This window comes from Nonomuraea sp. NPDC003727 (assembly GCF_053586935.1).
The window spans coordinates 1-57,230 of the sequence record NZ_JBSFNE010000023.1 but is presented as its reverse complement, the minus strand read 5'-3'; the positions used below and the strand labels follow the sequence as shown (position 1 = coordinate 57,230).

The window sequence follows — 57,230 nt, the reverse complement described above, 5'->3', positions numbered from 1 at the left end:
GGTCGAGGGCCTGGTCATCCTCGCCTGGATCCTGCCGGGCGCGGTCGTGTCGTTCCTGTGGATCGCGCTGCTCGACCGCGACAGCGGCTCCCTCAACGCGCTGCTCGGCATCCCAGGCTTCGCCTGGCTGCTCGACCACCCGATGCTGTCCATCGTCGTCTTCAACACCTGGCGCGGCACCGCCTTCTCGATGATGCTGTACGGCGCGGCGCTCGGCAACGTGCCGCCCTCGCACCTGGAGAGCGCCAGGCTGGCCGGCGCCTCTGGCTGGCAGCAGCTGTGCGACGTGGTCTTCCCGCACATCAGGGGCCACATCCTGACCAACCTGCTGCTCATCAGCCTCTGGACGTTCAACGACTTCACCCCCTTCCTGCTGACCGCCGGAGGGCCCGACCACAGGTCGGAGGTGCTGGCCGTCCACGTCTACAACGTGGCGCTGAAGGGCGGCGAGCTCGGGTTCGGCGCCGCCGTCTCCACGATCATCCTGCTGATCAACCTGGTCGTGGCGGTGTTCTACCTGCGGCTGCTCAGGAGGAGGTCATGACCCGCTTCGTCCTCGGCCGGATCGGCTTCTACACGCTGATCGCCGTGCTCCTGGCCTTCTTCACCGTGCCGCTGCTGTGGCTGGCCGCCGCGCCGTTCACCTCGAACCCGACCTACGAGGTCTCGCTGCCCGACTTCACGGTGGCCAACTTCGCGGCGATCCTGGAGCACCCGTACGCGCTCGGCTCCCTCTACAACTCGCTGCTGCTGGCGGTGGGCACCGCCGTCCTGGTCGTGCTGCTGGCCGCGCTGGCGGCCTACGCGCTCAGCCGCGTGCGCCTGCCGGGACGCGACGCGCTGCTCTACGCGCTGTTGCTGCTGTCCTCGATCATCACGGGGACGGCCGCGATGGTGCCGCTGTTCCAGCTGGCCGTCGAGCTCGACCTCATCGACTCGCAGCTCGGCCTCATCCTCATCCTCACCGGCGGCCTGCTGCCGGCGGCCGTCTTCATGCTCAAGGACTTCATGGACTCCACCCCGAAGTCCTACGAGGAGTCGGCGCGGGTCTTCGGCGCCTCGCCGCTGCAGATCGTCGGCCATGTGGTCGTCCCCCTGGTACGGCCGGGCCTGGCCACGATCGCCGTCTGGTCCATCGCCAACGTGTGGGGCAACTTCCTGATGCCCTACCTGCTGCTCAGCGACATCGAGAAGCAGCCGGGCGCGGTGATCATGTTCACCCTCTACACCGAGGGCGGTCAGGCCAACCTGCCGCTGCTGTCCACCTTCGGCCTGCTCTACTCGGTGCCGGTGGTGCTCATGTACCTGTTCGTCAGCAAGAAGTACGGCTTCCGCTTCCACGGAGGGATCAAGCGCTGATGGCCGCGATCGAACTCAGAGGCCTGACCAAGGTCTACCCAGGCGGCGTGAAGGCGCTCGACTCGCTCGACCTGGTGATTCCCGACGGCGAGTTCTTCGCCCTGCTCGGCCCGTCGGGCTGCGGCAAGACGACGCTCCTGCGGACGATCGCGGGCCTGGAGACCGCCACGGACGGCTCGGTCGTCATCGGCGAGCGCGACGTCACCGGGGTCCAGCCGGGCGGGCGCGACGTGGCGATGGTCTTCCAGGACTACGCGCTCTTCCCCCACATGGACGTCACCGACAACATCGCCTACCCGCTGCGCATCAAGAAGGTCGCCAAGGCGACCCGGGCCGGCCGGGCCCGCGAGGTCGGCGAGCGGCTCGGCCTGGCCCACCTCATGGACCGCCGCCCCGGGCAGCTGTCCGGCGGCCAGCAGCAGCGCGTCGCCCTCGCCCGCGTCATGGCCACCCAGGCGCAGGCGTTCCTGTTCGACGAGCCGCTGTCCAACCTGGACGCCAGGCTCCGCCTCGAGGCCCGCACGTTCCTGAAGAAGCTGCAGCGCGAGCTCGGCGTCACCACCGTCTTCGTCACCCACGACCAGGCGGAGGCGCTGGCCATGGCCGACCGGATGGCGGTCATGGAGAACGGGCACATCAGGCAGATCGGCACCCCGGCCGAGGTGTTCCAGCGTCCGGCCAACACCTTCGTCGCCGCTTTCATCGGCTCGACCCCGATGAACCTGCTGGAGGGCGTCGTCAGGGGAGAGCGGCTGGAGGTCGCGGGGTGCAAGCTGCCGGTGCCCGCCTCGGCGGAGGGCCGGCTGTCCGACGGCGAGCAGATCGTCTACGGCGTGCGGCCGGAGTACATGACCTACGCGGCCGAGCCCGTCGAGGGCGCCTTCGGGGGAAAGGTGGCGATCGTGGAGAACCTGGGCGCCGTCCACCTGGTGACGCTCGAGGTCGGCGGCGTGCTCGTGCAGGTCGTCGTGCCGGAAGGCAGCGAGCCGGCGCCCGGTGCGGAAGGATTCGCGGTGCCCAGGGGCGACCGGGCGCTGATCTATCGCGATGGGAACGTGGTATGACGCTGATCCACGGCCGCTGGAGCCTGGACGACCGGCTGGAGCGGATGCTGAGGGAGGTGCCCTTCGAGCTGCCCGCGGGGGCCGAGGGGGTGACCGTCGGGTTGCGCTACGACCGGTCCAAGGGGGTGCTCGATCTGGGCGCCGCCGGGCCGTACGGCTTCCGCGGCTGGTCGGGCGGCGCGCGCGACGAGTACACGATCACCCGTGACTGGGCCACGCCCGGCTACCTGCCGGGCGAGCTCGAGCCCGGCGCGTGGCAGGTGTGGCTGCGGCTGCACCGGGTGCCGCCGGAGGGGCTGGAGTACACGCTGGAGGTGACGGTCCACCGGCGGGCGCCCCAGCGGCCGGTGGAGGAGGAGCCGCCGCCCGCGGTCCGGCCGCCGCGCCGCGACATCCCCGACGTGGATGGCCTGCGGTGGTACGCCGGCGACTTCCACGCCCACACCGTGCACAGCGACGGCGCGCTGACGGTCGCGGAGCTGGCCGCGCTGGCCACCGGCAGAGGGCTCGACTTCCTGGCGGTCACCGACCACAACACCGTCAGCCATCACCCTCACCTGGCCAAGGTCCGGGAGATCACGCTGATTCCCGGGCAGGAGGTGACCACCGACCGGGGCCACGCCAACGTGTTCGGCGACGTGGGCTGGGTCGACTTCCGCCGGCCGCCCGGCACCTGGGGCGAGCGCGGGCTGCTGTCGATCAACCATCCGCTCGGCGGCGACTGCGCGTGGCTGCACCCGCTGCCGCGGCGGCCGCGCGTGGTCGAGGTCTGGCACTCCGGCTGGTGGGACCGGCGCTGGGGCGCGCCGCTGGCGTGGGCGCAGGCCTGGCGCGACGACGTCATCGTCATCGGCGGCAGCGACTTCCACCGCCACGGCGCCGACGGGCTGCCCGGCGCGCCCACCACGTGGGTGCTGGCCGAGGAGCCCGGCGCGGTCCTCGACGGCGTGCGGGCGGGCCGTACCGCGGTCTCGGCGGGGCCCGACGGGCCGCTGCTGCTCAGGCTCGGCGACGAGCTGCTGGCCCTCGACGCCGACGGGCTGGTCCTGGTGCGCCGTTCGGGGGAGCGGCAGGTCATCCGCGGTGACCGCGTCGTGCTGCCCGCGGGCGACGGACCGTTCAGGTTGGAAACCCACGAGAACGAGGTGATGGCGCTGTGCGCGTGACCCAAGAGATCGTCGTCGTCCCGCACACGCACTGGGACAGGGAGTGGTACGAGCCGTTCCAGCGCTTCAGGTTGCGCCTGGTCGCGCTCATGGACGAGGTGCTCGACACCATGGAACGCGAGCCCGACTACCACTTCACCCTCGACGGGCAGCTGGCCTGCGTGGACGACTACCTCGAGGTGCGCCCGGAGAACCGCGACCGGATCGCCGCGCTGGTCGAGGCGGGACGGCTGGCGATCGGGCCGTGGCAGATCCTGCTGGACGAGTTCCTGTGCTCGGGCGAGACCATCGTCCGCAACCTCGAACTGGGCATGGACCGGGCCGACAAGCTCGGCGGCGCCATGCCGGTCGGCTACCTGCCCGACATGTTCGGCCACACCGCCCAGATGCCGCAGATCCTCGCCCTCGCCGGGCTGGCGCAGGCGTGCGTCTACCGGGGGGTGCCCGCCTCGGTGGTCACCGACGCCTTCGCGTGGGTCGCGCCCGACGGCACCGCGGTCCGCGCCCAGTACCTGCCCGCCGGAGGCTACGGCAACGGGGCCCACCTGTTCGAGGCGCCGGGACAGGTGCTCGCGCGGGCCGAGACGTTCGTCACCACCATGCGGCGATGGCAGGGCGAGGACAAGCCGTTGCTGGCGATGTACGGCACCGACCACTCGGCCCCCGTGCGCGGGCTGCCGGAGATGGTGGCCTCGCTCGGCGCCCGCATGGACACGCTGTCGGGCTACATCGGCGCGCAGGGGACCGAGGGGCTGCCCCGCGTCCACGGCGAGCTGCGCTCGCACGCCCGCGCCAACATCCTGCCCGGCGTCATCTCGGTGCGCGCCCACGTCAAGCAGGCGATGGGCAGGGCCGAGCGGATGGTCGAGCGCTACGCCGAGCCGCTGGCCGCGCTCTGGGGCGAGTCGTGGCCCGAGCGCTTCCTCGACATGGCGTGGTGGCGGCTGATCGACGCCAGCGGCCACGACTCGGTCACCGGGTGCGGCGTCGACGAGACCGCCCAGCAGGTCGCGGCCCGCATCGCCGAGGCCGAGCACCTCGGCCAGGCCGTCCGCGACATGGTGACCTCCCGCCTGGCCGCCGCCGTGCCCTCGGGCGCGGTCCTGGTGGTCAACCCCTCGCCGTTCCCGCGCACCGGGGTGGTGCTGATGGACGTGGCGGGCCTCGACCCGCTGGTGGACGCCGCGGGCAGGGCGGTGCCCGCCCAGACCCTGGAGTACGCCCCGACGCTGCTGCTCGACGAGGAGATGGACCCGCGCCTGGCGTTCACCTTCATCCACGGCACCGAGCTGTACGGCCAGCACATCACCGGCTGGTCGATCGCCGACGGGGTGCTGGTCTTCAGGGTCGCGCGCGAGCCGGCGGCGGCCTTCGACGTGGCGGAGGTGGCCGCGGCGCTGGCGGAGGCGGAGGGCGCCGTCACCCGCGTCCGCATCGTCGCCGAGGCCCGCAGGACCGTCGCCGCGCTGGTGGACACGCCCGCCCTCGGCCACACGAGCGTCCGCCCCGGCCGCCCGTCCGGGTCGCGGAGCCCCGCCCCCGGCGCCGGACCGCGCGGGGTGCGGGCCGAGGGTCAGGTGCTGGACAACGGCCTGCTGCGCGTGGAGGTCGCCGCCGACGGCACGCTCACCCTCACCGGCCGCGACGGCGTGACGATCGCCGGCGCCGCGCGGATCGTCGAAGGCGGGGACGTGGGCGACACCTACAACCACGCCCCGCCAGCCGCCGACCTGCTGGTCCTGGCGCCGGAGTCGGTGGAGGTGAGCCTGGTCTGCTCGGGCCCGCTGGTCGCCGCCCTCGACGTCCACCGCGGCTACGCCTGGCCGAGAGGCACCGACGTCACCGAGGCCGACGGGCCCGCCGACCCGCTCCCCGCCGCCGCCCGCACGGCGGCCGTCGAGCACGTCACCGTCGCCACCCGGGTCGAGCTGCGGGCGGGCGAGCCGTTCGTCCGGCTGCACGTGGAGTTCGACAACCGCTGCGCCGACCACCGGGTCCGCCTGCATGTGCCGCTGGCCGAGCCGGCCGCCGCCTCCTTCGCCGAGGGGCAGTTCGCCGTCGTCGAACGCGCTCCGACGGCCGAGGGAGGCTGCGGCGAGACCCCGCTGCCGACCTTCCCCGCCTCCTCGTGGGTGGCCGCCGGCGGGGTGGCCGCCCTCCTCGAGCACGTCACCGAGTACGAGCTGGTGGACGACGAGCTGGCTCTGACGCTGCTGCGCTCGGTCGGGTACCTGTCCCGCAACCGCAACGCCCTGCGGCCGGAGCCCGCCGGTCCGCAGCTGCCGACCCCGGCCGCCCAGTCGAGGGGGCCGCGCTCGGTCAGGCTGGCGCTCATGCCGTACACGGGGACGTGGGCGGCGGTGCCGGGGGCGGCGGAGGTGTTCCGGCACGACGTGCTGGCCGTGCCCGGCACCGGTGCCGCGGACCTGTCCCTGCCCGCCCCGGGCACGGGCCTCACCGTGAAGGGCGAGGGCGTCGTCATGACCTCGCTGCGCCGCCGCGACGAGTGGAAGGAACTGCGGCTGGTCGCCCTGTCGGGCGCGGACACGGTGGCGACGATCGAGGGCGACTTCACCGAGGCCCGCCGCGCCGACCTGCGCGGCCGGCCGGGCGAGCCGGTCGACGCCGCCCGCCTGCCGCTGCGCGCCTGGGAGATCGCCACCATCCAGGTGCGGTGAGCCCGGCGGTCGCCCGGCCGACCCGTCACTCCGGACGGACCGGCCGGGCGGCCGTGGTCCGGGCGCTGGAGGCTCTTCTCGTCCGGCTCGATCCCGAGCGGGTCTGGGGCGGCCTGTCCCGCATGACCACGCCCGAAGGGCTCACGCTGTACCTGTGCGCGGACCACAGCCGGGCCTACCGGCGTCCTTCGCGGTCGGCCCTGGAGGGGTCGGCACCGTCGTGATCGTGCGGAAACCGACACGGCGCGTTGACGCTGCTTGCCGGAAAAAGGGGAAAAGATTTACCGAGTGCCCCACGAGTAGGTCTGCTTGCGCAGTTTGAGGTACACGAACGACTCCGTGGCGCGGACTGCCGGGATCGCGCGGATTTTGCCGAGAATCTCCAACAGGTGACGGTCGCCCTCGCACACCACCTCGACGATCACGTCGAAGGAGCCCGCGGTCAGCACCACGTAGTCGATCTCCTCGATCGAGGCGAGCTCGTCGGCGACGCTGTCGAGGTCGCCCTCGCAGTTGATGCCGATCATCGCCTGGCGGGGGAAGCCGAGCGTCAGCGGGTCGGTGACGGCGACGATCTGCATGACCCCGTCGGTCTGCAGGCGCTGCACCCGCTGGCGTACCGCGGCTTCCGACAGCCCGACCGCCTTGCCGATCGCCGCGTACGGCTTGCGCCCGTCCTCCTGCAACTCTTCGATGATGCGCTTGGACAGGTCGTCGAGCACGACCTGGGCGGGCCTGCCGTCGCCGTCTCTGCGCGCCTTGGGCGGGGTCGTCATGTGGCAATCCCTCCTGTGCCGCACAGCCCTCGTGGGGTCCTGGTGCGACATGTTGTCAGTTCTGGGCGCACTGTCAAGCGAATTCGTAGCAATTTGATATCTTCGCGACGAAATCCCTTGTCCTGATGCTGACGCTCTGTCAGAGTCGCGACAACTCAGCCACCTCACCAGGAGGTCAACGTTGACCACCCGTCTGCAGAACTTCATCAACGGTGAGTTCGTGGATGCCAAGAGCGGCCGATTCTCGGACGTCATCGACCCGTGCACCGGAGAAACCTACGCACAGGCGCCCGTCTCCGGGCAGGAGGACGTCGACGCTGCCTACGCCGCCGCGGCCGCCGCGTTCGAATCGTGGGGGCGGACGACGCCGGGCGAGCGCGCCGGGCTGCTGCTGAAGGTCGCCGACGCGATCGAGGCGCGGGCCGACGAGATCAACGAGGCCGAGTGCCTCAACACCGGCAAGCCCCGAGCTCGCATGGCCGAGGACGAGACTCCGGTCGCCGCCGACCACTTCCGCTTCTTCGCGGGAGCGGCGCGCACGCTGGAGGGCCCCACGGCCGGTGAGTTCCTCGCCGACCACACCAGTGTCATCCGGCACGAGCCGATCGGTGTCGTCGGCCAGGTCACGCCCTGGAACTACCCGATGATGATGGCGGTCTGGAAGATCGCCCCCGCGCTCGCCGCGGGCAACACGATCGTGCTCAAGCCGTCGGACACCACGCCCGCCTCGACGCTCAAGCTCGCCGAGATCATCGGCAGCGTGCTGCCTCCCGGCGTCTTCAACGTCGTCACCGGCGACCGCGAGACCGGCGCCCTGGTCGTCGGCCACCCGACGGCCGCGATGGTCGCCATCACCGGCTCGGTCGGCGCGGGCATGGCCGTCGCCAAGAGCGCGGCCGAGGACCTCAAGCGCGTGCACCTCGAGCTGGGCGGCAAGGCGCCCGTCGTGGTGTTCGAGGACGTCAAGGACCTCAAGGCGGCCGCCGAGTCGATCGCCACCGCCGGTTTCTACAACGCGGGCCAGGACTGCACCGCGGCCTGCCGCGTGCTGGTCCACGAGAGCGTGCACGACGAGTTCGTCGCCGCCCTCACCGAGGCCGCGGCCGGGACCGTCACCGGCGACCTGTCCGACGAGGAGGCGCTGTACGGCCCGCTCAACAACGAGAACCAGCTGACCAAGGTCTCCGGGTTCTTCGAGCGGCTGCCCGCGCACGCCAAGGTCCTGACCGGCGGCCACCGGGTCGGCGACAAGGGCTACTTCTTCGCGCCGACCGTCGTCGACGGCCTCCAGCAGGACGACGAGATGGTCCAGAACGAGGTCTTCGGACCCGTGATCACCGTCCAGACCTTCACCGACGAGGCCGACGCCCTGGCCAAGGCCAACGGCGTGCAGTACGGCCTGTCGGGCTCGGTGTGGACGTCCGACCACGGCCGCGCCATGCGGATGTCCAACAGGCTCGACTTCGGCGTGGTGTGGGTCAACACCCACATCCCGTTCGTCTCCGAAATGCCGCACGGCGGCTTCAAGCACTCGGGTTACGGCAAGGACCTGTCGGTCTTCGGCCTCCACGACTACACCCGGGTCAAGCACGTCATGCACTACATCGGCGAATAGCTCCGACACAGAGTGGGATAAATCCTGGTATGACCAGCGCTATCGACCTTGAGGACGTGATCAAGGAGTACCTCTCGCATGGCGAGGTCGTCCAGGCGGTGAAGGGCGTCTCGCTCTCCATCGCCGAGGGGGAGTTCTTCTCCCTCCTCGGCCCCTCCGGGTGCGGCAAGACGACCACCATGCGGATGATCGCCGGCTTCGAGGAGCCTACGCGCGGCACGGTCAAGCTCCACGGCCAGAACGTCACCGACGTTCCGCCCAACAAGCGCGACGTCAACATGGTGTTCCAGTCCTACGCCCTGTTCCCGCACATGAACGTGTGGGACAACGTGGCCTTCGGACTCAAGCAGAAGAAGACCCCCGACGCGGAGATCAAGCGCCGCGTCGGGGAGATCCTGGACATCGTCGACCTGACCGGTCGCGAGAAGCGCAGGCCACGCGAGATGTCCGGCGGCCAGCAGCAGCGCGTCGCGCTGGCCAGGGCTCTGGTGAACAACCCCAGGGCCCTGCTGCTGGACGAGCCGCTGGGCGCGCTCGACCTGAAGCTGCGCCAGGCCATGCAGATCGAGCTGAAGCGCATCCAGCGTGAGGTCGGCATCACGTTCGTCTACGTGACGCACGACCAGAGCGAGGCCCTCACGATGAGCGACCGCATCGCCGTCATGAACGACGGTCTGGTCGAGCAGCTCGCCGGGCCCCGCGAGATCTACGAGCAGCCCGCCACCGCATTCGTCGCGGGCTTCATCGGCACATCCAACCTGCTGACCGGCGCCCTCACGGGGGGCGTGCTGAAGGTCGCGGGAGGGCGCGTGCTGGTCCCAGGGGGGCAGGACGGGGAGGTCACGGTGACCGTCCGCCCTGAGAAGATCACGATCGACGTCGACGAGCCCAACGGCGGCCTCAGCGCCGTCCCCGGCACCGTCTCCGAGGTCGTCTACCTGGGCACCTACAACAGCTATGCGGTACGGCTGGCCGACGGCGCCGAGGTGACCGTCTTCCAGCAGAACGCGCACGACGCCTCGACCACGGCCGAACGTGGCGATGCCGTCTGGCTCTCATGGCAGCCGCAGCACTCATACGCGATTGGAAGTTGATATCCGTCTCATGGACGTCCGCACGAACCCCGCCTTCCTACGCGGCATGACCACGAGTCGCCGCGACGCACTCAAGCTCGCCGGGATGACGGCCGCCGCCATGGCCCTCGCCGCCTGTGGCGTCGAGGGCAAGAAGTCAGCCGCCGCACCGACGCAGAACGCCGCCGCCGACTTCTGGGCCGGCAAGAAGCAGAACGGCGTGCTCCGCTTCGCCAACTGGCCGCTCTACATCGACAAGGACGGCAAGAACTACCCGTCCCTGCAGATGTTCGAGAAGGACAAGGGCATCAAGGTCACCTACACCGAGGCCATCCAGGACAACGGCACGTGGTTCGGCAAGATCCAGCCGCAGCTCGCCGCCAACACCGACATCGGTTTCGACCTGATGGTCATGACCAACGGCAACCAGCTCGCCAAGGCGATGAACCTCGGCTACCTGGCTCCGCTGGACCACTCCAAGCTTCCCAACTTCGCCGCCAACGCGGCGCAGAAGGTGAAGAACCCGCTCTGGGACCCGAACAACACCTACACGATCCCGTGGACGGTCGGCGTCACGGGCATCGCCTACAACCCCGAGTACGTCGACGAGGTCACCAGCATGAACGACCTCTGGAACCCGAAGTACAAGGGCAAGGTCGGCATGATGCTCGACTCGCAGGAGATCGCCAACTTCGGGATGTTCGCGCTCGGCATCGACCCTGACAAGTCGAAGGAGGCCGACTGGCGCAAGGCCGCGGCCAAGCTCCAGGAGCAGCGCGACCAGGGCCTGGTGCGCAAGTACTACGAGAACGACTACATCGAGGCGCTCGTCCGCGGTGACATCTGGATCACGATGGCCTGGTCGGGCGACATCTTCCAGCAGGTCGCCGAGGGCAAGAACCTCAAGTTCGTGGTGCCGCAGGAGGGCGCCACGATCTGGACCGACAACATGTGCATCCCGAAGACCGCCCAGAACCCGGTCGACGCGCTCACGCTGATGGACTACGTCTACCAGCCCAAGATCGCCGCGATGCTCGTGGAATACATCAACTACATCACGCCGGTGCCCGCGACCAAGGACATCGTGCTCGCCGACGCCGCCAAGGCCACGGGCGAGGACAAGCAGGCGCTCCAGCAGGTCGCGGAGAGCCCGCTGATCTACCCGTCGGAGGCGGATCTGGCCAAGATGCGCTCCTACCTGCTGCTGGACAGCAAGACCGAGCAGCTCTTCGAGAGCATCTTCCAGCCCATCACCCAGGGCTAGCACGATGAGGCGGCTCACCCCCTACCTGCTGATCCTGCCGGGCGGGCTGTGGCTGGCGATCTTCCTGGTGGTGCCGATGGTCTTCATGGCCTCGGTGTCCACCCAGGAGGGCAACGTGGTCGACGGGTTCGCCCAGACCTTCCACTTCGCCACCTACGTCGACAGCCTGGTGCAGTTCAAGACGCAGTTCCTGCGCTCGGTCGGCTACGGCCTGGCCGGGACGGCGATCGCCATCGCCATGGCCTATCCCGTCGCCTACTGGATCGCCTTCAAGGGCGGGTCCAGGAAGTCGACGTACCTGCTGCTGGTGCTGCTGCCGTTCTTCGTCTCGTTCGTACTGCGGACGGTGTCGTGGAAGTTCCTGCTGGCCGACGAGGGCATCGTGCTGCAGCCGCTGAAGGCCCTGGGCTGGTTGCCCCAGGACTTCCACGTGCTGCAGACGTCGGCCGCGGTGATCGGCGGACTGGTCTACAACTACCTGCCCTTCATGATCCTGCCGATCTACGTGGCGCTGGAGCGGGTGGACCCCCGGGTCGTGGAGGCGGCCCAGGACCTCTACGCGACCAGGACCGCCGCGTTCCGCAAGATCGTGCTGCCGCTGTCGCTGCCAGGGGTGTTCGCGGGCGTGCTGATGACCTTCGTCCCGATGACGGCCGACTACGTGAACGCGGGCATCCTGGGCGGCCCGGCCAACACGATGATCGGCAACATCATCCAGACCCAGTACCTGGTCAACAACAACTACCCGACCGCCTCGGCGCTGTCGTTCACGCTGATGGCGGCCATGCTCGTGGGCATCTTCGCCTACGCCAAGGCGCTGGGCACCGAGAACGTGCTGGAGGCGGCGGCACGATGAGAACGCGCAAACTCGCCGACCGGCTGCTGTTCGGCTACGTGTGGGTCATCATCGCGTGGCTGTTCCTGCCGATCGCCGTCATGATCGCCTTCGGCTTCAACGACACGCAGAGCAAGTCGAACGTCTCCTGGCAGGGCTTCACGCTCAAATGGTGGGGACGGCTCGACGAGTATCCCGACCTGACCGACGCGGTGTTCAACTCGCTCCAGCTCGCGGTGCTCTCGGTGCTGATCACCACGGTGCTCGGCACGATGATCGGGCTCGCGCTGGGCCGCTACCGGTTCAAGGGGCAGGGCCCGATGAACCTGGTGATGTTCGCCGCGATCTCCTCGCCCGAGCTGGTCATGGGCGCCGCGCTGCTGTCGCTGTTCGTCAGCACCGGCGTGGACATGGGCTTCACCACCGCGCTCATCGCCCACGTGCTGTTCTCGGTGTCGTTCGTGGCCATCACCGTGCGCGCCCGCGTGGTCGGGCTCGACCCGTCCATCGAGGAGGCCGCCAGGGACCTGGGCGCCTCGTCGTGGACCACGTTCTGGCGGATCACCTTCCCGATGATCCTGCCCGGTGTGGTCGCCGGCGCGCTGCTGGCCTTCGCGCTGTCCATCGACGACTTCGTCATCACCCAGTTCACCAGCGGCGCCATGCAGACCTTCCCGCTGTGGATCTGGGGGGCCACCCGCATCGGTGTCCCGCCCCAGGTGAATATCCTGGGTACGCTCATCTTCGCGGTGGGCGTCGTGATCGCCGTCGTCAACTCGGTGACCGCGCGCCGCCGCGTCTAGGAAGTCCGTGAACCCCCGCTGTGGCGGGGGCTTCGGCATAATGCGCCTCAGGCGGTGGGGGATCGGCCCCCGCCGTCCTGCGGGACCGCGCCCGCTTTCGCGGGTCGCGGGCGGACCTGCCCGTGCGCGCCGTACGGTGGCACGCGGGCGAGACCTTGGCAAGGAACAGGGAGGCGAGATCGGATTCAGGCGGGGGGAACCCGCGCGCGATCAACTGACTGATCGGGCAATCAATTCATGTGCTGTAGTAACACTCACGTAGGGATGTGAGATTTGTGGATCCGCTGAAGGCTCTTGCTGACGCGGAGCGCAAGCCGTACTGGCTGGACACCCCGGCCAGACCCGAGCCGCTGAAACGGCTCATCGGCACCACCAAGGCCGACCTCGTCGTGGTCGGCGGCGGCTTCTCGGGGCTGTGGACCGCCCTGATGGCCAAGGAGAGGGACCCGGGCCAGGACGTGGTCCTGCTGGAGGGCCGCAGGATCGGCTGGGCGGCCAGCGGCCGCAACGGTGGGTTCTGCATGGCGACGCTGACGCACGGACTGCCCAACGGCCTCGACCGGTGGCCGCAGGACATCGACCGCCTCGAGCGCATGGGCGTCGAGAACCTCGACGAGATCGAGCGCACGCTCGAGCGCTACGACATCGACTGCTCCTTCGAGCGCACCGGCGAGCTGCACGTCGCCACCGAACCGTGGCAGCTCGACGACCTGGCAGGACACCTCGACCTCATCGAGGAGCTCGGGCTCGACTACGTCCTGATGGACCAGCAGCAGATCAGGGCGGAGGTGAACTCCCCCACCTACCTGGGAGGGCTGTGGGAGCGCCAGGGCTGCGCCATGGTCGACCCCGCCCGGCTGGCCTGGGGCCTGCGCAAGGCCTGCCTGGAGGCGGGCGTGCGCATCTACGAGCGCACCCCCGTCAGGTCGCTCGCCGACGACGGCGTCACGATGGAGCTGCGCACGCCGTACGGCACCGCGAAGGCCGGCAGGGTCGCGCTCGGCACGGGCGTCTTCCCGCCCCTGCTGAAGCGGCTCAAGCACTTCCTCGTACCGGTCTACGACTACGCCCTCATGACCGAGCCCATGTCGGAGGCCCAGCTCGCCTCCGTCGGATGGCACAACCGGCAGGGCGTCGGCGACTCGGCCAACCAGTTCCACTACTACCGGCTCACCGACGACAACCGGATCCTGTGGGGCGGCTACGACGCCGTCTACTACAACGGCGGCCAGATCAAGCCCGAGTACGAGCAGCGCGACGAGACCTTCGTCAAGCTGGCAGGGCACTTCTACGCGACCTTCCCGCAGCTGTCGGAGCTCCGCTTCACCCACCGGTGGGGCGGCGTGATCGACACCTGCAGCCGCTTCAGCGCCTTCTACGGCCAGGCGCACGGCGGCCGTCTCGCCTACGCGGTCGGCTACACCGGCATGGGCGTGGGCGCGACCAGGTTCGGCGCCAACGTGATGCTCGACCTGCTGTCAGGCGAGCGCACCGAGCGGACCGAGCTGGCGATGGTGCGGGAGAAGCCGGTCCCGTTCCCTCCCGAGCCCGTGCGGTCGGGGGTGATCCAGTTCACCCGGTGGTCGATCGCCCAGGCGGACCTGCACCAGGGGCGGCGCAACCTGTGGCTGCGGACGCTCGACAGGATGGGCCTCGGCTTCGACTCCTGACCCCGGACGCCCCTCTCTCGGCGATCGTGTGGACCCCGGCCGGCGCCCCGTGACGGCGCGCCGGTCCCGGGCTTCGGCGGGGCCTGTCCGGAAGGCCCCGGCCGAGTCCGGCGGTGCGGCCCGCGAGGTCGCCCCGGCGGGCCAGACTGAACGCATGAGAGTCGAGTTCGAGGTCGACGGCATCACGCTCGTCGGCGACATGCGCATCCCGGAGGGCGAGGGGCCGCACCCCGCCCTCGTCCTCACCGGCCCCTTCACCGGGGTGCGCGACCAGGTCACCGGCCGGTACGCGGAGCGGCTGGCCGCCCACGGCCACGTCACGCTGGCCTTCGACCACCGCAACTGGGGCGAGTCGGGCGGCCTGCCACGGCAGCACGAGGACTGGCAGGGCAAGCTGGCCGACCTCAGGGCCGCCGTGTCGCTGCTGCGGAGCAGGCCCGAGGTCGACCCCGAGCGGATCGGGGCGGTCGGGATCTGCCTCGGCGGCGGCTACGCCCTCAGGTTCGCCGCCTTCGACCCGAGGGTGAAGGCGTTCGCCGGCATCGCGGGCGCCTACAACAACCCCTACGGCAGGCACTTCGAATCGGTCCTTCCCGGCCTCACCCAGGTGCTCGAACGGCAGGACCGGGGCGGCGAGACCGAGTACCTGCCCGCCGTGGCCGAGGAGGGGGAGGCGGCCATGCCGGGCGACGAGCCGTACGCCTACTACGGCGCCACCGCCTCACCGACCTGGCGCAACCGGGTGACCGCGGCCAGCATCCGCGAGCTGGTCACCATGGACAACATGATGGGCGCCGACTTCCTGTCGCCCCGGCCCGGCCTGATCGTGCACGGTGTCATCGACAGGTTCTGCTCGCCCGAGGGCGCCGAGGAGGCCTACAAGCGGATGGGGCAGCCCAAGCGGATCGTCTGGCTGGACGCCAGGCGCCACATCGACCTCTACGACGGCGAGCCGTACGTCACCCAGGCCGTCGAGGCGACGGCGGAGTTCATGCGCGAGCACCTCTGATCCCGTGATCCGGCCCGACCGCCCGGACGAAGGCGCCCGCCTCGGCGATCGCGGCCACGCCCTCCCGCGCCAGGTCGGCGAAGACCTGGAAGGCGTGCACCTGGCCCTGCCAGATCTGCAGGCGGCACGGCACGCCCGCGCGGTCCAGGGCGGCGGCCATCAGCTCGGCGTCGGCGCGCAGCACCTCCCTCGATCCGGCCTGGATGAGGACGGGCGGCAGCACCGACAGGTCGGCGTGGGCCGGACCCCAGAGCGGGTCGGTCGGCACGATGCCCGGCCACAGCAGGTGGCTGAGCGCGGGCAGCCTGGAGACCGGCAGGTAGGGGTCCGTGCCGAGCCTGGCCGCGTGGTCGAGGTCGATGAACGGCGACAGCGCCACGATGCCGCCAGGACGGGGCAGCCCCTCGGCCACCGCGCGCAGCGGCGTGAGGAAGCTGAGGTACCCACCGGCCGAGTCGCCCGCGACCACGATGTCATCGGCGGCATAGCCCCTGGCCAGCAGCCACCGGTAGGCCGCCACGCAGTCCTCGACCGTCTCGGTGAACGGCACGCCGGGCGGCTTGCGGTAGGCGACCGACAGCACGGGTGCTCCCGCCGCCAGGGAGAGCCTGGCGACCAGCCGCCGGTGGGTGCGCAGCCCGCACAGCACGAAGCCGCCGCCGTGGAAGTAGAGGATCACGCGGCGGGAGCGGTGGTCGACGCCCTTCGCCCGCACCCACTCCGCCGCGCACCCCAGCCCGCGCACCCTCGCCGTCCTGGTGCCGCGCGGCGGCCTGAGCACCACGGCCATCAGGTCGATCACCGCGGCGAACCGCATCAGGGCGAACGGGGTCCAGGCCAGCAGCGGGTAGACGAACAGGCGTGCCAGGAAGGGCACCAGCCGTGAGCCCAGGCTGCCGCCGGGGCGCTCTTCGAGGACCATGTATCGATGATGTGACATAAAATGACGCTTTGTCGCGTTGTTCATTGGCAGACCGCACGGCGGCCGCAGCGAGCGGTATCTACCCCGGTCGAAGCCCACCACGGCGGTGTGCCTCGCAGGGGGTTCTCCGTCATGACCTGGACGGAGACCTTGTGAAGTCCTACCTGACCGTGCTCGCCACCCCGGGAGCATGGCGGTTCCTCGTGCCCGCGCTCGTGGCTCGCCTGCCGTACGCGATGCTGCAGATCGGCATCCTGCTGCTGGTGCGGTGGTCCACCGGCTCGTACGGCGCGGCGGGCGCCGCCTCGGCCGCCGCCGCGATCGCGCAGGCCCTCGCCGGACCGCAGACGGGCCGCCTCGCCGACCGGTACGGCCAGCCGCGCGTGCTGCTCCCTCAGGTGGCCGCGCACGCCCTCGCCGTCGGCGCGCTCGTCGCGCTGGCCGCCACCGGCGCGGGCGCGCCGCTCCTGGTGCTCACCGCCGCGCTCGCCGGCGCCACCGTGCCGCAGATCGGCGCCATGGTGCGGGCCCGCTGGTCGCACCTGCTCGGCGGCTCCGGCCGGCTCGGCGCCGCCTTCGCCGTCGAGTCGATCACCGACGAGCTGACCTTCACGCTCGCGCCCGTGCTCCTGGTGCTGCTGTCCACCGGCTTCACGCCCGCCGTGGCGCTGCTGGTCTCGCTCGCGCTCATCCTCGCCGGCACCGTCGTCTTCGCCGTCACCCGCGTCGGCGCCCCCGAGCCGATGCCGGTGAGGGTCCGCTCGGCCAGGGGCGTGCTGAGGCTGCGCGGCGTGGCCGTGCTCGCGCTCGGCTTCCTCGCCATGGGGTCGGTCTTCGGCAGCATGCAGGTCGGCATCACCTCCTTCACCGCCCAGCTGGGCGCGCCCGCCGTCGCCGGCCCCGTCTACGCCGCCTTCTCCGGGGCCAGCGTCGTCGGCGGCCTGCTGTACGGCGCGATCCGCTGGCGCGTCTCCGCCCCCGCCCGCCTGGTCTGGGGGCTCGGCCTGCTCGCCGTGGCGACCAGCGCCCTCCTGTTCGCCGGCACCGTGCCCCTGCTGTTCGCCGCGGCCGGCCTGGCGGGGCTGGTGATCGCGCCGGTCATCATCACCGGCTACACCATCGTCGAGCGGCTGACTCCCGCCGAGGTGCGGACGGAGGCGTTCACCTGGCTGACGGGTGCGATCGGGCTCGGCCTCGCCACCGGGGCCTCGCTCGCCGGACAGCTCGTCGACCGCTTCGGGCCGCCGGTGGCCTTCGTCGTGCCGCCCCTGATGGTGGGCGTCGTCGCCGTGCTCGTCCTGCTCCGCCTGCCCAGCCTGCGCCCCGTCCCCGGGCTCGCCACCCCGACGGCCACCACCGCCCACCCCCTGCGATAACACTCCGCACCCAAGTAGCTACGCGAATGTGTCGAACTCCTGCGGATGGGTGCGTTCTACAGTGACAATATGAGCGTGCTGACCGTTGAGATCGACTCCAAGACCGAGCGGATCCTCACACGGTTGACCTCTGGTGGGAGGTCAACGGCGGACGTGGTGAGGGAGGCGATTCGGCTGGCCGGTCACCTGCAGTGGTTGGAACAGGCCCGCGCCGACGCCGAGCGGCTGGCGGACGATCCTGAGGATCTCGCGGAGATCGAGGCCATCCGCCGCGAGTTCGGCGACGCGCATGCGTGGTGATGTCTACCGGGTGCGCGCTCCACGGGACGCCGTGGGCCACGAGCAGCGAGGTGAACGATTTGCTGTCGTCGTACAGTCCGATGCTTTTGCGCGGTTGTCCACCCTGCTCGTCGCCCCAACATCCACCAGCGCGGGCCGGGCGATCTTTCGGCCCGAGATCGACCTGAACGGCAAGAGCACGCGGGTGCTGATCGACCAGATCAGATCCGTGGACATCGCCCGTCTCGGCGATTTTGCCGGGCGGCTCGATCCAGAGGAGGTCCAGGAGGTCGACAGGGCGCTCCACGGTTTCTTGGGGTTGCTCTGCTGGTGATCACGTGTGGGACAGGACGTCGTCCGGGATGACCTTGGGGATGCCGCGGAGCGTGCGGTAGGCGGCCACGGCCAGCACGACCAGCAGGGCGCTCGTGGCGAGCGTGGTGAGCTGCAGCGCCTCCACGAAGGCGAGCTTCGCCGCCGTGATGACCGAGGGCGGCACCTGTCCCGCCACGCTCAGCGCGCCGCCGAGGCTGTCGCCGACCTGGGGCGGCAGGCCCGCGGGCACCTCCAGGTTGGCCCGGTAGGTGGCGGCCAGGATGCTGCCGAGCACGGCGATGCCGAGCGAGCCGCCCAGCTCGAAGGCCGTCTCCGAGAGCGCCGCCGCCGCGCCCGCCCGCTCCTTCGGCACCGCGGCCAGGATCGTGTCGTTGGTGACGGCGAAGGTGAACCCGACGCCCAGGCCGCCGATCACCATGCCGATCAGCAGGTAGCCGAAGGTGGTGGTGGCGTCCGCCTGGCCGTAGACGGCGAAGGAGGCGGCCGAGCACAGCAGGCCGACGGCGACGACGGTGTTGCGGCCCCACCAGGTGACCAGCCTGGCGGCCAGCGCGCCGCCGACCGCGCCGCACAGGCCGCCGGGCAGGGAGGCGAGACCGGCCTGCAGCGGCGTCCAGCCCAGCACGAGCTGCATGTACTGCGCGAAGATCAGGTTGAGCGCGATCATTCCGAAGATCGCGAACAGGTTGGCGGCCACCGCGCCGGTGAACGCCCGATGGCGGAACAGGCGCAGGTCCACCAGCGGTACGGCCAGCCGCCTCTGCCGCCGGCCGAACAGCGCGAGCCCGGCCACCGCCAGCGCGGCGGAGAGGGCGACGTTGGCCGCGAAACCGTCGATGACCCAGCTCTTGAGCGTGTACACGGCCGCCACCACGCCCACGATCGACAGCACGGCGCTGGCCGGATCGATCGCGGCGGCCCCGGGGTTGCGCGACTCGGGGAGCACCAGGAGGCCGCCGACCAGCACCAGCGCCATGACCGGCAGGTTGATCAGGAAGACCGACCCCCACCAGAACGAGGTCAGCAGCAGCCCGCCCACGATCGGGCCGAGCGCGAAGCCCGCCGCGCCCATGCCGCCCCAGATGCCCACCGCCATGGTCCGCTCGGCGGGGTCGGTGAACACGTTACGGATGATCGACAGCGTGGACGGCATGATGGTGGCCCCCGCCACGCCGAGCAGCGCCCTGGCCGCGATGAGCAGGTCGGCGTTGGGCGCGTAGGCGGTGACCGCGGAGGCGAGGCCGAAGGCGACGGAGCCGATCAGCAGCAGCTTCTTGCGGCCGATCCGGTCGCCCAGGTTGCCCATGGTGATCAGCAGGCCGGCCAGCGCGAAGCCGTACATGTCGCCGATCCACAGCTGCTGGGCGGCGGTCGGCCTCATGTCGGTGATCAGCCCCGGCAGGGCCAGGTGCAGGACGGTGAGGTCGATGGCCAGGAGCAGCTGGGCCAGGCAGACGATGGCGAGGCTTCCCCATTTGGTGTTCATGGCGGCAGCGTCGCCGCGCCCGCTGACCGCTCACGCACCGAGCGCTGACAGCGCCTCCTCGGCCATGGCGGCCAGCGGCAGGTTGGTGTCGCGGACGGTGTCGAGGACCTGGGTGTACCAGGCGCGTGCGGTGCCCGTCTCGCCCGCCGCCGCGGCCACCGCGCCCAGGCCCAGCATGATCTGCATCCTGGAGTCCGCGGCGCTGTACCAGGTGGTGGGGCACTCCTCCAGCGCCTGCTCCATCAGCGCCCTGGCCTCCCGCAGGTCGCCGCGGATCATGGCCACCCGGCCGAGGCCGAGATGCGCTCGCGCCAGCGTCTCGCGGGCGCCGGTGCGCGTGGCCAGCTCAGCCACCCGCAGGTACTGCCACTCGGCTTCCCCGAGATCCAGGTGGACGACGGCGTCGGCCCTGCGGCAGCCGTAGTCGGCCAGGTCCTCGACGGCGCCGAGCTCCTCGGCCAGCGCCTCGGCCTGCGCCGCCAGCTCGGCCGAGGCGGCGTGGTCGCCCTGCTGGAAGGCCAGGTCGGCCATGCCGGACAGCGCCAGCGTGCTGCCCCACCGCTCGCCGAGCGCGCGGAAGGCCCGCAGCGACCGCTGGAAGCAGGCCCACGCCTCGTCAGGGCGGCCGAGGTTCTGCTGCAGGTAGGCCAGCCCGGCGTGGCTCAGGCCCCGCATCCACGGAGACAGCGTCGCGACGAACTCGGCCGTCATCCTCTCGGCCATGTCGTAGTCGGCGGGCGGCCCCTGCAGCATCGGCATCATCACGTTGAGGAACTCCCGCTGGAACGGCGCAGCCCCGTCGTACCTCAGCGTTCCGATGTCCGCCTTGGTCCTGGCATCCCACGCCGCGACCAGCACGCTCATGGCGTACTCCTCGCTGGGGGAGGGGTCGACGACGGTCAGCACCTCGGCGGCCATGGCCGCGCCCTCGCTCCTCCTGCCCCTGAACCACCAGTAGCAGGCGAGGCCGCCCACCAGGCGGAGCGCGGTGCCGGTGTCGCGGACCTCGACCGACCAGCGCAGCGCGGCATGGAGGTCGTCGCGCTCCTCGTCCAGCAGGGCCAGCCACTCCAGCTGCTCGGCCCTGCGCAGGTGCGGGTCGGCAGTGACGGTCAGCTCGAGGTAGTAGGCGGCGTGCGCCCGCCTGAGCGCCTCGACCTCGCCCGCCTCGGCCAGCCGTTCGGCGCAGAACGCCCTGATCGTCTCCAGCATGCGGTAGCGGCCGTGCTCCACCTGCACCAGCGACTTCTCCACCAGGGAGGCCAGCAACTCCTCGGGCAGCCCGCACACCCGCTCGGCCGCCTCCAGCGTCGCGCCGCCGACGAACACCGTCAGCCGCCTGGCCATCGCCTGCTCGTCGGCGTCGAGGAGGTCCCAGCTCCAGGCGACCACCGCGCGCAGCGTCTGGTGCCGGGGCAGCGCCGTACGGCTGCCGCGCGCCAGCAGCCTGAACCTGTCGTCGAGCCGCGCGGCCACCTCGGCCACCGACAGCGACCGCAGCCGGGCGGCGGCCAGCTCGATCGCCAGCGGCAGCCCGTCCAGCGCCCGGCAGATGCGGACGAGCTGGTCCTCGTCCTCGACGGTGAAGCCCGGCCTGACCGCGGTGGCCCGGTCGGTGAACAGGCGGACGGCCGGGTAGTCGAGCGCCCGCGGCGCGCCCGGCGGCGGCAGGGGCAGCGGCGACACCGGGACGATCGACTCGCCGGTGATGCCGAGCGCCTCGCGGCTGGTGACCAGCAGCCGCAGGTGGGGGCAGGCGGCCAGCAGCCGGTCGGCCAGCGCGGCGGCGGCCCCGACCAGGTGCTCGCAGTTGTCGAGGACGAGCAGCAGCCTGCGCTCGGCCAGGGCGGCGACCAGCCGGGTAGCCGCGTCGGCGGGGACGCGGCCGGCGGCGTGCAGCGAGTCGCGCAGGTCGAGCGCGCTCACGACGGCCTGCGGCAGGTCGGCCGCGTCGGAGATCGGGGCCAGCTCCACGAAGCACACGTCGCGCGGGGCCGTGGCGGCCGCCTCGGTGGCCAGCCGGGTCTTGCCCGCTCCGCCCGGCCCGATCAACGTGACGAGCCTGGCCTCCTCCAGCAGCGCCTGAAGCCGCTCGAGCTCCTCGGCGCGGCCCACGAAGCTGGTCAGCTGGGCGCGCAGCCCCCGCCGCGACACGCCCGCCTCCGGCGCGCCGGGGGCCGGGCCGAGCGAGGGGTCGGCGCGCAGCACCGCGAGGTGGGCGGCGGCCAGCTCGCTGCCCGGCGCGACGCCGAGCTCGTCGTCGAGGATCCGGCGGCCCTCCTCGTAGACGGCCAGCGCCTCGGCCTGGCGGCCGCTGCCGTACAGGGCCCGCATCAGCTGGGCGCGCAGGCGTTCGCGCAGCGGGTGGGCGGCGACCAGCTCGCCCAGCTCCGCCGCGACCTCGCGATGCGATCCGAGCTCCAGCTCGGCCTGCACCCTGTCCTCGACGGCCGACAGGCGCAGCTCGGCCAGCCGCGTGGCGGTCGTCCCCGCGAACGGCGCGTCGGCCAGCGGCGCGCCCTTCCACAGATCGAGCGCCTCCCCGAGCACCCGGGCCGCTCTCGCGGGGTCGCCCTCCCGCACGGCCGCGCGCCCGTCGGCGACCAGCAGCTCGAAGCGGTGCGCGTCGACGTCGGCCGGATCGACCGCGAGCCGGTAGCCGGCGGGGTGGAACTCGATCAGGTCCTTGCCGAGCGACCTGCGCAGCCGGGAGATCTGGGACTGCAGCGCGTTGGCCGCCGTCTCCGGCGGCTCGTCGCCGTAGAGGCCGTCGATCAGCTGCTCGTGGGTGACGATGCGCCCGGCCTCCACGGCCAGCAGCACCAGCAGCGCCCTGACCCTGGGCCCGCCGAGCGCGACCGGCTGCCCGTCGCCGTCGCGCACCTTGATCGGACCGAGGATCTCGAAGCGCATGCCCCCGATTATCTCGGCTCGGGCAACAGCCGCACGATGTCCGCATATGTGGGCAGGTCCGGGTCGTCCTCCAGGACGGCCAGCGCGCCCCTGAGCGCGGCCCGGTAGAGCAGGGAGCCCGTGCTGATCCTGGCCACGCCCACGTCGGCGAGCCGCTCGACGGGCGGTCCGTGGAGCACGTTGAGCGGCAGCGGCGTGCTCTCGACGATCTCGGCGATGGTGCTCAGGTCGTTCGTGCCGGGCACGAAGATCCCGTCGGCACCCGTGTCGCCGTAGGCGCGCACCCGCTCGAGGGTGTCGTCGCCGGTGGCCAGCCACAGGGTGTCGGTGCGGGCGTTGACGAACACGCCCCGGCCGGCCACCGCCTCCAGGATGCGGGTCTGCTCGCCGATCGGGCGCAGCGTGCCGTCGGCCCTGCCGTCCTCCAGGTTGACGCCCGCCACGCCCATGCTCGCCAGGACGTCGACCAGGTCGGCGACGGCGGCGGGGTCGTCGCTGAAGCCGTTCTCGATGTCCACGGTGAGGAAGACGGGCAGGTCCTTCAGCAGGTCGACCAGGTCGAGGGTCTCCGCCTTGGTGGCGGCGGCGGCGTCTGGCCTGCCGTGGACCGCGCTGACGCCGAGGCTCGTGGTGCCGATGGCGGGAAAGCCGCGGGCGGCCATGAAGGCGGCCGAGCCGTAGTCCCAGGCGTTGGGCAGGACCAGGGGCTTGCCGGGCTGGTGCAGGTCGGCGAAGGTCATCGGAACTCCATGATCGTTTCGAGGACGCCGGTGGCGATGGCCACGGCGTGGCCGGATCCGGGGCAGCGGCGGGGGCCGTGGCCGAAGGCGAGGTCGGGGGTCAGGTCGACCTCCACGAGGGCGCCCGTGGCGTCGACGCGTTTGGTGGCCCGGACCGGAGGGTCGTGGCGGAGGGTGTCGCGCAGCAGGTCGTCGGCGGCGAGAGGCTCCGGCGGCCGGGCGAGGGCGTTGCGCAGGAGGGCGGTGGTGGCGCCGTGGGCCTGCAGCAGGATGGTGATCTCCGGGATGCCGGCGACGGCGACGAGGGCGGCCACGGCCGCGTCGATCTCGGGCGTCGTCACGCCGGACAGGTAGCCGCCGGCGACGGTGGCGACATCGGAGACGAGCGCGTCCGTGCAGGCGACGCCCAGGGCGGGGCCGAGCACCCGGGTGGGCACCCCGTGGGCGAGGACGCGATCGGCCATGTCGGTGGTCATGTCGGTGGCCTGGTACGTGGCCATGTCGGCGGCCATATCCGTGGCCTGGCCCGCGGCCGGGACGGTGAGCAGCGTCCGGGTGGTCTCGGCGGCGGCGGTGCGGAGGGTGGCGGGGTCCAGGACCGCCAGCCGGGCCTCCACCAGGGCGCGGCGCTCGGCATGTACGGGGCCCGCGGCGAAGCGGGAGACCCGCGCGCGCAGCCAGCCCAGCGTGCCCGGCTCGGCCCCCGCCGCGACCGGTGGCGGCACGTACGACGGGTCGGACAGGACGGCGCGGACTTCCGCGTGACCGGTGATGAACATGGAACCGACCGTAGACCCCGGTCAGTTCGGCGCCGGCCGAAGCGTGCCGGCGTGGATCTCCAGCAGCGCCGACAGGCTCGCCAGGCCGTCGTCAGTGATCTTGAGCGCCCGCTGGCCGCCGATCCTGGTGACCCAGCCCGCCGCGAAGGCGTGGTGGCACAGCGCCGCCCCCGCGGTGCCCGCCAGGTGCGGGCGGCGCTCGGTCCAGTCGAGGCACGGCCTGGCCATCGGCCGCGTACGGCTGGCCTCCAGCGCGATGCCGAGCCCGGCGAACCAGTCGGCCCCCGACGGGCTCAGCGAGAAACCGGGTTCCAGCAGGCCACGAGACAGGAGCGCGTCGGTGACGGCGACGCCGAGCCGTCCGGCGAGGTGGTCGTAGCAGGTGCGGGCCCTGGCCATCGCGGCCGACGCGCTGGCCGCCCTGAGCGTGGCGGGGGCGGGGCCGGAGGCCGCGGGGGAGACGCGCGCGGCGAGGTCCTCGACGAGCTGCGCGGTGGCGGCGTCGGCCAGCCGTACGTAGCGGTGCCTGCCCTGCCGTTCCTCGGCGAGCAGCCCGCCCTGCACCATCTTGCTGAGATGCTCGCTGGCGGTGGAAGGGGCGACCTTGGCCGTCCTGGCGAGCTCGCCCGCGGTCCACGCCCGCCCGTCGAGCAGCGCCAGGCAGAACGCCGCCCTGGTCGGGTCGGCGATGAGCGCCGCGAACGCGGCGAGACCCTGAGCTGACATGCCTCTACGGTAGGCCGGTGAAGGTTCGGCGGGTGCCGAACCTTCACGCGGCTCTGGCGCGGTCGACGGCGGCCGGCCCGGCCTCGGGGGCCTTCACGACGCCCGGCTTCCTGCCGGGCACGGGCACGGCGGCGGGAAGGCGGAAGTCGAGGAAGGCGGCCAGGCCCATCGCCACCACGAGGACGATCTCGGCCACGATCAGCGCGCGCTCCATGAGGCCGTAGTACGCGGCGCCGCCGATGAGCGGCGAGGTGAGCGTCGCCGGGTGCGCGGCGAGGTAGACCGCCAGCGTGATCACGGAGGTCACGGCCAGCGACCTGACCAGGTTCCACCGGGGGAGCGCGGCGCGCCCCCTGGCCAGGCTCCAGCCGGCGACCGGCAGGGAGGTGAACACCACCGCCGAGGCCCACCGGTGCAGCTCGCCCGACAGCGACTTGGCGGCGCCGGGGTCGGTCGGGAAGACCGCGCTCAGCATCAGGCCCGCCGCCGCGGCGATCAGCAGCAGCCTGGTCGCCGCCGTGCGGGCGGGGTCGTTGACGGCCAGGCCGTAGGCGAGGAACAGGCAGCCGGAGGCCAGGGCCGTCATGCCGACCACGACCAGCGGCATCCCGCCGGGAACCAGCGCGTAGTCGCTGACCAGCGGCTGCGCGGGCAGCGCCAGGTGCGCGTGGGCCAGCGCCGCCAGACACACCACCGCCGCGACCAGGGGAGCCACCAGGATCATCGGGCGACCTCGGCGTAGATCTGCTCGAAGCGGGCCAGCGACGCCTGGTGGTCGTGGGTCAGCGCCAGCTCGCGGCTGGCCCGGCCCGCCCTGGCCCGCAGGTCGGCGTCGGCCAGCAGCGCGGTCAGATGCCCTGCCAGCTCCATCACGTCGCCCGGCTCGAACAGGTACCCGTTGTCCTCGACCAGGTGCGGCAGCGCCATCGCGTTGGCGGCGACCACCGGCAGCCCGCTGGCCATGGCCTCCAGCGTGGCGATGCTCTGCAGCTCGGCCACGCCCGGCATGGCGAAGACGTCGGCGGCGGCGAACACCTGCGGCATCGTCTCGTCGGGCACGAACCCGAGGAAGAACACCCGGTCGCCGACCCCGATCCTGCCGGCCAGCCGCTCCAGCTCGGCCCGCTGGTTGCCCTTGCCCACCAGCGCCACCTGCGCGTCGGTCTCGTTCAGGACGTACGGCAGCGCCCGCACCAGCTCGTCCAGGCGCTTCTCCTCGTCGAGCCGTCCCACGAACAGCACGGTCTCGCGGTCGGGCAGGCCGAACGCCTTGCGCGCCCACGCCTTGGGCTCGGCGTGCGGGTGGAACCTGGTCAGGTCGATCCCGCAGGAGACCGCCTCCACCTCGCGCGAGAAGCCCTGGTCGGTCAGCAGCCCCGCGGCCAGCGGCGTCGGGGTGGTGATGTGGTCGGCGCGGGAGAAGATCCGGCTGAAGTCGCGCCACGCCAGCCGGCCCGCCGACTCCCGCAGCCGGGCCGGGATGTGCGCGAACTGGAAGAGGTTGTCGGGCATGAAGTGGTTGGTCGCCACGACGGGCACGCCGTTCCTGCGCGCGGCGGCCATCGCCGCCCTGCCGACCACGAAGTGCCCCTGGGCGTGCAGCACGTCGGGGTCGATGGCCCTCACCAGGCGGTCGAGCCTGGTCGGCACCGTCACCCGCATCGTCGGGTGGACCAGCAGCGGCGCCGAGCGCAGCCGGTGCACGACCACGCCGTCCTCCACCGAGGCCTTGGCGGGGCCCTCGTCCGACTGGCAGATCACGTGGACGTCGTTGCCGCGCTCGGCCAGCCCGGTGGCCAGGCGATGGGTGAAGACGGCGGCGCCGTTGACGTCGGGCGGATAGGTGTCGGTGGAGATCAGCACGCGGCGCGGCCTGGCGGGCACGGAGGCGAGCGCCGGGCGGGTGGTCTCGGTGGAGACGAGCGGCATGGCCATGGTGGGGGACTCCTGGGAGTTAGGAACGTGATTCGAGGGGGGTGGTGCGAGCGAGCGCGATCGTGCCCACCGCCGTGAGCGCGGCGGCCGCGATCGGGGCGACACCCTGGGGGAGGGGCTCGCCGAGCAGGAGGGCGCCGAAGGCGACGGCGGTCAGGGGGTCGGCGATCTGCAGCGAGGCGAAGGACACGCCGAAGTGGCCGACGGCGTAGGCCCGCTGCAGGAGCACCAGGGCGAGCAGGGCGGGAACCGGCAGCGCCAGCAGGTACCACCAGTTCCACGCCCCGTCGACCAGGACGCGCATGAGGGTCGCGGTCGCGCCGTACAGCACGCCCGCGCTGGTGGCCAGGAGCGCGGCCCGTCCCGCAGGGGAGGCGGCCCTCGCGCCCGCCCACAGCAGCACCGCCGCGACGCCCGCGACCGCGAGCAGCGTGGCGGCCCCGTGCGGGCTCAGGTACGTGGGGCCGTCGTGCGAGGGGACCAGCAGGACCAGCCCGATCAGGCCGATGGCGACCGTGGCCGCCGCGGCCAGCTCCCCCCGGGACGGCCGCCGCCCGTGCAGGGCGGCCGCGATCGGCAGGGCGAACAGGAGGCTGGCCACGCCCATCGGCTGGACGACGGTCAGCGGGCCGAGGCCGAGGGCCACGATGTGCAGCCCTCCGCCCACGAGGATCGACGCCCCGCCCGCGAGCCAGCGGGGCTTTCTGAGCAGGGCCAGCAGGCCCGGCTTGGCCGAGCCCACCGCCTCGAACTGCTGGAGAGCGGCGCCGAGTGCGAAGAACAACGAGCCGAACAGGGCCACGGCCGCGGCCAGCACAGTCATGCGCACTCCTTTCACCTGGATGAAGACATGTGGAGGTGTCCGTGAGGTCTCCGCTCAGGGACAGGGGGGCGAACAGTCAGGACTCTCCTTCGGCGCCCTGCGCGGCAGGGACGAGCGCCCGGTGAGAACCCGGTGAACGCCGCTTGCGCAGCCAGCGGACCAGCTCGACGACCATGGTGATCGTCACCGCGATGCCGAGGCCGAGCAGCAGGCCCTTGATCGGGTCGTTCTCGAAGGCCATGCCGCCGAAGAAGCCGATCAGCGTCGAGTAGACCGCCCACGACCCGGCCGCGATCGCGTCGAAGAACGCGAACGAGCCGCGCGGATAGCCGACCCCGCCCATGGTGAGCGTGGCCGCGGTCCTGCCGCCGGGGATGTAGCGGGCCACCACGAGCAGCAGGCCGCCACGCTCGGCGAGTGCCTGCTGGGCCCACGTGAAGGCCTTCTTGCCCCGCAGCCGGCGGCCCGCCTTGCTGCCGATGAAGTAGGAGATGTGGTCACCGGTGAAGGCGCCCAGCGCGGCCACGACCATCACCAGCCACAGGTTCGGGTCACCCGTGGAGGCCGCGAACACGCCCGCGGTGATGACAGCCGTCTCGGCGGGCACGACGGGGAAGAACCCGTCGAGCATCGCCAGCGCGAACAGCGCGACGTACAACCATGGCGAGGTCATCACCTGGTTGAGCAGGTCGAGAATGGCATGGGACATGTGTGCGCTCCGGTCTGTGGAGGGAGTTCTCTCAGAGTGGCGGCGGATCACCCTGGCGACATCGGGGAACGGCCCCCGGCCGGACCCCGGCCGTCCCCTGGAAATCTCAGGGATCTACCTCCTCGAACCTAGGGATCGATCAGGTCCGCCCACATCGGACGATCGGTACGCACGACCCCCTACTTTCGTCATGTCCCTCGATCCAACTCGGGAAGGAGACCTCGCACACTGGTGTGAGGGTGGAGATCGACGGTGAGGCTGGCACCACCATCTCCGGTAGGCTGGGCGATACCCCGACTTTCGGCAGAGGTGCCGCCAGGGCCCGGCCCGATAGCGTCTCCCGCATGCGCCGCACGCCCCGCCACCTGCTCCACGACGTGCTCCTGTGGCTCGTCATGTCCGTCCTGGCCGCCGCCGCGGGACCCGACCCCTTCGCCGACCCCGGCCGCTTCCTCGCGGTGACGGGCGGGCGCGTGCTGCTTCTGGCCCTGGCGATCGCGGTGGGCCGGCCGTGGCCGCTCGCCGCGGTCGTGATCCTGCTGCCGGTGGGACCCTGGCAGTTCGACGAGGGCCTGGCCACCGCCGACTGGGACTTCAGCAGGGGGCAGGCCACCGGCGACCAGCTGTGGCCGCTGTCGCTGGTCGCGGTGAAGATCTTCCCGCTCACGCCGACCACGCCGGCCGTGATCTGGTACGCCTACCTGACCGGGCGCAGGACCGCGCGCGCCTGGCCGGCCGTGGCCGTTCTCGGCGCGGCCACCGTCGTCGGCTCGGGCGTCGTGCTGGCGCAGGGCGGCCAGCCGCGGCTGTGGGTCACGATGGTGTCCGGGCTCGCCGGCTTCTACGTCCTGCCGTACCTGCTGGGGGCGCTGCGGCGGCGGCTGGTGCACCAGCGGGCGCGGGCCGGCGAGGCCGCGGCGGCGCAGGCCAGGATGCGTGAGCGAGCCCGCATCGCGCACGAGATGCACGACTCGCTCGGGCACGACCTGGCCCTCATCGCGGTGCGCGCGGCGGGCCTCGAGATCGCGCCTGGACTCGCTCCGGCGCAGGCCAAGGCCGCGGGGGAGTTGCGGGTGGCGGCGGCGGAGGCCACGGAACGGCTGAGGCAGATCGTGGGGCTGCTGCGCGAGGACATCGACCCCGCCCCGCTCGCGCCCGTCGACGAGGACGTCGCCGCCCTGGTCGAGCGGGCCAGGGGCTCGGGGATGGAGGTCATGGCGGAGATCGCGCCGGGTCCCGTGCCCGCGCTGGCGCACCGGGTGGTCCAGGAGGGCCTGACCAACGCCGCCAAGCACGCCCCCGGCGCGTGGGTGCGGGTCTCGGTCGCGCCCGGGCGGATCTCGGTGTGCAACGGCCCCTCCCGCGGCCGGCCCACCGCGGTCCCGGGCGGCATGGGCCTCACCGGACTGCGCGAGCGCGTCCGGCTGGCCGGCGGCACGATGACGGCGGGCCCGGCCGGCGAGGGCTTCGAACTGGTCGTCGTCCCTCGCGCGGGGGAGGGGGATCCCCGCGTCGCGTGAGGCCGGGGGTGCCGCCGCTGGGCAGATTGGGCGGCATGGACGTTCCCCGCGCAGGAATCGGCAGGATCACCGCCGCGATCGTCGCGATGGCCGCGACCCTGCCCTACCTCACCATCAAGATCCTCTGGCTGACGGGCCGCCCGGTCGGCGTGGTCGACCTTTCGCTGATGGACTCGGGCGCGATGACCGGGCTCAACGCCATGACCTTCGGCATGGACCTGGTCGGCCTGTGCCTCGCGCTCGCCTTCACCACGCGGTGGGGGATGCGCCTGCCGGCGTGGCTGGTGCTGCTGCCCATCTGGGTCGGCACCGCCCTGCTGTCCAAGATCGTCGTCGCGCTGCCGCTGACCCTGCTGATCGAGGGACCGGGCGCCTTCCACGGCGGCCCGATGGTGGAGGGCTGGGTCTACCTGATGGTCTACGGCGGTTTCTCGCTGCAGGGCGTGGGGCTCACCGTCGCCTTCGCCCTCTACGCCCGCGCCAGGTGGCCGTGGGCCTTCCGGTACGGCAGGGCGCGGACGGCCGTGGCGTTCCAGCACGTCGTGGGCCGCGGCGGCCTGCTGGTGGCGCTGGTCGTCGGCGCCGTGGACGTGTACTGGGCCTGCGGCGGCACCGCCGGACTCGACCCCGCTGTGACGGCCGCGCGGAACCTGCCGGGAAGCGTCGTGCAGGCTCTCGGCGGAGCGCTCGTCATCGCCGGCGCCGCCGGTTACCTGGCCCTGCTGCGCGGGCACGCGTGGTGGTCGACGGCCGTGGCGTGGCTGGGCAGCGGCTACCTGTTCGCCTGGGGCCTCTACGAGATGATCATCATGGTGACCGCGGGCCCGCTGGCCGCCGAGGTGCCGATGGTCGCGCCCCATCTGGTGACGCTGTTCGCCATGCTGACCGGCCTGACGTTGGGGCTCGGTGGCGCGTTCCTGCTGATCGAGAAGTCAGGCGGGGGCGTGGCTGAGGCGGCGCAGCACCCGCTTGAAGGTCCACAACGAGAAGGTGATCGCGAACCCGCTGATAGCGGCCACCGCTGAGGTGCGCAGCAGCATGTAGGCGCCGATGGACTCGTTGAGGAAGAGCCAGATGCTCACGGTGGAGTTGGCCATCAGCACGAACGCCCACAGCAGCGTGATCCTGGCGAAGAACCTGCGCATCCGCTCGTGCTTCAGCACCGCCTGCGGCAGGTGGATGTAGTCGAGGGTGAGCTTCTGGACCATCGGCCTGTTCAGCCTGACCGAGGCGAGGAAGATCATGCTGATGCAGATGGTTCCGAACTCGGGCGTCAGGAAGAAGACGGCGTTGTTGCCGGTCCACAGCGCGACCAGGGCCCGCGCGGTGATCGCGACCGCGGCCAGGAACATGGTCGCGGGCACCCGTACCTTCCTGACGAGCCGCCATCCCACGCCGAGGTAGACCCACGACACCGCCGCGATCAGCGCGCCATTCTCGCCCAGGATCATGAGGGCGGTGTAGAAGACGGCGAGCGGAGCGACGACTCCTTCGAGCAGGCGGGGGATCGCCTGCCTGGCCAGGGCGGTCAGACGTGGCAGCACGACAGGGGGATGGTTCAACTCTGCTCCGTAGGTCGGCCCACGAGCAGCGCCTACCCCTGGCTGGCGGGATCAGGCATCGTCGGACGCTGTCGTCGGGTTGCGGGACGGATTACCCCGGCGCGCAGGGGCGCGCCGCTGGCTTACCGTACCTGACGTCCGGGAGTGCCACTGTCAGATTGTGCACATTCGGCACTTGCTGATCTTGCCGTGGCCATATGTCGCATCTGTCATGGTTTGTGGGGAAACGATTACCCCAGGCTGGCCGTGGCGAGCTTGGCGCCGAAGCCGAGGAACAGCGCGCCGACCCCCGAGGTGAGGGTGGCCGACAGCTTCCGCCTGGCGCGGAACTGCCCGGCCAGGAAGGTCCCGCCGAAGATCAGCGCCGACAGGTAGAGCGCGCTGAACAGCTGGATGATCGCCCCCAGGATGAGGAACGGCACCGCGGGCGTGCCGTACGAGGGGTCCACGAACTGGATGAAGAAGGAGACGAAGAACAGGATCGCCTTCGGGTTCAGCAGGCTGATCGTCAGCGCCTTGCGGAAGGGGTTCGGTCCGCGCTCGTCCACCAGCACGGCGACCGGGACGTGAGCCGGGTCGGCGGAGCGCCACGCCTTCCACGCGCCCCTGATCATCTGGAGGCCGATCCACGCCAGGTAGCCCGCGCCCAGGTACTTCACGACCGTGAACAGCACCGGATTCGAGCGCAGCAGCGACGCCGCGCCCGCCGCCGCGAGCACCATGAGGACGGTGTCGCCGACGAAGACGCCCATCGCCGCCTTGTAGCCCTCACGCACGCCGCGCTGGGCGGCGAGGGCGAGCACGTAGAGCGAGTTGGGGCCGGGCAGCAGGATGATGAAGAAGGCTCCCGCCACATATGTCCAGAGATCGGTCACACCGAAGAACATGGTCGCTCCTGCTCAAATGGGTCATTTCACAGTAGCGTGTCGCGTCTCCCGGCCGGTTTCAGAGCGGCCGGTACCGCAGGCCGCCGGGCGCCTGGCGGCGTCCCGGCGCCCCGTCCAGACACCGGTACGGCAGGACCGCCGGGGCCCGGTCTCCCGCCGGGCGGACGGCGCCGCCGATGGCCATAGGGTCTGACCATGAGCAGTGAGCAGGACGCGATCGACGTCATCCTCACCCAGTGGCGGCGCGAGCGTCCGGACCTCGACCTGTCGGCGATGGGCGTCTTCGGCCGCCTCGGCCAGGCGTCGCGGCTGGTGGAGTCGGCCGTGGAGGAGGTCTTCCGGCGCCACGGCCTGCGACCGGGCGAGTTCGACGTGCTGGCGGCGCTGCGCCGGTCGGGCCCGCCGTACACGCTGATGCCGTCGGAGCTGTCGGACGTGCTGATGATGTCGCGGGCGGGCATGACCAACCGCATCGACCGGCTGGAGGCGGCGGGGCTGGTCGAGCGCAGCCTCGACCCCGCCGACCGGCGCAGCTTCCGCGTCTCGCTCACCGAGCGGGGCCGCGAGGTCATCGACGCCACCCTCACCGAGCACGCGGCCAACCTGGCGCGGCTGGCCGCCCGGCTCACCGAGCAGGAGGCCGGCACGCTCGACGCCATCCTGCGCGGCATGCTGCGCGCCTAACGCGGCCCTGCGCGTGGCGCATCGGACTTATCTCGTCAAGGCCGTCAGCGTTCCTGTCTGATGCCTGTCAATTTGGGCCTTGTGCCTGGGAGTGGTCAGACCTATTCTCCGATTGATCGTTAGTTAAGTTTCCTAATAAACCGGAGGGGCGATGCTCCGACCCGTCCGCTTCCTCGCGCTCACCGCCGTCCTCACCACCTGCCTGGCCGCGCCCGCCCTGGCCCAGGCGCCCTCCCGCCTCGAGGCGGAGAACGCGACCGTCTCCCAAGGGGCGGTCGAGTCCAACCACGCGGGCTTCAGCGGCACCGGCTTCGTCAACTACGACAACGTCCAGGGCTCCTACGTTGAGTTCACCGTGAACGCCGCCGCGGCGGGCACCGCCTCGATCGTGCTCCGCTACGCCAACGGCACCACCACCGACCGGCCGATGGCCGTCGCGGTCAACGGGACCAGCGTGACCAAGAACTTCCCCGGCACGGGAGCCTGGTCCACCTGGGCCTCGACGACCGTCACGGCGCCGGTGCACGCGGGCGCCAACACCGTCCGCGCCACCGCCACGACCGCCAACGGCGGGCCCAACCTCGACTACGCCGAGATCGACGTGGCCGCCCCGTCGAACGAGTACCAGGCGGAGAACGCGGTCATCTCGCAGGGCGTCGTGGACACCAAGCACGCCGGGTACACCGGCACCGGCTTCGTGGACTACACCAACGTCGCGGGTTCCTACGTCGAGTTCACGGTCAACGCCGCCGCGGCCGGGAACGCGGCGCTGACCTTCCGCTACGCCAACGGCACCACCACCGGCCGGCCGATGGCCATCGCGGTCAACGGGACCGGCGTGACCAAGGACTTCCCCGGCACGGGCGCGTGGAGCACATGGGCGGAGACCACCGTCACCGCGGCGCTGAACGCGGGCGCCAACACCGTCCGCGCCACCGCCACGACCGCCAACGGCGGACCGAACCTCGACAGGCTGACGGTCTCGGCCGCGGGCCCGCCCGACACCGAGAGCCCCTCCGTTCCCGGCAACCCGCGGGCGACGGCCACCACCTCCAGCTCCGTCACGCTGGCGTGGGACGCCTCGGCCGACAACAGCGGGACGATCAAGGACTACCGGGTCTACGAGGGGTCGACGCTGAAGGCGACCGTCGGCGGCACGTCGGCCACGATCACCGGCCTGGCACCGTCGTCCACCCACACCTACACCGTGACCGCCCGTGATCCGTCGGACAACGAGTCGGGCAGGAGCGCCGCGGTCACCGCCACCACGCAGCCGGGCGGCACCGGCACGCCGGTGGAGGCCAACGGCCGGCTCCAGGTGTGCGGGGTACGGCTGTGCAACGAGCGCGGCGAGCAGATCCAGCTGCGCGGCATGAGCTCGCACGGCCTGCAGTGGTACTCGCAGTGCCTCAACACCGCCTCGCTGGACGCGCTGGCCACCGACTGGAAGGCCGACGTCCTGCGGATCTCGATGTACATCCAGGAGGGCGGCTACGAGACCAATCCGCGGCTGTTCACCGACCGGGTGCACAACCTGATCGAGATGGCCACGGCGCGCGGGATGTACGCGATCGTGGACTGGCACATGCTCAGCCCCGGCGATCCGACGGTGAACCTGAGCAGGGCCAAGACCTTCTTCACCGAGATCGCGCAGCGGCACAACGGCAAGAACAACCTGCTGTACGAGATCGCCAACGAGCCGAACGGCGTGTCGTGGTCGACGATCAGGAACTACGCCCACCAGTTGATCCCGGTGATCAGGCAGCACGATCCGGAGACCCCGATCCTCGTGGGGACCCGCGCGTGGTCGTCGCTCGGCGTCTCGGACGGGGCCGACGAGAGCGAGGTCGTCAACAACCCGGTCAACGCGACCAACATCATGTACACCTTCCACTTCTACGCCGCCTCCCACGGCTCGGAGTACCTGAACGCGCTGTCGCGGGCGGCCGACCGGATCCCGATGTTCGTCACGGAGTTCGGCACGCAGACGGCCTCGGGTGACGGCTCGAACAACTTCACCCGGTCGCAGCAGTACATCGACCTGATGGCGCAGAAGAAGATCAGCTGGGTGAACTGGAACTACTCCGACGACTCGCGCTCGGGTGCCGTCTTCACCTCGGGCACCTGCCCGAACGGCCCGTTCGCGGGTACCTCCAGGCTCAAGCCGGCGGGGGTGTGGGTGCGCGAGAGGGTGCGCGCCGACTAGGGAGACGGGTATTTACCTATAAAACCCACTGAGTTACTCTGAATTAGCCGGTATCGAGGGCTCGCGCGGCTGGGGTGGCTGCGCGGGCCCTTCCGGACGGCAAGATGTGCGTATGCGTGTGGCGATTCTCGGTCCGCTGGAGGTCGAGGGACCTGAAGGGCCGATCGAGATCGGCGGTGCCAGGGTCAGGGCCCTGCTGGCGCTGCTCGCGCTGGAGGAGGGACGGCTGGTCACCGCCGACCGGCTGATCGACGCGCTGTGGCCGGGCGAACCGCCCGCCAACGCGGCCAACGCCCTCCAGACGCTGGTCAAGCGGCTGCGCGCGGCGCTCAGGCCGTACGAGGCGGTGGAGAGCAGACCGGGCGGCTACCGGCTGACCGCGCGGGTGGACGTGCGCCGCTTCCACGACCTGGTGGCCGCCGGCGAGCTGGAGGCGGCGCTGAAGTTGTGGCGCGGGCCCGCGCTGGCCGACCTGGCCACGGTGCCGCACCTGGCCAACGTGGCGGCGGCGCTGGAGGAGGACAGGCTCGCCGCGGTCGAGACCAGGTCCGAGGCGCGCCTGGCGGCGGGGCTGCCCGTGGACCTGGCGGCGGAGGTGGCCGCCCACCCGCTGCGCGAACGGCTGTGCGCGATCGCCGTGCGCGCCATGGCCGCCGCCGGGCGGCAGGCCGACGCGCTGGCGCTCTTCGAGCGCACCAGGGCGCGCCTGGCCGACGAGCTGGGCGTCGATCCCGGCCCCGAGCTGCGCGCCGCCCATCTGGCGGTGGTGTCGGGGGACCTCCCTGCGGCCCTCCCGGCCGGCCGGCCTCCTGTCCAGCCCGCCGGCCAGCCCACCGTACGGCATCGCCGCCCGGGCGTGAAACGCCCGCTGACCAGCTTCATCGGCCGCGAGGAGGAGCTGGAGGAGCTGACCGGGCTGCTGGCGACCTCGAGAATGGTCTCCATCGTCGGCCCCGGCGGCGCCGGCAAGACCAGGCTGGCGACGGAGGCGGCACTGCTGGCCGAGGAGGCGTGGCTGGTCGAGCTGGCGGCCGTCACCGACCCGGCCGACGTGCCCGGCGCCGTGCTCGACGCGCTCGACCTGCGCGGCACCGACCGGCCTGCGCTGGGCGCGGCGGAGAAGGTCAGCCCGGCCGACCGGCTGGTGGGCGCGCTCGCCGGCCGCAAGGCGCTCATCGTGCTCGACAACTGCGAGCACCTCGTGGCGGCGGCGGCCGTGCTGGCCGAACGGCTCCTGATCGAGTGTCCAGGCCTGAGGGTGCTGGCCACCAGCAGGGAGCCGCTCGGCGTGCAGGGGGAACGGCTGGCGGCCATCCCGCCGCTCGAGCTGCCGCCCGAGGGGGCGCAGCCGGGCGTGGCGGCGGCGTCTCCGGCGGTGCGGCTCCTGCTCGACCGGGCCAGCGGCGTCAGGCTCGACGAGCGGAACGTGGCCGCGATCGTGGCCATCTGCCGCAGGCTCGACGGGATGCCGCTGGCGATCGAGCTGGCCGCGGCCAGGCTGCGCACGATGACGCCCGTCCAGCTGGCCGACCGGCTCGACGACAGGTTCAGGCTGCTGACCGGCGGCAGCAGGACGGCGCTGCCCCGGCAGCAGACGTTGCGCGCGGTGGTCGAGTGGAGCTGGGACCTGCTGACCGAGGAGGAACGGGCGCTGGCCGAGAGCTTCGCGGTGTTCCCGGGCGGAGCCACGCTGGAGGCGGTCGAGGCCGTGTGCGGGGCGGGGATCGAGGTGCTCGGCGCGCTGGTGGACAAGTCGCTGGTCAGGATGGACGCCCAGGGCCGTTACACGATGCTGGAGACGATCAGGGCCTACGCCATGGACGGCGGCCGGCAGCCGCGCAGGGCGCACGCCGTCCACTTCGCGGAGCTGGCCGAGGCGGCGGTGCCGCACCTGCGCACGGCCGAGCAGCTGGTGTGGATCGAGCGGCTGGCCGCCGAACGCGACAACCACGCGGCGGCGTTGCGCTGGGCGCTCGACACCGGCGAGGTGGAGCTGGCGCTGCGCCTGTGCGGGGCGCTGACCTGGTACTGGTGGCTGTGCGGCTACCGGGCCGAGGGCGAGGCGTGGGCCACGCAGGTGATCGAGCTGGCCGAGCGGGCGGGCGACGGCCCGCCGCCGGGGCTGGCGGCCGCCTACGCCGCCTGCACCTTCGGTGTCGGCACCCGGTTCATCGGGCGGCTGCTGAACGAGCCCGACGCGCTGGGGCGGATCCTGGACGACCTGGAGCGGGTGATCGTCCTGGCTCGCGCGGAGGGCCCCGTCCATCCGATGCTGTGGCTGGGCAGGGCCGTGCTGGCCGCGATGACGCGGCAGGAGGAGCGCCTGGCCGAGCTGCTGGACGAGTACGTCGCGGCCGAGGACCCGTGGCTGTCGAGCGCCGCGCTGATGATCAGGGGCGGCTGGCGGTCGGCCCACCCGCTGGCGGAGGACGATCTGGAGCGGGCGGTCGCCGGGTTCAGGCGGGTCGGTGACCGGTGGGGCCTGAGCGAGTCGCTGCTGACGCTGGCCGGGGCGCGGGTCATTCGCGGCAAGCCGGCCGCCGAGCTGATCGCGGAGGCGGGGGCGCTCACCGTGGGATGGGTGAGCGTCGAGGACACGATCACCACGCTCACCACGGTGGCGCTGCTGCGCGCCCAGGGCGGCGACGCGGAGGGCGGCGCCGCCGACCTGGCCAGGGCCAGGGCGGTCGTCTCGGGTGAGACGTCGCAGCAGGTGCTGCTGCACCTGCGGCTCGGCGAGGCCGAGCTGGCGCGGCTGGCCGGGGACGGAGCGGCGGCGCTGGCACGCTACGAGGAACTTCTCGCCGCGCTGCCCGCGATGAGCGACGTGCTGCCGCAGCAGGTGAGCTGGGCGCGCACCTCCTACGGCAGGGCGCTGCTGGAGGCGGGCGACCCGCAGGGCGCCCGGGAGCAACTGCGGCTGGCGGTGGAGACCTTCGGGGCGGCGCCGGACCTGCCGATCCTGGCCGCCGCGCTCGCCGGTTTCGCCCAGGTGGCGCTGGCCGACGGCGACGCCGAGCGGGCCGCCGTCCTGCTCGGCGGGGCGAGCGCCGTCCACGGCGGTGTCGGCGGAGGGGGCGCCGAGATGGCCAGAACCGCCGCCGACACGCGTGCCGCGCTCGGTGACACGGCCTTCGAGGCGGCGTTCGGGCGCGGCGGGCGCATGTCCCGTGATCAGCTGACCCGCCTGGCGTAGGCGCGCAGCGCCAGCGGCACGAACACCGCGGCGATGGCGGCGGCCCAGCCGAGGGTGAACCACACGTCGGCGGCCTGCGTGCCGCCGACCATCAACCCGCGCAGCGCGGACGCCAGGTGCGAGACGGGGTTGACGTTCATCCACCACACCAGCCAGCCGGGCAGGCCGGTGGCCGGGATGAAGGCGGTGCTGCCGAAGGTGAGCGGGAGCAGGACGGCGCTGGCCATGCTCTGCATCGTGGTCACGGACTTCGTCACCAGCCCCAGGTAGGCCGACGCCCAGCTCAGCGCGAAGGCGAACAGCACCATCAGCCCGACGGCGGCCAGCGCCTCCAGCGGGCCGGTCCGGATCCTGAAGCCCACGACGTAGCCGATCAGCAGGGACATCATGATGGTGACCATGAGTGTGGCCAGGTCGGCCAGGATCCGGCCGGCGAGCGGCGCGGCCCTGGCGATCGGCATCGTCCTGAACCGGTCGAACACCCCGTTGCCGATGTCGGTGGCCAGGTTCATGCCGGTGCCGATGGTGGTGATCAGCGCCACCTGGGTGAGGACTCCGGGCAGCATGTACTGCACCGCGCCCGCCCTGTCGCCGCCCGAGCCGCCGAACAGGTAGACGAACACCACGATCATGAAGATCGGCTGCATCAGCAGGCCGGCGAGCTGGCCGGGGCTGTTCCTCAGCGGGACGAGGCTGCGCCAGGCGAGGGTGAGGCTCTGCGAGATCACTTCGATGCTCCTGTCAGGCTGAGGAAGACGTCGTCGAGGGAGGGCAGGCGCAACGCGTGCTCGGCGAGCACGATGCCCGCCTCGTCGAGCTTCCTGAGCAGCGCGGGCGCCTCGGCCAGGTCGTGGACGGGCACGCTGAGGCCGCCCATGATCGCGGTGATCCGCTCCGCGTCGGGCTCGTGCAGCGGCCTGACCTCCAGGCGGTGCCCGCCCGCCTTGGCCTTGAGCTCGCCGGGGGTGCCGGAGGCGGCCACGCGGCCACCGTCGATCAGCAGGATGTCGTCGGCGAGCTGGTCGGCCTCGTCCAGGTACTGCGTCGTCAGCAGCACGGTCACGCCGTCGGCGACCAGCTCCCTGACCACCTGCCACAGCTCGTTGCGGGCGTGGGGGTCGAGCCCGGTGGTGGGCTCGTCGAGGAAGAGCACGCGGGGGCGGCTGACCAGGCTGGCGGCCAGGTCCAGGCGGCGGCGCATGCCGCCGGAGTACCCGCCGGCCTTCCTGCCGCCGGCCTCGCTCAGCCCGAACCTGTCCAGCAGCTCGGCGGCCCTGGCCCTGGCTGCGTCGCGGGGCAGGCCGAGCAGGCGGCCCATCATCACCAGGTTCTGCGTGCCGGTCAGCTGCTCGTCGACCGAGGCGTACTGCCCGGTCAGCCCGATCAGCTCGCGCACCCGCGCGGCCTGGGCGCGCACGTCGAACCCGCCGACCGTGGCCCGGCCCGCGTCGGCGGCCTGGAGGGTGGCGAGGATGCGCACGGCCGTGGTCTTGCCCGCGCCGTTCGGGCCGAGGACGCCGAGCACCGTCCCGGTCCTGGCGCGCAGGTCGATCCCGGCCAGGGCCACCTTGTCGCCGTATCTCTTGACCAGCCCTTCGGCTTCGATCGCATACGTCATGCCCGCTACGGTGCCGCCGGCCGCTGGCAGTGCTCTGGCAGGTGCCTGGCAGGCGGCCTGTCAGGTCAGTCCGGGATGCCTGCCAGCGGGTGGACCCGGTGCGCGACGACCTCGGACAGCGTGATGACGGTCGTGCTGCGCCGTACGCCCGGGATGGTCAGCATGCCGTCGATCACCCGCTGGACGTGCTCGTTGTCGCGCCCGGCGATGCGGCACCAGACATCGCCGGGGCCGGTGACGATGTAGGCCTCCAGCAGCTCGGGGATGGCGTGCAGGGCGGAGGAGATGTGCTCGCGGGCGGCCTGCTCGACCTCCAGGGTGGTGAAGGCCTGCACCGGATAGCCGAGCGCGGTGGGGGAGAGGGCCGGGCCGAAGCCGCTGATCACGCCGTCGGCGGCCATCCGGTCGAGCCGCGCCTGCACGGTGCCGCGCGCCACGCCTGCCAGGCGGGCGATCTCCAGCAGGCCGGTGCGCGGGCGGTCCCGCACCAGGCGCAGGATGAGCAGGTCGAGATCGTCGAGTCCGGTACGGCGTGCTGGCAATCTGGCTCCTTGGCGGGCCTTTGGCTGACTTTTCGCCAGGATAGAGGGCGCGGTGTTGTCATCATCGTCACCGCTGCGGACACTGCGGTCCATGGAGCACAGGTATCCGTTCGTCCCCTACGCGGCCGACCGTCTCGACGAGGCGGAGATGGTGCGCCGGGGCCGTGCCTTCTACGAGCACGTCGACCGGCGGCGCAGCGTGCGCTTCTTCAGCGCCGAACCCGTGCCGAGGGAGTGCGTCGAGCTGGCCGTCATGGCCGCCAACACCGCTCCGTCCGGCGCCCACCAGCAGCCGTGGAAGTTCGTGCTGATCGGCGACCCCGCGACCAAACGGCGGATCCGGCAGGCGGCCGAGGTCGAGGAGCGCCAGAACTACGAGGGCGGCAGGCTGACCCCCGAGTGGCGGCAGGCGCTGGCGCCGCTCGGGACGACCTCCGACAAGGGCTACCTCGAGGTGGTGCCGTGGATCGTGGTGTGCTTCGCCGAGAAGTACGGCGTGCGCGCCGACGGCAGCAGGGTGAAGCACTACTACGTCAACGAGAGCGTGGGCATCGCCTGCGGCCTGTTCATCACCGCGCTGCACACCATGGGCCTGTCGACGCTGACGCACACGCCCAACCCGATGGCCTTCCTCAGCGAGATCTGCGCGCGACCGGGCAACGAGCGGCCCTACATCCTGTTCCCCGTCGGCCACGCCGCGCCCGACGCGGAGGTGCCCGACCTGCGGCGGAAGCCGTTGGACGAGGCGCTGGTCCGCTTCTGAAAATTTGGGCCTTTTCCGGTTGTGCGAGCTTCTTCACTCTCGGTGCAGACGCCCGTCAAGCCTGAGGAGGCTGAAGGTGAGAAGTCGATTAGTCATCCTGCTGTCCGTTCTGGCCCTGATCTGCCTGACCGGCGTGACAGGGGCAGGGGCGAGCGCGGAACCGCCGCCCAACAAGCAGTACAGGGTGCAGGGGCCGGCCGACGCACGGGAGCGCAGCGCCGTGGCATCCACGGGCGCGGCGATCAACGAGGTGGCCGCCGACTCGGTGGTGGTGAGCGCGACCGCGGACGAGGTCGCCGCGATCAAACGGCTCGGCTACCGGGTCGTGGAGCTGCCGTCCCCGTTACCCCCGTCCGGTGTGCGGGCCGCTGACTTCCCTCCGTCCGACTCCGGCTACCACAACTACGCGGAGATGACCGCGGACGTGGACGCGCTGGTGGCCGCGCATCCGGCGATCGCCGGCAAGTTCGTCTACGGCACCTCCTACGAGGGCAGGCCGCTGATCGGCGTCAAGATCAGTGACAACGTGGGCTCCGACGAGGCCGAGACCGAGGTGCTCTTCACCGCCCACCAGCACGCCCGTGAGCACCTCACGGTCGAGATGGCGCTGTACATCATGCACCTGCTCGCCGAGGGCTACGGCACCGACTCGCGCATCACCGACCTGGTCAACACCCGCGAGATCTGGATCATGCCGGACCTCAACCCCGACGGCGGCGAGTACGACATCGCCACCGGCTCCTACCGGTCGTGGCGCAAGAACCGGCAGCCCAACTCCGGCTCCACGGCGATCGGCACCGACATGAACCGCAACTGGGGCTACAACTGGGGCTGCTGCGGCGGCTCGTCCGGTTCCCCCTCCAGCGACACCTACCGCGGCGCGTCGGCCGAGTCCACTCCCGAGGTGCGGGCGGTGGCCGACTGGGTGCGCGGCCGCGTCGTCGGCGGCGTGCAGCAGATCAAGTCGCACATCGACTGGCACACCTACAGCGAGCTGATCCTGTGGCCCTACGGCTACACCTTCAACGACACCGCGCCCGGCCTGACGCAGGACGACAGGGACGCGCACGCCACGCTCGGCCAGAACATGGCCTCCACCAACAGCTACACCCCCGAACAGGCCAGCGACCTCTACATCACCGACGGCACGATCGACGACTGGCTGTGGGGCGTCTACAAGATCTTCAGCTTCACGTTCGAGATGTACCCGACGGGGGCGAGCCCCGGCTTCTACCCGCCTGACGAGCAGATCGTCCCGCAGACCACACGCAACAAGGAGGCCGTGCTCCGCTTCCTCGAGTACTCCGACTGCGTCTACCGGATCATCGGCAAGGAGGCCCAGTACTGCGGCACGGGCGGCGGGACCACGATCTACTCCGACACCTTCGAGAGCGCGACGGGCTGGACGGCGAACCCGGCCGGCACCGACACCGCGACGACCGGCCGGTGGGAGCGCGGCGACCCCGCGGCGACCACCTCCTCCGGCGCCAAGCAGCTCGGCACCACGGTCAGCGGCGTCAACGACCTGGTGACGGGGCCTCTGGCGGGCACGTCGGCGGGTGACTACGACATCGACGGCGGCGTGACCACCATCCAGTCGCCACCGATCACGTTGCCGGCCTCGGGCACGCTCAACCTGTCGCTGTCGTGGTACCTGGCGCACGGCTCGAACTCCTCCACCGCCGACTACTTCAGGGTGCGGGTGGTCGGCTCCACCACGACCACGGTCGTCAACCAGCAGGGCGCGGCCACCAACAGGAACGGCGCGTGGACGGTGGCGACCGCCAACCTGAGCTCGCACGCGGGCCAGACGGTCAGGATCGTCGTCGACGCGGCGGACGCCTCCACCGCCTCCCTGGTCGAGGCGGGCGTCGACGATGTGAAGATCACTCACACGCCGTAGCCGAAACCCGGTCACAGTCCCACCCCTTCCGGCTTCCTCGCAGGCCGGGAGGGGTGGTTTTTTGGGTCTTGTAAGGGATCGGTGTCAAGGCTACGATCGCGACAACTCTTAGGAAACTTTCCTAAAAGAAATCATGAAAGACGCCCCACGGACCCTCGCACACCCCCACCCCCCACACCCCACCTGCGACAACGGTCGCGCTCCCCGCCCGGTCCCGCGGGGCAGCGCATCGCGCCGCGCCGTCCCGCCGGCCCGGGAGGTCGTCGCGCGGCGCGCCCTCGCCTGACTCGCCCTGACAGCCCCTGCAAAGGGCGCGCACCCCCCGAAAAGAAGGAACAGCGTGAGATTACGCGCATCAGTGGTAGCCCTGATCACCCTCGCCTTCGCCTTGGTCGCCCCGCCCGCGCACGCCGCCGGCCTCACCGCCACCTTCGCCAAAGCCGCCGACTGGGGCTCGGGCTTCGAGGGCAGGGTCACCATCACCAACGGCACCTCCGCCCCCGTCTCCTGGAACGTCCAGTTCGACGTGCCGGCCGGCTACTCCATCCCGTCGGCCTGGGACGCCACGATGTCCCGGAGCGGCCAGCACTACACCTTCACCGCGCCCGGCTGGGCCGGCCCGCTGGCCCCCGGCGCCACCACGACCTTCGGATTCAACGGCAGCCCCGGCAACTTCCCCGGCGTCACCGGCTGCACGATCAACGGCGCCTCCTGCGGCGGCGGCGAACCGCAGCCGGGAGTCCCCGGCCAGCCGGGACCGGTCACCGCCACCTCCACGACCTCGTCCATCTCCCTGTCCTGGGGTACGGCCGGCGGCACCGTCACCGGCTACCGGGTCTACGAAGACACCACGCCGAAGACCACGGTGACGGGCACCACCGCCACGATCACCGGCCTGGGCACCTGCGAGACGCACACCTACACCGTCAGGGCCTACAACTCCGTCGGCGAGTCGGCCGGACGCGACGTCACCGGCACCACGGCCGGATGCACCGCGGGCCCGCTGCCCCGGCACTTCCTCACCGGCTACTGGCACAACTTCGTCAACCAGGCCGTCGAGCTGAAGCTGTCGGCCGTACCCGACGAGTACGACCTGGTCGCGATCGCCTTCGGCGAGGCCACCGCCACCCCGGGCGAGGTCGTCTTCGGCGTCGACCCCGGCCTGGCGACCGCTGTGGGCGGCTACACCGACGCCCAGTTCAAGGCCGACGTCGCCGCCCTCCACCAGCGCGGCAAGAAGGTCATCCTGTCGGTCGGCGGGGAGGCGGGCCGCGTCCAGGTCGCCAGTGCCGCCGCGGCCACGAAGTTCGCCGACACCGTCCACGCCATCATGCAGGCCTACGGCTTCGACGGCGTCGACATCGACCTGGAGAACGGGCTCAACGCCACCTACATGGCCCAGGCCCTCAGGTCGCTGCGGGCGAAGGCCGGCTCCGGCCTGATCATCACGATGGCGCCGCAGACCATCGACATGCAGTCGACGGGCGCCGAGTACTTCAAGCTGGCCCTGTCGATCAAGGACATCCTCACCGTCGTCCACACCCAGTACTACAACTCGGGCTCCATGCTCGGCTGCGACCAGAACGCCGCCTACTCCCAGGGCACCGTCAACTTCATGGTCGCGCTGGCCTGCATCCAGCTCGAGAACGGCCTGCGCCCCGACCAGGTGGCGCTCGGCCTGCCCGCCGGCCCCGGCGCGGCAGGCGGCGGCGTCGTCGCGCCGAGCCTGGTCAACCAGGCGCTCGACTGCCTCGCCAAGCGGACCGGCTGCGGCACTTTCGTCCCTCCCCGCGCCTACCCCGACATCAGAGGCGCGATGACCTGGTCCATCAACTGGGACGCGAGCAACAACTGGAACTTCGCCAAGACCGTCAAGCCCCACCTCCAGGGAATGCCATGAGACGCATGATGCTCGCCTTGCTGGCCGCCTTCGCCCTCGCGGTCACCGGCCTCGCCACCTCCACGCCCGCCGCCGCGCAGGGCGTCACGGTCGCCGCCTATCCCGCGTGGCAGGCCTGGACGTCGTACACCATCGGCACCCGCGTCACCCACAACGGCGTCGACTACGAATGCCAGCAGGCGCACACCTCGCAGCCCGGCTGGGAGCCGCCCAACGTGCCCGCCCTGTGGAAGACGGTCTCCGGCGGCGGAGACACCACCCCACCCTCGGTGCCGGGCGACCTGCGCGCAACGGGCAGCACCTCCAGCAGCATCTCGCTGGCGTGGAACGCCTCCACCGACAACGTCGGGGTCAGCGGCTACAACGTCTACCGCGGCTCCACGCTGGTGACCACGGTCACCGGCACCACCCACACCGACACCGGCCTGGCCTCGGGCACCAGCTACACCTACACCGTCCGCGCCCGCGACGCGGCCGGCAACCTGTCGGCCGCCAGCGCCGCGGTCACCGCCGCCACCTCCGGCGGCACCGGGGTGCCCGGCCAGCCGGGCGCGCCCACCGTCACCGGCGCCACCGACACCTCGATCTCCCTGTCATGGGGCGCGGCCGGCGGTACGGTGACCGGCTACCGCGTCTACGAGGGCTCGACCCAGCGCGCCCAGGTCAGCGGCACCTCGGCCACGATCTCCGGCCTCGGCGCCTGCACCTCGCACACCTACACCGTCAGGGCCTACAACTCCGCGGGCGAGTCCGGCTCCAGCGCCTCCGTCACCGGCTCCACCACCGGCTGCCCGACCGGGGCCCGCATGCCCGGCGCGCCCTACCTCTACATGGGCTGGGGCAACCCGCCCAACCCCGGCACCGTCATGGACGCCACCGGCGTGAAGTCCTTCACCATGGCCTTCATCCTGTCCAGCGGCGGCTGCACCCCCGCGTGGGACGGCAACCGGCCGCTGACCGGCGGCACCGACGCCCAGGCGATCTCCACGATCAAGTCGAAGGGCGGCAGCGTCCAGGTCTCCTTCGGCGGCTGGCAGGGCAACAAGCTCGGCCCGAACTGCTCGACCCCGCAGGCCTTCGCGGGCGCCGTCCAGCAGGTCATCAACGCCGTCGGCCCCGCGGTCGTCGACTTCGACATCGAGAACACCGACGAGTTCGAGAACTACACCGTGCAGGACCGCATCCTGAACGGCCTGAAGATCGTCAAGCAGAACAACCCGAACGTCAAGGTCGTCGTCACCTTCGGCACCACCAGGACCGGGCCGAACGCCCACGGCGTCCGCCTGGTCAACCGCGCCAAGGAGCTCGCGGTCCCGATCGACAACTACACGATCATGCCGTTCGACTTCGGCGGCTCGGACATCTACACCGACACCGTCAACGCCTCCGAGGGCCTGAAGAACACGCTGAAGAGCGCGTTCGGCTGGACCGACGCCCAGGCGTACGCGCACATGGGCATCTCGGGCATGAACGGCCTGTCCGACCAGCAGGAGCTCACCACGCCCGCCACCTGGACCCAGATCACCACCTGGGCCAGGTCCAAGGGCCTGACCCGCCTGGCGTACTGGGCGGTCAACCGCGACCGGCCGTGCCCCGGCGGCGGCGTGACCTCCAACTGCAGCGGCATCGCCCAGACCGAGTGGGAGTTCACCAGGACCACCGCAGGGTTCTGATCCAGGCCCACCCCCGGCGCTCCCCCCTCCGGAGCGCGCCCCCCTGGCGCTCCCCTCCGGAGCGCCCGCCCGGCGCTCGCCCCTCCCGAGCGCCGGCCCGGCTCCCGTCCCGGGAGAGCTCGCCTCCTCTCCCGGGACGGGAGGCCGCACCCCCCACGCACCACGATCGAGGAACCGCACGCATGAACCTGAGCAAGCCCGCGGCCGCGGCCGCCCTCGCACTCGCCATGGCCGTGCTGCCCCTGACCCCCGCCCACCCCGTCACCGCCGCCGGCATCACCGCCGACATCACCGCCGGCCCCGCCGCCAACCTCGCCGCCAACATCGCCGCCAACATCGCCGTCAACCCCGGCTTCGAGTCGGGCCTGGCCGGATGGACCTGCTCGCTGGCGACCACGGTCTCCAGCCCCGTCCACGGCGGCACCAAGGCGCTCCAGGGCAGCCCCGCGGGCACCGACTTCGCCCGCTGCGGGCAGACCGTCACCGTCCAGCCGAACACCGCCTACCAGCTGTCCGCCTGGGTTCAGGGCGCCTACGTCTTCCTCGGCGCCACGGGCACCGGCGTGAACGCCAGCACGTGGGGCGCGCCCGGCGCCACCTGGCGGCAGCTCACCACCTCCTTCACCACCGGCGCGAGCACCACCGCCGTGACCGTCCACCTCAACGGCTGGTACGGCCAGGGCCCCTACCTGGCCGACGACGTCGTGCTCGACGGCCCGGGAGGAGGCGGCGACACCACCCCGCCCACCGTGCCGGGCAACCTGGCCGTCGGCGGCCCCACCAGCAGCTCGCTCACCGTCACCTGGTCGCCGTCCACCGACGACTCCGGCACCGTCGCCCGCTACGAGATCTCCAGGGACGGCGCCGCCCCCACCCAGGTCACCGGCACCTCCCACACCGCCACCGGGCTCAACCCGGCCACCACCTACCGGTTCAAGGCGCGCGCCTGCGACCCGTCGGGCAACTGCTCGCCGTACACGCAGGAGGTCAGCGGGACCACCTCGACCGGCGGCGGAGGGCCGAGCAGCAGGGTGATGGCCGGCTACCTGCACGCCTCGTTCGCCAACGGCTCCGGCTACGTCAGGATGGCCGACGTGCCCGCCGAGTGGGACTTCGTCAACCTCGCCTTCGGCGAGCCCACCTCGGTCACCTCAGGGGACATCAGGTTCGCCAGGTGTCCGGTCGCCGAATGCCCCAACGTCGAGTCCGAGGCCGACTTCGTCGCCGCCATCAGGGCCAAGCAGGCCGCGGGCAAGAAGGTGCTCATCTCCATCGGCGGGCAGAACGGGCAGGTCCAGCTCACCACCACCGCCGCGCGTGACACGTTCGTCGCGTCGGTGTCGGCGATCATCGACCGTTACGGCCTCGACGGCCTCGACGTCGACTTCGAGGGCCACTCGCTCTACCTCAACCAGGGCGACACGAACCTGAGCAACCCCACCACCCCCGTCGTGGTCAACCTGATCTCCGCGCTGAAGGCGCTCAAGGCCAGGTACGGCGCGCGGTTCGTGCTGACCATGGCGCCCGAGACGTTCTTCGTGCAGCTCGGCCACCAGTTCTACGGACCGGGCCCGAACGGCACCGCCGACCCCAGGAGCGCCTCCTACCTGCCGGTCATCCACGCGCTGCGCGACGACCTGACCCTGCTCCACGTGCAGGACTACAACTCCGGGCCGATCATGGGCCTGGACGGGCAGTACCACACGATGGGCGGGCACGACTTCCACGTGGCGATGACCGACATGCTGCTCGCCGGATTCCCCATCATGGGCAACACCGGCAACGTGTTCCCCGCGCTCCGCCAGGACCAGGTCGCCATCGGCCTGCCCGCCTCGCCCAACGCGGGCAACGGGTTCACCACCGTCGCCGAGGTCCAGAAGGCGTTCACCTGCCTGGCCAAGGGCACCGGCTGCGGCTCCTACCAGCCGAGGGGGGTGTACCCGAACCTGCGGGGCCTGATGGCCTGGTCGGTCAACTGGGACCGGCACAACGGCTTCGAGTTCTCCCGCTCGCACCGCCCGTACCTGGACAGCCTGCGCTGACGGCCTGCGCTGACGGCCTTGCGCCGGCGGCCTGCGCTGACGGTGTGTTGATGGCCGGGGGATCGCGGGCGGGAGTCAGCCCTCCTGCCCGCGATGCCTGACCATCACCGTCGGCTTCACATGATGTCCCGAGCCCGGCGGCCGGTAGATGGGCAGCGCCTCGCCGTACTCGTGCATCCAGTCATGGTCGACGAGCGTGTGCATGCGGCCCGTCAGGGTCAGCCACGGCATGCCCTCGGGCCGTACGGCCGGCCCCGGCACGGCGGCCAGCAGCGCCGCCGTCTCCGGGTAGTTGCGCTCCACGACGCGGCCGCCCACCATGTCCCTGCGCCTGCCCAGATGGTCGACCGACAGCTTCGCGAACGTCTCGGCCAGCAGCCCCACGTCGGGCAGCGGCACGTCGGCGTACTGGGAGGGGCCCACCAGCAGGTCCAGCTTCCCGTTGACCAGATGGTGCTCGAAACACGGGTCGGCCAGGTCGCCGTGCGCGAGCGTCAGCACCCTCGGCCAGTTGCGCGGGTCGTCAGGCTCGTCGCAGGCGCGGCGCCCCGGGTCGCCGTCCGGGTCGAGCGGGTTGCGGTCGTACTCGGGCGACATGTGCAGCCACCCCTCGCGCACCGCCTCGGCCAGCACCGGCCACGGCGCCCGGTCGTTGAACAGCCCCTCGCCCAGCTGCCAGGACAGCATGCCCACGTCGGTGCAGTCGTAGCGCCACCGGTCGGCGTGCAGGTAGAAGTAGAGCCCCGTCTCCACCACCCGCTCGCTCTCGGCCCGCGGCCCGCCCCAGCCGCCGCCGCGCACCCCGGCCGAGCCCGTCAGCACCAGCAGCGCGAGCATCGCCCGGTGCGCGGTGTCGGCGTGCTCGGTGCCCAGCCGTCCCGGCATGATCATGCACCTGCCGCCGGTGCGCAGCGCGGTCTCGGCCAGCTCGCGGGCCACCTTCAGCGCCCGCGCGGCGCTGACACCGGTGATCGGCTCCTGCCAGCCCGGCGTGTACGGCTCCCGCGCGTCGTCGTAGCCGGCCGGCCAGGCGCCGGGAAGCCCGTCACGCGCCACGCCGTACTGGGCGAGCAGCAGGTCGTAGACGGTCGTGACCACATGGTCGCCGACCCGCATGACGGGCACGCCTCTGCGCAGCACGCCCGATCCCTCGTCGAAGCGGGGGAGCAGCAGCTCGACGCCGTCGCCGGCCGTGCCGTACACGGTGAGCGCCGGGTCGGTCTCCAGTGTCAGGTTCCAGCGGGCGGGATCGCGGCGCAGGCCCAGCGACCCGTTCGGCACCACGGGGGCGCCGTCGCCGTCGAGCAGCACCGTCTTCAGCGCGGCGGTGGGCGAGGTGTCGCCCAGGTCGGCGGCGGTGAGGAAGCGGTGGGCCACGTAGCCGTCGGCGCGCTCGCGCAGCCGCACGAGGAACGGCAGGTCGGTGCGCTGCTTGGCGTGCTCGGCGAACGCCGGCCGCTCCAGGTGGAACTCCTTCAGCAGCACGTGCCCCATCGCCATGGCGAGCGCGGCGTCGGTGCCCGAGCGCACCACGACGGTCTCGTCCGACAGCCGCATCGGGTGGCTGCCGATCGCGACCACCTTCTGCCCCGGGTAGCGCCCGGCCACCAGCCAGTGCGTGTCGGGCGAGCGGATCGCGCGGTCGTTCTCGCCCCACATGACCGCGTAGGCGGCCTGCTCCCAGTCGGCCGGCTCCGGCACCTCCGAGCAGGGGCCGAAGACCTGCGCGGCGACCAGCGGCTGGTCGAACAGGACCGTGCCGCCGATCAGGCCGACGAACCTGGCGATCATGGACGTGGAGTGGGCGGCGACCCGATCGGGGCCGTAGGCGGCGATCGTGTGCACGTGGGCGGCGGCGACGATCTCGGCGACCTCGTCGTCGCCGAGCGGTGCCACCTCGCCGCCCCTGCCGCGCTGGTAGGCCTGCCGTACCTGTGGATTGGCTGTGAGTTGCGCCCAGGCCGCGACAGGGTCGGCGACCCTGCCTCTCGCCTCCCGGTAGAGCCCGACCAGCAGCGCGTTGCCCCGTGATCCCCCCATGCTTCTCATTGAACACACTGAGTGACGATCCGGGGTGCTGCGACCCGCCTTATGGGTGGCAGTACCTCCGATCGTGAGGCAGGCTAGGAGCCGCCATGGACTACGCAGTGCTCACGGGGATCGTCCTCGTCTCAGGTGTCGTGTTCGCTCTCATCGCGCAGTGGCGTGACTGGCGACCCCCGCTCTGGCTCGCCCTCGCGGTGGGCATCGGGGTCCGCGTGCTGATCATGTACACGTCGGCGATCGACACCTGGCAGCCTGTCGACTTCGTCAACAGCTTCAAGCCGGCCGGCGAGGCGGTACTCAACCGGCAGGACCCCGTCCTGGGCAGCAACGGCGGGTGGCACTTCCTTCCGACCATCCCCTACGTCTACGGGATCCTCCTGTGGCTGGGCATCCCCTGGGAGTACGCGGGCCGCCTGGTCACCGTGGTCGCCGACATCGTGCTGATCCCGCTGGTCGGAAAGCTGGCCGGCGGCCCGCGCGCGTCTCTGCGCGCCTTCCAGTACGCGCTCAACCCGCTGGCGCTCCTGGTCGCCTCCGTCCATGGGCAGGTCGAGCCGGTCGCGCTGGTGTTCGGCGTGGCGGCCTTCGTGGTGGCGCGCGGTCCCGGCCAGCCCGACCGGCACGGCTTCACGATGACGGTCCGCGAGGCGGTCGCCAGATTCGACCTGCGGAAGGTCCTCACCTTCCGGGCCGCCGAGGCGCCCGCCTACCGCAGGGCGATGTGGGCGGGCCTGCTGATGGGCCTGGCGCTGTGCGCGAAGAGCTGGCCGATCTGGCTCATCCCCGGCATGGTCCTGCTGCTGCCGAACTTCAGGGCGCGCCTCATCGGGCTGGCCGCCACCGGCGTCCCGCCGGTGTTCTTCCTCGTCACGCTGCCGATCTTCGCGGGCACCTCGCTGGCCGACATCCCCAAGGTGATGGACGTCATGAGCGACATCCGGCCGATCGTCGGCGAATGGGGCTGGACGGCGGTGCTGGTCGGCGGCGACTGGACGCTCCACTCCGCCTACGCCAAGATCGGCACCTACCTGATCTACGCGACCGTCCTGGCCGTCTGCTGGGTGTGGCGCAAGGCCGACCCCGTCGACATGACGACGGCGATCCTGCTGGCCTTCATGGTCGTCACCCCGCGTCTCGGCGCGCAGTACCTGCTGTGGTTCATGCCGTTCCTGGTCGCCAGGCCCACCCGCTTCGCCTGGCCGGCCATCCTCGGCACCTCGCTGTGGGCCGCGATCGGCTACCTCTGGATGAGCCAGAGCTGGTACGTGTGGTCGTCCTGGCATCCCGGCTGGGCGATGGCCTCCATCGTGCTGCTGCCCGTGCTGGCCGTCGCGCTGCCGTGGGACCGGCGGACCTCCGTCGCCGTGCCGGCGACCGCGACCCGGACCACCCCGGCCAAGCCCGACGCGGCGGGCGTCACCGGCTGACACCGTGCCGCCCGACCGTCACCGGCTGACACCGTGTCGCCCGGCCGACACCGGACGGCCTCACTTTCGCCCGACCGTCACCGGCCTCGCTTCCGCCTGGCCATCAGTGGCTGACCGCCTTCAGGCGGGCGTCACCGGCTGACCAGCCGGCTCGGGGTGTGGGCGGGCGGCGGCCGGACCGCCGCCCGCCGGCGCTCAGCGGTGCAGGTTGGCGTGGAGCGTCACCCACTGGTCCGGGTGAACGAAGGCCACGACCGTGTCGCGGGCGATGCCCGCCCGGTCGAAGGCCGCGGCCACCCCGCCGCCGAAGTGTCGCGACAGCGTGGCGAACAGCGAGCCGCCCACGCCGGAGAAGCCCACCTCCACCAGCTCCTGCCACGCCCCGCCGTCGTCGACGAGCGGCGCGGGCCGGCGCTCGATGCGCAGGATCGCCGAGTCGACCGACGGGACGGGCCTGAAGCTATCCCTGCCGATCCGGCCGACCAGCTCCCACGAGAACCACGGCCAGCTCTCGACGGTGAGCAGGCTCCACCTGCCGTAGTCGCCGCTGCGCTTGCGGGCGTACTCCAGCTGGGTCAGCAGGGTCGCCGACGTCAGCTCGGGCGCCCGCAGGCACCAGTCGACGATCTTGGAGGTGATCCCGTAGGGGATGTTCCCCACGACGGCGAACGGCTGGTCCGGCGGCCGCGTCGCGGTGAAGTCACCCTTCACGATCTTGAGCTTGGTCCTGGCCCTGAGTTTGGCCACCAGCAGCGGGTCGATCTCGTACCCCACGACCTCGGCGCCCGCCCGCGCCAGCGCCGTCGTGAGCACCCCCTCACCCGCGCCGGGTTCGAGGACGAGACCGCTCGGTCGGGCCGCCTTGACGATCAGGTCGACGGCGTTCCGATCCACCAGGAAGTTCTGCGACAGCTCGCGCCGCGCCCGATCTCTGGGCGTGCGACCGCCACCGTTGTTCCTGACCTTCTTCTGGGTGTGTGAATAGTTTCCGTGCGCGAAGTTCTGCGCCACAGCAAAAGCCCTTTCGGGTCCTCGAGACGAAGGGGATCTCGACGGGCCCTGGGCTCGCGATCTACGAAGCTAGCGAGCCAGAGCCCGGCCGCTGCGCAGACGCATGAAACAGATGCATGACATGCCAGCAGGCTAAGGAAGCCGGCCCGAGATTGCGACATGTTTTTCGGGGCGGGACGGCTGCCGTACCGGCCGAGGGGCCGACCCGCCGGTCGGCCGAGCCCGCGCTCGCCGGTCTGCCGTGCCCCTCCCTACCGCCGCCCTCTGGCATGTCGCCCTGGGACGCCGCCTATGGCGTGATGACAAGCCGGACGAGATGCCCATGCGTGGCGTATCCGGGAGGATCACCCGGCAGCACGCCCGTCACGCACTCGAAGGTGTCCGGGCCGCACTGCCGGACGAAGAACGACGGCTCGGCGATCGCGGCCAGCAGCCTGATCGCCGCCCGGTGCGCCTCGATCCCCTCCAGTGGCTCGTCGGGACGGGCGGCCACCTCGTAGACCCCGCCCTCGACCAGCCGCTCAGCCACCACCCGCCAGCCGGGGACGGCGCGCAGGTGTGGCAGCAGGTGCGCGTCGGGGTCCTCGGTCACCCACCCGTCCCGCGCCATGACCGCCGCCAGGTCCTGTACGGCAGGCCGCATCGCCGAGGCGTCGCCGACCCCGGTGAACCGCTCGTCGTCATCCCATCGCCGCTGCTCCATGCCGGTGATTGTCGCCGCCGCAGCGAGGTTTCCCAAGAGCCGGCGCGGCCGATTCCTACAAGCTCCGGCCGGCCCGCCCGCCGTAGGGTCGACGGCATGGAGAACAGCCCGGAGCGCTACATCCAGCTCAATGCCCGCCTGCTCGACAGGCTCAGGTACGAGGCCCTCTTCAAGGGCGGCTCGAAGGAACGGGTCCTGCGGGCGTTGCGCGCGTACCAGAACCCCGACGGCGGGTTCGCCCACGCGCTGGAGCCCGACCTGCGCGGTTCCACCAGCCAGCCGGAACCCGTGGAGATGGCGTTCTGGATCCTCGACGAGCTCGACGCCTTCGACGACCCGATGGTGGCCGCCGCGTGCGACTACCTCGTCTCGGTGACGGCGGACGACGGCGGCGTGCCGTTCGTGCTTCCCAGCGTGGACGAGGCGCCGCACGCGCCGTGGTGGCGGACCGACGCCGACCCGCCCGGCGACCTCATCCCGACCGCCTCCATCGCCGGGCTCCTGCACAAGCACGGCGTCGCCCATCCATGGCTCGGGCCCGCGACATCGTTCTGCTGGAACGCCATCGCCCGGATCGAGAAGACGACGCCGTACGAGGCGCGCGCGGTCGTCACCTTCCTCGACCTGGTCGACGACGGCGAGCGGGCACTGGCGGAGTTCGCCCGGCTCAAGGACTCGATCCTGGCGGTGGTGTCGCTCGACCCCCACGCCGGCGGCGAGGCGCACTTCCCCCTCGACTTCGCGCCCGCCCCGATGTGACGGCTGCCGCTGTTCACGGACGAGACCGTCGCACGGCACCTCGACGCGCTGCTGGAGACCCGGACGCCCGAGGGCGGCTGGGAGCCCGACTTCCTCATGTGGACGCCCGTCGTGCGGCACGAGTGGGGCGGGCATCTGACGCTCGCGCGCCTCAACACGCTGCGCGCCTACGGCCGTCCCACCCCGTGACCCGGGGAGTGCGGGCCTGCGGTCAGCCGCCGTCCGTGGAGGAGGCGGGTGGGGGAGCCAGCAGGCGACTCATGGAGACACCACTCAACCGCTTGACGTCGTGGGCGAGGTGCGCCTGGTCGGTGTAGCCGCTCTCGGCGGCCACCCGTGCCAGCGGCACCCCCGACCTGGCCATGCGCAACGCCCGCTGGAACCGCACGATCCGCTGCAGCACCTTCGGCGCGTAACCGAACGCCGCCACCGCGCGCCGATGCAGGTGACGCTCGCTCAGCCCGAGATCCCACGCCACCTGCCGTACCGAGGAGCACTCGCGCAGCGCCACCGCGATGGCGGGCGCGGCGGGGTCGGGCGGCGGCGTGGCGCGCAGCCGTACGGTGAGGTCCTCCAGCGTGAGGTCCGCCGGCAGCCCCAGCTCCTCGAACGGGATCCGGCCGTCGCGCAGCTCCTCGACCGGCACGCCGAGCGCCCCGCCCAGCGCGCCCGGCTTGAACCTGATGCCCTGGTAGGCGTCGCCCGCGCGCATCCGCACCGGCATGGGGCCGGTGTCGGGGCCGGCCACGTGCGGGCCGTCGGGACCCCAGATCAGGTCGACGCACGCGTCGGGCACCACCAGCTGGACGCCCTCCTCGGCGCTGTCCTGCGCCCAGAGGCAGGCGACCCGCGCGGCGAGTGCCACCCCCGGAGCGCGTTCGACGTACATGGAACCCACGCTAGGCGCCGGGGCCGACACTTTCGCCGCCAGGAGGGCCGGCCCCGGCCCGGCCGGTGCCTGCCGTACTCGACGCGGGCTCGGGAACGGGTGCCGGGGTGGCGTCGCCGGAGATGAGAGCCGCCGCCCACCGGGCGGCGGGATCGCTGTCGATCAGCACGGCCCGCGTGAGCAGGCTGAGCGGGATGGCGAGCAGCGCGCCCAACGGCCCGAGCACGAACGTCCACACGATCAGCGACAGCAATGTCATCGTGGTCGACAGGCCGACCGCGTCCCCCAGGTACTTCGGCAGGATGAACGACTGGAACACCACTTTGATCACGCAGTAGGCGACGATGACGAGGATCATCTGCTGCACACCGCCGTCGAGCAGGGCGAGGAGCGCGGGAGGCACCAGTCCGAGCACGAAACCGATGTTCGGGATGTAGGTGGTGATGAGCGCCAGGACACCCCACAGCAGCGGTAGCGGCACGCCGAGGAGCGCCAGCGCGACCACGTCGAGCGTCGAGCAGATGAGGCCGAACACGGTGGAGACGACCAGGTAGCGCCGGGTCCTGCCGGCGAACGTGGTCAGCGCGGTGACCAGCGCCGGGCTGCGCTCGCTGCCCGAGGCGAGGATCTTCGAGGTGACCGGCGCGTCCAGCGACATCGCCAGCAGCAGCACCACCATCAGGAACAGGCTGGACAGCACGCTCAACAGGCCGGTCAGCAGCGTCTGCACGAAGCCCAGCACCTTGCCTGGGTCGAACGCCCGCAGGGCCGAGGCGAGCTGCTCCTCGCCGAACCCCTGCCGGGCGGCGAAGCGCTGCGCCTCGGTCAGGAGTTCCTGGAACTGCGTGGCGTAGGTGGGCAGGATCGTGGCCAGCTGCATGACCGACACCGTCAGCACCGCCACCATGCCGAGCAGGACCAGCACCAGGATCAGGAACGGCACCGCCACCTGGATCCACGCGGGCATGCCCCGCCCGCTCAGCCACGAGCGCACGGGGGAGACCGCGATCACCAGGACCAGGGCCAGAATCACGGGGCCGGCGATCGAGGAGACTTCGCGCAGTCCGAACAATGTGACGACCGCGCTCGCGGCCGTCACCAGGACGATCAACGCGCGTGGCGCAGGGTGATCACTCACCCGTGGTTCATACCCATCAATACCGGTTTGTTACGGCAAGACGGGATGTGTTGGCGCACATGGCGGTGCGTTGATTTGACGGGGGACGGAGTCGTACATAGAGTTCACCAGTCCCACCCAGTCGGCGTTGATCGTCGGCTGTCCGGGGGAAACCTCCTCAAGCGCATCCTTGCCGGTGGTCGTCATGTCCGTCGGCGGGTCCGGTTCGACAGGAATCGGATGCGGGAGTAGTTTTGAGGAGTCGCCCGGAAAAAGATGGGGCGGTCGAAATTCTCGGCAGGTTTCGCGAAAAGAGTCAATTTGACTCGGATCGCGGGGGCTGAAAGAATAGAGACACAACGAACGAAGCGAGTGCGGCCGGGTGGTTGACGGTGAACGCGTCCGTTTCTTGAGAACTCAACAGTGTGTTAAAAGCCAGTGCATGA

Annotated in this window: 49 protein-coding genes (1 of these 49 running past the window's edge); 28 read left to right on the top strand and 21 right to left on the bottom strand. The window is 71.6% G+C overall.

What is annotated here, in order from left to right; all coding sequences use genetic code 11:
- The 6 genes in view from ACWDLG_RS38420 to ACWDLG_RS38395 are tightly spaced (each overlapping or abutting the next) and all read left to right on the top strand, a layout consistent with a single transcriptional unit that may run on beyond the window.
- Window positions 1-544, top strand: partial view of a carbohydrate ABC transporter permease gene (locus ACWDLG_RS38420; RefSeq protein ID WP_449929507.1) — the 3' portion only. The gene continues 365 nt to the left of window position 1, outside the view; the window shows 544 of its 909 coding nt (coding positions 366-909); its start codon lies off the left edge, out of view; its stop codon occupies window positions 542-544.
- Complete coding sequence (locus ACWDLG_RS38415) at window positions 541-1,359, top strand: carbohydrate ABC transporter permease (RefSeq protein ID WP_354920168.1); 819 nt, start codon at window positions 541-543, stop codon at window positions 1,357-1,359. Before ACWDLG_RS38420 ends, ACWDLG_RS38415 begins: the two co-directional genes overlap by 4 nt.
- On the top strand, window positions 1,359-2,423 hold the full coding sequence (locus ACWDLG_RS38410; RefSeq protein ID WP_449929505.1) for an ABC transporter ATP-binding protein: 1,065 nt from the start codon (window positions 1,359-1,361) through the stop codon (window positions 2,421-2,423). The genes ACWDLG_RS38415 and ACWDLG_RS38410 overlap by 1 nt, the downstream gene beginning before the upstream one ends.
- A complete protein-coding gene (locus ACWDLG_RS38405; protein WP_449929503.1) occupies window positions 2,420-3,589 on the top strand; it encodes a CehA/McbA family metallohydrolase in 1,170 nt (389 codons plus the stop codon). Before ACWDLG_RS38410 ends, ACWDLG_RS38405 begins: the two co-directional genes overlap by 4 nt.
- Window positions 3,580-6,267 carry a glycoside hydrolase family 38 N-terminal domain-containing protein gene (locus tag ACWDLG_RS38400; protein WP_449929501.1) on the top strand — a complete coding sequence of 896 codons (2,688 nt, stop codon included), beginning with the start codon at window positions 3,580-3,582 and terminating at the stop codon, window positions 6,265-6,267. Before ACWDLG_RS38405 ends, ACWDLG_RS38400 begins: the two co-directional genes overlap by 10 nt.
- The gene (locus ACWDLG_RS38395; RefSeq protein WP_449929499.1) at window positions 6,264-6,491 is read left to right on the top strand and encodes a hypothetical protein; all 228 of its coding nucleotides are present in this window, start codon (window positions 6,264-6,266) and stop codon (window positions 6,489-6,491) included. Before ACWDLG_RS38400 ends, ACWDLG_RS38395 begins: the two co-directional genes overlap by 4 nt.
- A gap of 57 nt (window positions 6,492-6,548) precedes the next feature.
- Here ACWDLG_RS38395 and ACWDLG_RS38390 read toward each other — a convergent pair whose 3' ends face one another.
- On the bottom strand, window positions 6,549-7,043 hold the full coding sequence (locus ACWDLG_RS38390; protein WP_354920180.1) for an Lrp/AsnC family transcriptional regulator: 495 nt from the start codon (window positions 7,041-7,043) through the stop codon (window positions 6,549-6,551).
- Window positions 7,044-7,224: 181 nt separating this feature from the next.
- Between ACWDLG_RS38390 and ACWDLG_RS38385 the strand changes: the two genes are divergently transcribed.
- The 7 genes from ACWDLG_RS38385 (at window position 7,225) to ACWDLG_RS38355 (ending at window position 15,312) form a co-directional block, all read left to right on the top strand.
- Window positions 7,225-8,658 (top strand): gamma-aminobutyraldehyde dehydrogenase, encoded by a 1,434-nt coding sequence (locus ACWDLG_RS38385; protein WP_449929496.1) that lies wholly within the window; start codon window positions 7,225-7,227, stop codon window positions 8,656-8,658.
- Window positions 8,659-8,687: 29 nt separating this feature from the next.
- Window positions 8,688-9,752 carry an ABC transporter ATP-binding protein gene (locus ACWDLG_RS38380; RefSeq protein WP_354920186.1) on the top strand — a complete coding sequence of 355 codons (1,065 nt, stop codon included), beginning with the start codon at window positions 8,688-8,690 and terminating at the stop codon, window positions 9,750-9,752.
- A 10-nt stretch (window positions 9,753-9,762) separates the two neighbouring features.
- Window positions 9,763-10,995: an ABC transporter substrate-binding protein gene (locus ACWDLG_RS38375; RefSeq protein ID WP_449929494.1), complete on the top strand. Its 1,233-nt coding sequence runs from the start codon at window positions 9,763-9,765 to the stop codon at window positions 10,993-10,995.
- A gap of 4 nt (window positions 10,996-10,999) precedes the next feature.
- Complete coding sequence (locus tag ACWDLG_RS38370) at window positions 11,000-11,851, top strand: ABC transporter permease (protein ID WP_354920192.1); 852 nt, start codon at window positions 11,000-11,002, stop codon at window positions 11,849-11,851.
- Window positions 11,848-12,633: an ABC transporter permease gene (locus ACWDLG_RS38365; RefSeq protein WP_449929492.1), complete on the top strand. Its 786-nt coding sequence runs from the start codon at window positions 11,848-11,850 to the stop codon at window positions 12,631-12,633. Before ACWDLG_RS38370 ends, ACWDLG_RS38365 begins: the two co-directional genes overlap by 4 nt.
- A 275-nt stretch (window positions 12,634-12,908) precedes the next feature.
- Window positions 12,909-14,303, top strand: a complete 1,395-nt coding sequence (locus ACWDLG_RS38360; protein WP_449929582.1) for an NAD(P)/FAD-dependent oxidoreductase — start codon at window positions 12,909-12,911, stop codon at window positions 14,301-14,303.
- 154 nt (window positions 14,304-14,457) lie between these two features.
- The gene (locus ACWDLG_RS38355; protein WP_354920197.1) at window positions 14,458-15,312 is read left to right on the top strand and encodes an alpha/beta hydrolase; all 855 of its coding nucleotides are present in this window, start codon (window positions 14,458-14,460) and stop codon (window positions 15,310-15,312) included.
- Here the strand turns inward: ACWDLG_RS38355 and ACWDLG_RS38350 are convergent.
- Complete coding sequence (locus ACWDLG_RS38350) at window positions 15,293-16,234, bottom strand: alpha/beta hydrolase (protein ID WP_354920200.1); 942 nt, start codon at window positions 16,232-16,234, stop codon at window positions 15,293-15,295. The genes ACWDLG_RS38355 and ACWDLG_RS38350 overlap by 20 nt on opposite strands.
- A 152-nt stretch (window positions 16,235-16,386) precedes the next feature.
- On the opposite strand from ACWDLG_RS38350, the gene ACWDLG_RS38345 reads away from it, so the two are divergent.
- The 3 genes from ACWDLG_RS38345 to ACWDLG_RS38335 all read left to right on the top strand — a co-directional run bounded on the left by ACWDLG_RS38345 (window position 16,387) and on the right by ACWDLG_RS38335 (window position 18,223).
- A complete protein-coding gene (locus ACWDLG_RS38345) occupies window positions 16,387-17,610 on the top strand; it encodes an MFS transporter (RefSeq protein ID WP_449929490.1) in 1,224 nt (407 codons plus the stop codon).
- 69 nt (window positions 17,611-17,679) lie between these two features.
- Entirely contained in the window at window positions 17,680-17,910 is a 231-nt protein-coding gene (locus tag ACWDLG_RS38340; protein WP_449929488.1) for a hypothetical protein, read from the top strand.
- Window positions 17,900-18,223: a type II toxin-antitoxin system PemK/MazF family toxin gene (locus tag ACWDLG_RS38335; RefSeq protein WP_449929486.1), complete on the top strand. Its 324-nt coding sequence runs from the start codon at window positions 17,900-17,902 to the stop codon at window positions 18,221-18,223. The genes ACWDLG_RS38340 and ACWDLG_RS38335 overlap by 11 nt, the downstream gene beginning before the upstream one ends.
- On the opposite strand, the gene ACWDLG_RS38330 is transcribed toward ACWDLG_RS38335, so the two are convergent.
- The 9 genes from ACWDLG_RS38330 to ACWDLG_RS38290 all read right to left on the bottom strand — a co-directional run bounded on the left by ACWDLG_RS38330 (window position 18,224) and on the right by ACWDLG_RS38290 (window position 28,336).
- The gene (locus ACWDLG_RS38330; protein ID WP_449929484.1) at window positions 18,224-19,711 is read right to left on the bottom strand and encodes an MFS transporter; all 1,488 of its coding nucleotides are present in this window, start codon (window positions 19,709-19,711) and stop codon (window positions 18,224-18,226) included.
- Between the two features lie 30 nt (window positions 19,712-19,741).
- On the bottom strand, window positions 19,742-22,624 hold the full coding sequence (locus ACWDLG_RS38325) for a BTAD domain-containing putative transcriptional regulator (RefSeq protein WP_449929482.1): 2,883 nt from the start codon (window positions 22,622-22,624) through the stop codon (window positions 19,742-19,744).
- Window positions 22,625-22,632: 8 nt separating this feature from the next.
- Window positions 22,633-23,364 (bottom strand): isocitrate lyase/PEP mutase family protein, encoded by a 732-nt coding sequence (locus ACWDLG_RS38320; protein ID WP_449929480.1) that lies wholly within the window; start codon window positions 23,362-23,364, stop codon window positions 22,633-22,635.
- The gene (locus ACWDLG_RS38315) at window positions 23,361-24,143 is read right to left on the bottom strand and encodes a hypothetical protein (RefSeq protein ID WP_449929478.1); all 783 of its coding nucleotides are present in this window, start codon (window positions 24,141-24,143) and stop codon (window positions 23,361-23,363) included. The genes ACWDLG_RS38320 and ACWDLG_RS38315 overlap by 4 nt, the downstream gene beginning before the upstream one ends.
- A gap of 21 nt (window positions 24,144-24,164) precedes the next feature.
- On the bottom strand, window positions 24,165-24,869 hold the full coding sequence (locus ACWDLG_RS38310) for an ArsR/SmtB family transcription factor (protein WP_449929476.1): 705 nt from the start codon (window positions 24,867-24,869) through the stop codon (window positions 24,165-24,167).
- Between the two features lie 43 nt (window positions 24,870-24,912).
- Window positions 24,913-25,593, bottom strand: coding sequence for a DUF998 domain-containing protein (locus ACWDLG_RS38305; protein WP_449929474.1), 681 nt, complete (start codon window positions 25,591-25,593; stop codon window positions 24,913-24,915).
- On the bottom strand, window positions 25,590-26,804 hold the full coding sequence (locus tag ACWDLG_RS38300; RefSeq protein WP_449929473.1) for a glycosyltransferase: 1,215 nt from the start codon (window positions 26,802-26,804) through the stop codon (window positions 25,590-25,592). The genes ACWDLG_RS38305 and ACWDLG_RS38300 overlap by 4 nt, the downstream gene beginning before the upstream one ends.
- 19 nt (window positions 26,805-26,823) lie before the next feature.
- Window positions 26,824-27,627, bottom strand: coding sequence for a DMT family transporter (locus ACWDLG_RS38295; RefSeq protein WP_449929472.1), 804 nt, complete (start codon window positions 27,625-27,627; stop codon window positions 26,824-26,826).
- A 76-nt stretch (window positions 27,628-27,703) separates the two neighbouring features.
- Window positions 27,704-28,336: a DedA family protein gene (locus ACWDLG_RS38290; protein WP_354920229.1), complete on the bottom strand. Its 633-nt coding sequence runs from the start codon at window positions 28,334-28,336 to the stop codon at window positions 27,704-27,706.
- A 344-nt stretch (window positions 28,337-28,680) separates the two neighbouring features.
- Between ACWDLG_RS38290 and ACWDLG_RS38285 the strand changes: the two genes are divergently transcribed.
- Both ACWDLG_RS38285 and ACWDLG_RS38280 read left to right on the top strand, forming a co-directional pair.
- Window positions 28,681-29,856: a sensor histidine kinase gene (locus ACWDLG_RS38285; RefSeq protein WP_449929470.1), complete on the top strand. Its 1,176-nt coding sequence runs from the start codon at window positions 28,681-28,683 to the stop codon at window positions 29,854-29,856.
- Window positions 29,857-29,891: 35 nt separating this feature from the next.
- Window positions 29,892-30,881, top strand: coding sequence for a hypothetical protein (locus ACWDLG_RS38280; RefSeq protein ID WP_449929468.1), 990 nt, complete (start codon window positions 29,892-29,894; stop codon window positions 30,879-30,881).
- Here ACWDLG_RS38280 and ACWDLG_RS38275 read toward each other — a convergent pair.
- Entirely contained in the window at window positions 30,789-31,400 is a 612-nt protein-coding gene (locus tag ACWDLG_RS38275; RefSeq protein ID WP_449929466.1) for a VC0807 family protein, read from the bottom strand. The genes ACWDLG_RS38280 and ACWDLG_RS38275 overlap by 93 nt on opposite strands.
- Before the next feature lie 248 nt (window positions 31,401-31,648).
- Window positions 31,649-32,305: a leucine efflux protein LeuE gene (gene leuE / locus ACWDLG_RS38270; RefSeq protein ID WP_449929464.1), complete on the bottom strand. Its 657-nt coding sequence runs from the start codon at window positions 32,303-32,305 to the stop codon at window positions 31,649-31,651.
- Window positions 32,306-32,500: 195 nt separating this feature from the next.
- On the opposite strand from leuE, the gene ACWDLG_RS38265 reads away from it, so the two are divergent.
- The 3 genes from ACWDLG_RS38265 (at window position 32,501) to ACWDLG_RS38255 (ending at window position 38,391) form a co-directional block, all read left to right on the top strand.
- Window positions 32,501-32,989: a MarR family winged helix-turn-helix transcriptional regulator gene (locus ACWDLG_RS38265; RefSeq protein ID WP_354920241.1), complete on the top strand. Its 489-nt coding sequence runs from the start codon at window positions 32,501-32,503 to the stop codon at window positions 32,987-32,989.
- Between the two features lie 151 nt (window positions 32,990-33,140).
- Complete coding sequence (locus ACWDLG_RS38260) at window positions 33,141-35,195, top strand: cellulase family glycosylhydrolase (RefSeq protein WP_449929462.1); 2,055 nt, start codon at window positions 33,141-33,143, stop codon at window positions 35,193-35,195.
- A 112-nt stretch (window positions 35,196-35,307) separates the two neighbouring features.
- On the top strand, window positions 35,308-38,391 hold the full coding sequence (locus tag ACWDLG_RS38255; RefSeq protein ID WP_449929460.1) for a BTAD domain-containing putative transcriptional regulator: 3,084 nt from the start codon (window positions 35,308-35,310) through the stop codon (window positions 38,389-38,391).
- Here the strand turns inward: ACWDLG_RS38255 and ACWDLG_RS38250 are convergent.
- The 3 genes from ACWDLG_RS38250 to ACWDLG_RS38240 form a co-directional block, all read right to left on the bottom strand.
- Window positions 38,370-39,119, bottom strand: a complete 750-nt coding sequence (locus tag ACWDLG_RS38250; protein WP_449929458.1) for an ABC transporter permease — start codon at window positions 39,117-39,119, stop codon at window positions 38,370-38,372. The genes ACWDLG_RS38255 and ACWDLG_RS38250 overlap by 22 nt on opposite strands.
- Window positions 39,116-40,009, bottom strand: coding sequence for an ATP-binding cassette domain-containing protein (locus ACWDLG_RS38245; protein WP_449929456.1), 894 nt, complete (start codon window positions 40,007-40,009; stop codon window positions 39,116-39,118). The genes ACWDLG_RS38250 and ACWDLG_RS38245 overlap by 4 nt, the downstream gene beginning before the upstream one ends.
- A gap of 65 nt (window positions 40,010-40,074) precedes the next feature.
- Window positions 40,075-40,551: an Lrp/AsnC family transcriptional regulator gene (locus tag ACWDLG_RS38240; RefSeq protein ID WP_354920256.1), complete on the bottom strand. Its 477-nt coding sequence runs from the start codon at window positions 40,549-40,551 to the stop codon at window positions 40,075-40,077.
- Window positions 40,552-40,642: 91 nt separating this feature from the next.
- On the opposite strand from ACWDLG_RS38240, the gene ACWDLG_RS38235 reads away from it, so the two are divergent.
- From ACWDLG_RS38235 to ACWDLG_RS38215, 5 genes are all read left to right on the top strand, one after another.
- The gene (locus ACWDLG_RS38235) at window positions 40,643-41,314 is read left to right on the top strand and encodes a nitroreductase family protein (protein ID WP_449929453.1); all 672 of its coding nucleotides are present in this window, start codon (window positions 40,643-40,645) and stop codon (window positions 41,312-41,314) included.
- 76 nt (window positions 41,315-41,390) lie between these two features.
- Entirely contained in the window at window positions 41,391-43,217 is a 1,827-nt protein-coding gene (locus ACWDLG_RS38230) for a M14 family metallopeptidase (protein ID WP_449929451.1), read from the top strand.
- A 340-nt stretch (window positions 43,218-43,557) separates the two neighbouring features.
- Window positions 43,558-45,117 carry a chitinase gene (locus ACWDLG_RS38225; protein ID WP_449929449.1) on the top strand — a complete coding sequence of 520 codons (1,560 nt, stop codon included), beginning with the start codon at window positions 43,558-43,560 and terminating at the stop codon, window positions 45,115-45,117.
- A complete protein-coding gene (locus ACWDLG_RS38220) occupies window positions 45,114-46,790 on the top strand; it encodes a fibronectin type III domain-containing protein (RefSeq protein WP_449929447.1) in 1,677 nt (558 codons plus the stop codon). The genes ACWDLG_RS38225 and ACWDLG_RS38220 overlap by 4 nt, the downstream gene beginning before the upstream one ends.
- Window positions 46,791-46,972: 182 nt before the next feature.
- On the top strand, window positions 46,973-48,832 hold the full coding sequence (locus tag ACWDLG_RS38215) for a chitinase (protein ID WP_449929445.1): 1,860 nt from the start codon (window positions 46,973-46,975) through the stop codon (window positions 48,830-48,832).
- A 75-nt stretch (window positions 48,833-48,907) separates the two neighbouring features.
- Here ACWDLG_RS38215 and ACWDLG_RS38210 read toward each other — a convergent pair whose 3' ends face one another.
- Window positions 48,908-50,872 carry a molybdopterin-dependent oxidoreductase gene (locus tag ACWDLG_RS38210; protein ID WP_354920273.1) on the bottom strand — a complete coding sequence of 655 codons (1,965 nt, stop codon included), beginning with the start codon at window positions 50,870-50,872 and terminating at the stop codon, window positions 48,908-48,910.
- Window positions 50,873-50,967: 95 nt separating this feature from the next.
- On the opposite strand from ACWDLG_RS38210, the gene ACWDLG_RS38205 reads away from it, so the two are divergent.
- Window positions 50,968-52,305: a hypothetical protein gene (locus ACWDLG_RS38205; protein ID WP_449929443.1), complete on the top strand. Its 1,338-nt coding sequence runs from the start codon at window positions 50,968-50,970 to the stop codon at window positions 52,303-52,305.
- 195 nt (window positions 52,306-52,500) lie between these two features.
- On the opposite strand, the gene erm is transcribed toward ACWDLG_RS38205, so the two are convergent.
- Both erm and ACWDLG_RS38195 read right to left on the bottom strand, forming a co-directional pair.
- Entirely contained in the window at window positions 52,501-53,316 is an 816-nt protein-coding gene (erm, locus tag ACWDLG_RS38200) for an ErmE/ErmH/ErmO/ErmR family 23S rRNA (adenine(2058)-N(6))-methyltransferase (RefSeq protein WP_449929442.1), read from the bottom strand.
- A 289-nt stretch (window positions 53,317-53,605) separates the two neighbouring features.
- On the bottom strand, window positions 53,606-54,019 hold the full coding sequence (locus ACWDLG_RS38195; protein ID WP_449929441.1) for a hypothetical protein: 414 nt from the start codon (window positions 54,017-54,019) through the stop codon (window positions 53,606-53,608).
- A 96-nt stretch (window positions 54,020-54,115) separates the two neighbouring features.
- On the opposite strand from ACWDLG_RS38195, the gene ACWDLG_RS38190 reads away from it, so the two are divergent.
- A complete protein-coding gene (locus ACWDLG_RS38190; RefSeq protein WP_449929440.1) occupies window positions 54,116-54,778 on the top strand; it encodes a hypothetical protein in 663 nt (220 codons plus the stop codon).
- A gap of 211 nt (window positions 54,779-54,989) precedes the next feature.
- On the opposite strand, the gene ACWDLG_RS38185 is transcribed toward ACWDLG_RS38190, so the two are convergent.
- Both ACWDLG_RS38185 and ACWDLG_RS38180 read right to left on the bottom strand, forming a co-directional pair.
- Window positions 54,990-55,667, bottom strand: a complete 678-nt coding sequence (locus ACWDLG_RS38185; RefSeq protein ID WP_449929438.1) for a helix-turn-helix domain-containing protein — start codon at window positions 55,665-55,667, stop codon at window positions 54,990-54,992.
- A 10-nt stretch (window positions 55,668-55,677) separates the two neighbouring features.
- Window positions 55,678-56,805 (bottom strand): AI-2E family transporter, encoded by a 1,128-nt coding sequence (locus ACWDLG_RS38180; protein ID WP_449929436.1) that lies wholly within the window; start codon window positions 56,803-56,805, stop codon window positions 55,678-55,680.
- Window positions 56,806-57,230: the final 425 nt, after the last annotated feature.

Coding starts and splice junctions, on each gene's coding strand:
- ACWDLG_RS38325 (WP_449929482.1), bottom strand. CDS start 22,624: ATGCGCTTCGAGATCCTCGGTCCGATCAAGGTGCGCGACGGCGACGGG.
- ACWDLG_RS38260 (WP_449929462.1), top strand. CDS start 33,141: ATGCTCCGACCCGTCCGCTTCCTCGCGCTCACCGCCGTCCTCACCACC.
- ACWDLG_RS38195 (WP_449929441.1), bottom strand. CDS start 54,019: ATGGAGCAGCGGCGATGGGATGACGACGAGCGGTTCACCGGGGTCGGC.
- ACWDLG_RS38365 (WP_449929492.1), top strand. CDS start 11,848: ATGAGAACGCGCAAACTCGCCGACCGGCTGCTGTTCGGCTACGTGTGG.
- ACWDLG_RS38315 (WP_449929478.1), bottom strand. CDS start 24,143: ATGTTCATCACCGGTCACGCGGAAGTCCGCGCCGTCCTGTCCGACCCG.
- ACWDLG_RS38205 (WP_449929443.1), top strand. CDS start 50,968: ATGGACTACGCAGTGCTCACGGGGATCGTCCTCGTCTCAGGTGTCGTG.
- ACWDLG_RS38355 (WP_354920197.1), top strand. CDS start 14,458: ATGAGAGTCGAGTTCGAGGTCGACGGCATCACGCTCGTCGGCGACATG.
- ACWDLG_RS38375 (WP_449929494.1), top strand. CDS start 9,763: ATGGACGTCCGCACGAACCCCGCCTTCCTACGCGGCATGACCACGAGT.
- ACWDLG_RS38210 (WP_354920273.1), bottom strand. CDS start 50,872: ATGGGGGGATCACGGGGCAACGCGCTGCTGGTCGGGCTCTACCGGGAG.
- ACWDLG_RS38290 (WP_354920229.1), bottom strand. CDS start 28,336: ATGTCCCATGCCATTCTCGACCTGCTCAACCAGGTGATGACCTCGCCA.
- ACWDLG_RS38300 (WP_449929473.1), bottom strand. CDS start 26,804: ATGGCCATGCCGCTCGTCTCCACCGAGACCACCCGCCCGGCGCTCGCC.
- ACWDLG_RS38190 (WP_449929440.1), top strand. CDS start 54,116: ATGGAGAACAGCCCGGAGCGCTACATCCAGCTCAATGCCCGCCTGCTC.
- ACWDLG_RS38295 (WP_449929472.1), bottom strand. CDS start 27,627: ATGACTGTGCTGGCCGCGGCCGTGGCCCTGTTCGGCTCGTTGTTCTTC.
- ACWDLG_RS38280 (WP_449929468.1), top strand. CDS start 29,892: ATGGACGTTCCCCGCGCAGGAATCGGCAGGATCACCGCCGCGATCGTC.
- ACWDLG_RS38185 (WP_449929438.1), bottom strand. CDS start 55,667: ATGTACGTCGAACGCGCTCCGGGGGTGGCACTCGCCGCGCGGGTCGCC.
- ACWDLG_RS38350 (WP_354920200.1), bottom strand. CDS start 16,234: ATGGTCCTCGAAGAGCGCCCCGGCGGCAGCCTGGGCTCACGGCTGGTG.
- ACWDLG_RS38380 (WP_354920186.1), top strand. CDS start 8,688: ATGACCAGCGCTATCGACCTTGAGGACGTGATCAAGGAGTACCTCTCG.
- ACWDLG_RS38335 (WP_449929486.1), top strand. CDS start 17,900: ATGCGTGGTGATGTCTACCGGGTGCGCGCTCCACGGGACGCCGTGGGC.
- ACWDLG_RS38370 (WP_354920192.1), top strand. CDS start 11,000: ATGAGGCGGCTCACCCCCTACCTGCTGATCCTGCCGGGCGGGCTGTGG.
- ACWDLG_RS38405 (WP_449929503.1), top strand. CDS start 2,420: ATGACGCTGATCCACGGCCGCTGGAGCCTGGACGACCGGCTGGAGCGG.
- ACWDLG_RS38235 (WP_449929453.1), top strand. CDS start 40,643: ATGGAGCACAGGTATCCGTTCGTCCCCTACGCGGCCGACCGTCTCGAC.
- ACWDLG_RS38330 (WP_449929484.1), bottom strand. CDS start 19,711: ATGAACACCAAATGGGGAAGCCTCGCCATCGTCTGCCTGGCCCAGCTG.
- ACWDLG_RS38245 (WP_449929456.1), bottom strand. CDS start 40,009: ATGACGTATGCGATCGAAGCCGAAGGGCTGGTCAAGAGATACGGCGAC.
- ACWDLG_RS38410 (WP_449929505.1), top strand. CDS start 1,359: ATGGCCGCGATCGAACTCAGAGGCCTGACCAAGGTCTACCCAGGCGGC.
- ACWDLG_RS38220 (WP_449929447.1), top strand. CDS start 45,114: ATGAGACGCATGATGCTCGCCTTGCTGGCCGCCTTCGCCCTCGCGGTC.
- ACWDLG_RS38320 (WP_449929480.1), bottom strand. CDS start 23,364: ATGACCTTCGCCGACCTGCACCAGCCCGGCAAGCCCCTGGTCCTGCCC.
- ACWDLG_RS38285 (WP_449929470.1), top strand. CDS start 28,681: ATGCGCCGCACGCCCCGCCACCTGCTCCACGACGTGCTCCTGTGGCTC.
- leuE (WP_449929464.1), bottom strand. CDS start 32,305: ATGTTCTTCGGTGTGACCGATCTCTGGACATATGTGGCGGGAGCCTTC.
- ACWDLG_RS38305 (WP_449929474.1), bottom strand. CDS start 25,593: ATGATCCTGGTGGCTCCCCTGGTCGCGGCGGTGGTGTGTCTGGCGGCG.
- ACWDLG_RS38340 (WP_449929488.1), top strand. CDS start 17,680: ATGAGCGTGCTGACCGTTGAGATCGACTCCAAGACCGAGCGGATCCTC.
- ACWDLG_RS38415 (WP_354920168.1), top strand. CDS start 541: ATGACCCGCTTCGTCCTCGGCCGGATCGGCTTCTACACGCTGATCGCC.
- ACWDLG_RS38390 (WP_354920180.1), bottom strand. CDS start 7,043: ATGACGACCCCGCCCAAGGCGCGCAGAGACGGCGACGGCAGGCCCGCC.
- ACWDLG_RS38255 (WP_449929460.1), top strand. CDS start 35,308: ATGCGTGTGGCGATTCTCGGTCCGCTGGAGGTCGAGGGACCTGAAGGG.
- ACWDLG_RS38310 (WP_449929476.1), bottom strand. CDS start 24,869: ATGTCAGCTCAGGGTCTCGCCGCGTTCGCGGCGCTCATCGCCGACCCG.
- ACWDLG_RS38265 (WP_354920241.1), top strand. CDS start 32,501: ATGAGCAGTGAGCAGGACGCGATCGACGTCATCCTCACCCAGTGGCGG.
- ACWDLG_RS38215 (WP_449929445.1), top strand. CDS start 46,973: ATGAACCTGAGCAAGCCCGCGGCCGCGGCCGCCCTCGCACTCGCCATG.